The sequence below is a fragment of the Streptomyces sp. WI03-4A genome, assembly GCF_033792105.1.
In the GTDB taxonomy this organism is placed as follows: domain Bacteria; phylum Actinomycetota; class Actinomycetes; order Streptomycetales; family Streptomycetaceae; genus Streptomyces; species Streptomyces collinus_A.
Map to the genome: position 1 here is coordinate 94,093 of NZ_JARAUO010000010.1, position 57,671 is coordinate 151,763.

48 protein-coding genes, 1 tRNA gene and 1 riboswitch (1 of these 50 running past the window's edge) are annotated in these 57,671 nt (G+C 72.7%); of the genes, 30 read left to right on the forward strand and 19 right to left on the reverse strand.

The genetic code is table 11. The annotated features are described in order from the left end of the window. Positions 1-304: 304 nt before the first annotated feature. From PV343_RS13775 to PV343_RS13810, 8 genes are all read left to right on the forward strand, one after another. Positions 305-1,825, forward strand: coding sequence for a class I SAM-dependent methyltransferase (locus tag PV343_RS13775; protein WP_319147167.1), 1,521 nt, complete (start codon positions 305-307; stop codon positions 1,823-1,825). Positions 1,826-2,140: 315 nt separating this feature from the next. Beyond that, entirely contained in the window at positions 2,141-2,338 is a 198-nt protein-coding gene (locus PV343_RS13780) for a hypothetical protein (protein ID WP_319147168.1), read from the forward strand. Between the two features lie 257 nt (positions 2,339-2,595). Next, the gene (topA, locus tag PV343_RS13785; RefSeq protein WP_319147169.1) at positions 2,596-5,427 is read left to right on the forward strand and encodes a type I DNA topoisomerase; all 2,832 of its coding nucleotides are present in this window, start codon (positions 2,596-2,598) and stop codon (positions 5,425-5,427) included. Positions 5,428-5,575: 148 nt separating this feature from the next. Next, positions 5,576-8,932, forward strand: coding sequence for a dTMP kinase (gene tmk / locus PV343_RS13790; protein ID WP_319147170.1), 3,357 nt, complete (start codon positions 5,576-5,578; stop codon positions 8,930-8,932). A 165-nt stretch (positions 8,933-9,097) separates the two neighbouring features. Next, a complete protein-coding gene (locus tag PV343_RS13795) occupies positions 9,098-10,312 on the forward strand; it encodes a DNA polymerase III subunit delta' (protein ID WP_319147171.1) in 1,215 nt (404 codons plus the stop codon). Positions 10,313-10,408: 96 nt separating this feature from the next. Then, a complete protein-coding gene (locus PV343_RS13800; RefSeq protein ID WP_319147172.1) occupies positions 10,409-12,025 on the forward strand; it encodes an alpha/beta hydrolase in 1,617 nt (538 codons plus the stop codon). A 106-nt stretch (positions 12,026-12,131) separates the two neighbouring features. Then, positions 12,132-12,208: transfer RNA gene (locus PV343_RS13805), tRNA-Thr, on the forward strand. Positions 12,209-12,267: 59 nt separating this feature from the next. After that, complete coding sequence (locus tag PV343_RS13810) at positions 12,268-12,738, forward strand: hypothetical protein (protein WP_319147173.1); 471 nt, start codon at positions 12,268-12,270, stop codon at positions 12,736-12,738. A gap of 16 nt (positions 12,739-12,754) precedes the next feature. Here PV343_RS13810 and PV343_RS13815 read toward each other — a convergent pair whose 3' ends face one another. After that, the gene (locus PV343_RS13815; RefSeq protein WP_319147174.1) at positions 12,755-13,300 is read right to left on the reverse strand and encodes a hypothetical protein; all 546 of its coding nucleotides are present in this window, start codon (positions 13,298-13,300) and stop codon (positions 12,755-12,757) included. A gap of 207 nt (positions 13,301-13,507) precedes the next feature. On the opposite strand from PV343_RS13815, the gene PV343_RS13820 reads away from it, so the two are divergent. After that, entirely contained in the window at positions 13,508-13,765 is a 258-nt protein-coding gene (locus PV343_RS13820) for a hypothetical protein (protein WP_319147175.1), read from the forward strand. A gap of 85 nt (positions 13,766-13,850) precedes the next feature. Continuing rightward, positions 13,851-14,039: riboswitch (cobalamin riboswitch) on the forward strand. A gap of 26 nt (positions 14,040-14,065) precedes the next feature. Then, positions 14,066-15,187, forward strand: coding sequence for a HoxN/HupN/NixA family nickel/cobalt transporter (locus tag PV343_RS13825; protein ID WP_319147176.1), 1,122 nt, complete (start codon positions 14,066-14,068; stop codon positions 15,185-15,187). Between the two features lie 208 nt (positions 15,188-15,395). Here PV343_RS13825 and PV343_RS13830 read toward each other — a convergent pair whose 3' ends face one another. Continuing rightward, complete coding sequence (locus PV343_RS13830) at positions 15,396-16,544, reverse strand: PQQ-dependent sugar dehydrogenase (protein WP_319147177.1); 1,149 nt, start codon at positions 16,542-16,544, stop codon at positions 15,396-15,398. 383 nt (positions 16,545-16,927) lie between these two features. On the opposite strand from PV343_RS13830, the gene PV343_RS13835 reads away from it, so the two are divergent. Together PV343_RS13835 and PV343_RS13840 are read left to right on the forward strand one after the other, a co-directional pair. Next, complete coding sequence (locus tag PV343_RS13835; protein ID WP_319147178.1) at positions 16,928-17,821, forward strand: glycosyltransferase family 2 protein; 894 nt, start codon at positions 16,928-16,930, stop codon at positions 17,819-17,821. A gap of 451 nt (positions 17,822-18,272) precedes the next feature. After that, on the forward strand, positions 18,273-21,941 hold the full coding sequence (locus tag PV343_RS13840; RefSeq protein ID WP_319147179.1) for a BTAD domain-containing putative transcriptional regulator: 3,669 nt from the start codon (positions 18,273-18,275) through the stop codon (positions 21,939-21,941). 7 nt (positions 21,942-21,948) lie between these two features. Here the strand turns inward: PV343_RS13840 and PV343_RS13845 are convergent, their stop codons facing one another. Together PV343_RS13845 and PV343_RS13850 are read right to left on the reverse strand one after the other, a co-directional pair. Further along, positions 21,949-23,634: a bifunctional 3'-5' exonuclease/DNA polymerase gene (locus tag PV343_RS13845; RefSeq protein WP_319147180.1), complete on the reverse strand. Its 1,686-nt coding sequence runs from the start codon at positions 23,632-23,634 to the stop codon at positions 21,949-21,951. A gap of 244 nt (positions 23,635-23,878) precedes the next feature. After that, a complete protein-coding gene (locus tag PV343_RS13850) occupies positions 23,879-24,637 on the reverse strand; it encodes a Clp protease N-terminal domain-containing protein (protein WP_319147181.1) in 759 nt (252 codons plus the stop codon). 173 nt (positions 24,638-24,810) lie between these two features. On the opposite strand from PV343_RS13850, the gene PV343_RS13855 reads away from it, so the two are divergent. Continuing rightward, positions 24,811-25,917, forward strand: coding sequence for a DUF2786 domain-containing protein (locus tag PV343_RS13855; protein WP_319147182.1), 1,107 nt, complete (start codon positions 24,811-24,813; stop codon positions 25,915-25,917). 6 nt (positions 25,918-25,923) lie between these two features. On the opposite strand, the gene PV343_RS13860 is transcribed toward PV343_RS13855, so the two are convergent. Continuing rightward, the gene (locus PV343_RS13860) at positions 25,924-26,451 is read right to left on the reverse strand and encodes a DUF4232 domain-containing protein (protein ID WP_319147183.1); all 528 of its coding nucleotides are present in this window, start codon (positions 26,449-26,451) and stop codon (positions 25,924-25,926) included. A gap of 83 nt (positions 26,452-26,534) precedes the next feature. Beyond that, complete coding sequence (locus tag PV343_RS13865) at positions 26,535-27,020, reverse strand: hypothetical protein (RefSeq protein WP_319147184.1); 486 nt, start codon at positions 27,018-27,020, stop codon at positions 26,535-26,537. A gap of 260 nt (positions 27,021-27,280) precedes the next feature. On the opposite strand from PV343_RS13865, the gene PV343_RS13870 reads away from it, so the two are divergent. The 4 genes from PV343_RS13870 to PV343_RS13885 all read left to right on the forward strand — a co-directional run bounded on the left by PV343_RS13870 (position 27,281) and on the right by PV343_RS13885 (position 28,893). Next, positions 27,281-27,655, forward strand: a complete 375-nt coding sequence (locus PV343_RS13870) for a VOC family protein (protein ID WP_319147185.1) — start codon at positions 27,281-27,283, stop codon at positions 27,653-27,655. Between the two features lie 7 nt (positions 27,656-27,662). Continuing rightward, positions 27,663-28,010 (forward strand): ArsR/SmtB family transcription factor, encoded by a 348-nt coding sequence (locus PV343_RS13875; protein ID WP_319147186.1) that lies wholly within the window; start codon positions 27,663-27,665, stop codon positions 28,008-28,010. Continuing rightward, positions 28,007-28,480, forward strand: a complete 474-nt coding sequence (locus PV343_RS13880) for an SRPBCC family protein (protein ID WP_319147187.1) — start codon at positions 28,007-28,009, stop codon at positions 28,478-28,480. Before PV343_RS13875 ends, PV343_RS13880 begins: the two co-directional genes overlap by 4 nt. A gap of 143 nt (positions 28,481-28,623) precedes the next feature. After that, positions 28,624-28,893, forward strand: a complete 270-nt coding sequence (locus PV343_RS13885; RefSeq protein WP_020941391.1) for a DUF397 domain-containing protein — start codon at positions 28,624-28,626, stop codon at positions 28,891-28,893. Positions 28,894-29,003: 110 nt separating this feature from the next. Here PV343_RS13885 and PV343_RS13890 read toward each other — a convergent pair whose 3' ends face one another. Then, positions 29,004-29,477: an ATP-binding protein gene (locus tag PV343_RS13890; RefSeq protein WP_319147188.1), complete on the reverse strand. Its 474-nt coding sequence runs from the start codon at positions 29,475-29,477 to the stop codon at positions 29,004-29,006. 355 nt (positions 29,478-29,832) lie between these two features. Here PV343_RS13890 and PV343_RS13895 point away from each other — a divergent pair, with 355 nt between their 5' ends. From PV343_RS13895 to PV343_RS13905, 3 genes are all read left to right on the forward strand, one after another. Next, positions 29,833-30,657: a helix-turn-helix domain-containing protein gene (locus PV343_RS13895; protein ID WP_052352323.1), complete on the forward strand. Its 825-nt coding sequence runs from the start codon at positions 29,833-29,835 to the stop codon at positions 30,655-30,657. Between the two features lie 144 nt (positions 30,658-30,801). Then, the gene (locus tag PV343_RS13900) at positions 30,802-32,262 is read left to right on the forward strand and encodes an aldehyde dehydrogenase family protein (RefSeq protein ID WP_319147189.1); all 1,461 of its coding nucleotides are present in this window, start codon (positions 30,802-30,804) and stop codon (positions 32,260-32,262) included. Between the two features lie 145 nt (positions 32,263-32,407). After that, entirely contained in the window at positions 32,408-32,950 is a 543-nt protein-coding gene (locus PV343_RS13905) for a DinB family protein (protein WP_319147190.1), read from the forward strand. A gap of 52 nt (positions 32,951-33,002) precedes the next feature. Here PV343_RS13905 and PV343_RS13910 read toward each other — a convergent pair whose 3' ends face one another. Both PV343_RS13910 and PV343_RS13915 read right to left on the reverse strand, forming a co-directional pair. Beyond that, positions 33,003-34,409, reverse strand: coding sequence for a glutamate decarboxylase (locus tag PV343_RS13910; protein WP_319147191.1), 1,407 nt, complete (start codon positions 34,407-34,409; stop codon positions 33,003-33,005). Positions 34,410-34,437: 28 nt separating this feature from the next. Next, positions 34,438-35,724 (reverse strand): ion channel protein, encoded by a 1,287-nt coding sequence (locus PV343_RS13915; protein WP_319147192.1) that lies wholly within the window; start codon positions 35,722-35,724, stop codon positions 34,438-34,440. 122 nt (positions 35,725-35,846) lie between these two features. On the opposite strand from PV343_RS13915, the gene PV343_RS13920 reads away from it, so the two are divergent. Continuing rightward, positions 35,847-36,608: a MerR family transcriptional regulator gene (locus PV343_RS13920; protein ID WP_319147193.1), complete on the forward strand. Its 762-nt coding sequence runs from the start codon at positions 35,847-35,849 to the stop codon at positions 36,606-36,608. A 15-nt stretch (positions 36,609-36,623) separates the two neighbouring features. Here the strand turns inward: PV343_RS13920 and PV343_RS13925 are convergent, their stop codons facing one another. Then, positions 36,624-37,001 (reverse strand): YbjQ family protein, encoded by a 378-nt coding sequence (locus PV343_RS13925; RefSeq protein ID WP_319147194.1) that lies wholly within the window; start codon positions 36,999-37,001, stop codon positions 36,624-36,626. A gap of 112 nt (positions 37,002-37,113) precedes the next feature. Here PV343_RS13925 and PV343_RS13930 point away from each other — a divergent pair, with 112 nt between their 5' ends. Next, entirely contained in the window at positions 37,114-38,178 is a 1,065-nt protein-coding gene (locus PV343_RS13930) for a DedA family protein (protein WP_319147195.1), read from the forward strand. A 12-nt stretch (positions 38,179-38,190) separates the two neighbouring features. Here the strand turns inward: PV343_RS13930 and PV343_RS13935 are convergent, their stop codons facing one another. Both PV343_RS13935 and PV343_RS13940 read right to left on the reverse strand, forming a co-directional pair. Then, on the reverse strand, positions 38,191-39,855 hold the full coding sequence (locus PV343_RS13935) for a threonine/serine ThrE exporter family protein (protein ID WP_319147196.1): 1,665 nt from the start codon (positions 39,853-39,855) through the stop codon (positions 38,191-38,193). A 117-nt stretch (positions 39,856-39,972) separates the two neighbouring features. Continuing rightward, positions 39,973-40,464, reverse strand: a complete 492-nt coding sequence (locus PV343_RS13940; RefSeq protein ID WP_319147254.1) for an inorganic diphosphatase — start codon at positions 40,462-40,464, stop codon at positions 39,973-39,975. A 79-nt stretch (positions 40,465-40,543) separates the two neighbouring features. On the opposite strand from PV343_RS13940, the gene dacB reads away from it, so the two are divergent. From dacB to folE, 6 genes are all read left to right on the forward strand, one after another. Next, complete coding sequence (gene dacB, locus PV343_RS13945; RefSeq protein WP_319147197.1) at positions 40,544-42,145, forward strand: D-alanyl-D-alanine carboxypeptidase/D-alanyl-D-alanine-endopeptidase; 1,602 nt, start codon at positions 40,544-40,546, stop codon at positions 42,143-42,145. A 79-nt stretch (positions 42,146-42,224) separates the two neighbouring features. Further along, positions 42,225-43,358 (forward strand): zinc-dependent metalloprotease, encoded by a 1,134-nt coding sequence (locus PV343_RS13950; protein WP_319147198.1) that lies wholly within the window; start codon positions 42,225-42,227, stop codon positions 43,356-43,358. Between the two features lie 191 nt (positions 43,359-43,549). Then, positions 43,550-44,614 carry a tRNA lysidine(34) synthetase TilS gene (gene tilS / locus PV343_RS13955; RefSeq protein ID WP_319147199.1) on the forward strand — a complete coding sequence of 355 codons (1,065 nt, stop codon included), beginning with the start codon at positions 43,550-43,552 and terminating at the stop codon, positions 44,612-44,614. 77 nt (positions 44,615-44,691) lie between these two features. Beyond that, positions 44,692-45,252, forward strand: a complete 561-nt coding sequence (hpt, locus tag PV343_RS13960) for a hypoxanthine phosphoribosyltransferase (protein ID WP_043476152.1) — start codon at positions 44,692-44,694, stop codon at positions 45,250-45,252. Between the two features lie 206 nt (positions 45,253-45,458). Further along, positions 45,459-47,498: an ATP-dependent zinc metalloprotease FtsH gene (gene ftsH / locus PV343_RS13965; RefSeq protein WP_319147200.1), complete on the forward strand. Its 2,040-nt coding sequence runs from the start codon at positions 45,459-45,461 to the stop codon at positions 47,496-47,498. A 112-nt stretch (positions 47,499-47,610) separates the two neighbouring features. Then, positions 47,611-48,216 (forward strand): GTP cyclohydrolase I FolE, encoded by a 606-nt coding sequence (gene folE / locus PV343_RS13970; protein WP_020941408.1) that lies wholly within the window; start codon positions 47,611-47,613, stop codon positions 48,214-48,216. 23 nt (positions 48,217-48,239) lie between these two features. On the opposite strand, the gene PV343_RS13975 is transcribed toward folE, so the two are convergent. The 6 genes from PV343_RS13975 to PV343_RS14000 all read right to left on the reverse strand — a co-directional run bounded on the left by PV343_RS13975 (position 48,240) and on the right by PV343_RS14000 (position 53,440). Continuing rightward, entirely contained in the window at positions 48,240-48,731 is a 492-nt protein-coding gene (locus tag PV343_RS13975) for a DUF3180 domain-containing protein (protein WP_133924528.1), read from the reverse strand. Between the two features lie 59 nt (positions 48,732-48,790). Continuing rightward, complete coding sequence (gene folK, locus PV343_RS13980; protein WP_319147201.1) at positions 48,791-49,402, reverse strand: 2-amino-4-hydroxy-6-hydroxymethyldihydropteridine diphosphokinase; 612 nt, start codon at positions 49,400-49,402, stop codon at positions 48,791-48,793. Next, positions 49,399-49,758, reverse strand: coding sequence for a dihydroneopterin aldolase (gene folB, locus PV343_RS13985; RefSeq protein ID WP_359264492.1), 360 nt, complete (start codon positions 49,756-49,758; stop codon positions 49,399-49,401). The genes folK and folB overlap by 4 nt, the downstream gene beginning before the upstream one ends. Before the next feature lie 249 nt (positions 49,759-50,007). Beyond that, positions 50,008-50,547, reverse strand: coding sequence for a nuclear transport factor 2 family protein (locus PV343_RS13990; protein WP_319147202.1), 540 nt, complete (start codon positions 50,545-50,547; stop codon positions 50,008-50,010). Continuing rightward, on the reverse strand, positions 50,544-51,458 hold the full coding sequence (folP, locus tag PV343_RS13995; RefSeq protein ID WP_319147203.1) for a dihydropteroate synthase: 915 nt from the start codon (positions 51,456-51,458) through the stop codon (positions 50,544-50,546). Before folP ends, PV343_RS13990 begins: the two co-directional genes overlap by 4 nt. 167 nt (positions 51,459-51,625) lie before the next feature. Then, positions 51,626-53,440: a phosphatidylglycerol lysyltransferase domain-containing protein gene (locus PV343_RS14000; protein WP_319147204.1), complete on the reverse strand. Its 1,815-nt coding sequence runs from the start codon at positions 53,438-53,440 to the stop codon at positions 51,626-51,628. A 225-nt stretch (positions 53,441-53,665) separates the two neighbouring features. On the opposite strand from PV343_RS14000, the gene PV343_RS14005 reads away from it, so the two are divergent. Next, positions 53,666-54,790: an alpha/beta hydrolase gene (locus tag PV343_RS14005; RefSeq protein WP_319147205.1), complete on the forward strand. Its 1,125-nt coding sequence runs from the start codon at positions 53,666-53,668 to the stop codon at positions 54,788-54,790. A gap of 118 nt (positions 54,791-54,908) precedes the next feature. Further along, positions 54,909-56,282, forward strand: coding sequence for a hypothetical protein (locus PV343_RS14010; RefSeq protein WP_319147206.1), 1,374 nt, complete (start codon positions 54,909-54,911; stop codon positions 56,280-56,282). An 87-nt stretch (positions 56,283-56,369) separates the two neighbouring features. On the opposite strand, the gene PV343_RS14015 is transcribed toward PV343_RS14010, so the two are convergent. Continuing rightward, positions 56,370-57,671, reverse strand: the 3' portion of a protein-coding gene (locus PV343_RS14015) for a PH domain-containing protein (protein WP_319147207.1). It continues 24 nt past the right edge of the window; 1,302 of the gene's 1,326 nt are visible here — the last part of the coding sequence; the start codon falls outside the window, past its right edge; the stop codon is at positions 56,370-56,372.

Below are 57,671 nucleotides of genomic sequence, written 5' to 3' on the forward strand. Positions count from 1 at the left end.
GGCCCGGCCAGGTCGGCCGACGGCGGCGGTCCGGCCGCCCGGCCGCGCTGACCGATACCGCTGGTCCGCACGGACCACGCTGCCTGACACTCGCGGCGGGCCAGGCCCGGCCAGGTCGGCCGACGGCGGCGGTCCGGCCGCCCGGCCGCGCTGACCGATACCGCTGGTCCGCACGGACCACGCTGCCTGACACTCGCGGCGGCCCAGGCCCGGCCAGGTCGACGACCGGCACCCGCGGTCCGGTCCGGCTCGGGTCGCTGCGCCGGGGCAGCCTCCGGAGGTGCCCGCGGGCCACAATGGGGGCGTGACTGACACCGGCCTCGCCCCCCTGCCCGCCACCGACCGGCCCGACGTCGCCGCACGCCTGCGCGACGCCCTGCTCGCCGCCTCCTTCACCGCCGACGGGCTGCTCGATCTGCTCGGCGCGCCCGCCTACGCGGCGCTGGCCCGCAGTGAGACCGTGCCCGCCCTGCGGGCCACCCGCGGCGACACGCCGCTGGAGACCCTCGTCCGGCTGTTCCTGCTCCAGCAACCGGCGCCCCACGCGCGCGTAGCGGCCGTTCTGCCGGTCGACGAGGCCCTGGCGAGCGGCTGGCTCACCGAGGCGGGCCACGGCCAGGTGGCCGCGACCGTGGACGTGCGGCCGTTCGGCGGACCCGACGGCGAGGACTGGTTCATCGTGTCCGACCTGGGCTGCGCGGTCGGCGGCGCGGGCGGCATCGGGCAGCGCGACGAGGAGGTCGTCCTGGGCGTCGGCGGCGCCTCCACCACCCTCGCCGGCATCACCGTCCGCACTCCCGTCGGCTCGGCGCTCGACCTCGGCACCGGCTCCGGCATCCAGGCGCTGCACGCCTCCCGGCACGCCACGCGTGTGACGGCCACCGACGTCAACCCGCGCGCGCTGCACGTCACCGCGCTCACGCTCGCGCTCTCCGGGGCGCCTGCCGCCGACCTGCGCACGGGTTCGCTGTTCGAGCCGGTCAGGCAGGACGAGACGTTCGACCTGATCGTGTCCAACCCGCCGTTCGTGATCTCCCCGGGCGCCCGGCTGACGTACCGCGACGGCGGGATGGGCGGGGACGATCTGTGCCGCTCGCTCGTTCAGCAGGCGGGGGAACGGCTGAACCGGGGCGGGTTCGCGCAGTTCCTCGCCAACTGGCAGCACGTCGCGGGGGAGGACTGGCAGGACAGGCTCAGGTCGTGGGTGCCGCGCGGGTGCGATGCCTGGATCGTGCAGCGCGAGGTGCAGGACGTCACACAGTACGCCGAGCTGTGGCTCAGGGACGCCGGCGACCACCGTGGGGATCCCGCGGAGTACCAGGCGCGGTACGACGCCTGGCTGGACGAGTTCGAGGCGCGCAAGGTCAAGGCCGTCGGCTTCGGCTGGATCACCCTGCGCAGGACCGGTGCCGCCGAGCCCTCCGTGACCGTCGAGGAGTGGCCGCACCCGGTCGAACAGCCGCTCGGCGAGGTGATCCGGGCGCACTTCGACCGGCTCGACTACCTCCGGGAGTACGACGACGCGGCCCTGCTCGAAGGCCACTTCAAGCTGGCCGCCGAGGTGGTCCAGGAGCAGGTCGGGCTGCCCGGCGCCGAGGACCCGGAGCACGTGGTGCTGCGCCAGCACCGCGGGATGCGCCGCGCCACCAAGGTCGACACGGTCGGCGCGGGCTTCGCCGGGGTGTGCGACGGCACGCTGAGCGCCGGCCGCATCCTGGACGCCATCGCCCAGCTCGTCGGCGAGGACCCGGTGATGCTGCGCGACCGCACGCCCGCGCAGATCCGGCTCCTGGTGGAGCAGGGCTTCCTCGAGCCCCAGGGGTGACGCCCCGGGTGTGACGCCCCGGATAGGACGACGCTCCGCGTGCGTGGGCCTGTGAGAAGCAGCACGGGGCACGGCTACCCGGCCCCCACAGCCGGGCACGGAGCGTCGTCGTATGCCGCCGGCACGGGCCAGGACGCGCCGGGTCCGGCAAATCGGCCGGAAAAATATGGCTGGGCGCCGAGCGGGCACCGTTCGTGTGCCCGTTCGGTGACGCGCCGGCCTTCCGTTCACCCTGATGTCGCCCGTGCGTTTCCCGCGTGTGCCACTCTCCCCGCGCTGGGTCCGGGCGGCGGCGCTGAAGGGGCGGGCGGAACCATGGAGAGTGGGCCGGCGATCTTCGCGGGAGTGGTGTTCGCCCTGTTCGGAGGGGCTCTGCTGGTGTGGACCGGCACGCGCGTGCGGCGCGGTGAACCGGTCGCCCTCGGTGTGAGCCAGATCGCATCGAAGGCCCTCGCGGTCGCCGCCGGCGTCCTCGCGCTCGGCCTCGCCGCGTACTGCCTCACCCGCCTCTGACATCGGCGGCCGCCGTGCCGTACGGGTAATTGGAGCGTCACGCTCCGGACAGGGGATGCGGGACCGCTGCCCACTCCGGGCGGCAGGAATGCCGGTAGTCGGGTTACCGTTCGAGTGGCCGTTGTGGGCTTTTCCCGTTTGACACGGGGGCGGGATGTAGCGTCACACTCCGCAGCGTCACACGAGCCAGAAGCACGCCGCGACCCCGGGACCAAGGCCTGGGGAGGCCACAGCGTCGACCGGAGAGAAGAGCGAAGTTGTCCCCGACCAGCGAGACCGCACAGGGCGGCCGCCGACTCGTCATCGTCGAGTCGCCTGCCAAGGCGAAGACGATCAAGGGCTACCTCGGCCCCGGCTACGTAGTCGAAGCGAGCGTCGGGCACATCCGTGACCTTCCCAACGGCGCCGCCGAGGTGCCCGACAAGTACACCGGTGAGGTCCGCCGCCTCGGAGTGGACGTCGAACACGACTTCCAGCCGATCTATGTGGTCAACGCCGACAAGAAGGCGCAGGTCAAGAAGCTCAAGGACCTGCTGAAGGACTCCGACGAGCTGTTCCTCGCCACCGATGAGGACCGGGAGGGCGAGGCGATCGCCTGGCACCTCCAGGAGGTCCTCAAGCCGAAGATCCCCGTCAAGCGGATGGTCTTCCACGAGATCACCAAGGACGCGATCCGCGAGGCCGTCGCCAACCCGCGCCAGCTCAACCAGAAGCTGGTCGACGCCCAGGAGACCCGCCGCATCCTCGACCGCCTCTACGGCTACGAGGTCTCGCCGGTCCTGTGGAAGAAGGTCATGCCGCGCCTGTCGGCCGGCCGTGTCCAGTCCGTCGCCACCCGGCTCGTCGTCGAGCGGGAACGCGAGCGCATCGCGTTCCGCTCCGCCGAGTACTGGGACCTGACCGGCACCTTCGGCACCGGCCGTGCGGGTGACCCGAGCGACCCGTCGTCCCTCGTCGCCCGCCTGCAGACGGTCGACGGCCGGCGCGTCGCGCAGGGCCGCGACTTCGACTCGCTCGGGCAGCTCAAGAGCGCGAACACCCTGCACCTCGACGAGGCGAACGCCCGCGCCCTCGCCGCGGCCCTGGAGAACACCCGCTTCTCCGTGCGCTCGGTCGAGTCCAAGCCGTACCGCCGCTCGCCGTACGCCCCGTTCCGTACGACGACGCTGCAGCAGGAGGCCAGCCGCAAGCTCGGCTTCGGCGCGAAGGCCACCATGCAGGTGGCCCAGAAGCTGTACGAGAACGGCTACATCACGTACATGCGTACGGACTCCACGACGCTGAGCGAGACCGCGATCGCGGCCGCCCGCGCCCAGGTCACGCAGCTGTACGGCGCCGACTACCTGCCGGCCCAGCCGCGCACGTACGCCGGGAAGGTCAAGAACGCCCAGGAGGCGCACGAGGCGATCCGCCCCTCGGGTGATCGTTTCCGCACCCCGGCGGAGACCGGGCTGACCGGCGACCAGTTCAAGCTCTATGAGCTGATCTGGAAGCGGACCGTCGCCTCCCAGATGAAGGACGCGACGGGCAACTCCGTCACCGTGAAGATCGGTGGCACCGCCGCCGACGGCCGGGACGTCGAGTTCAGCGCCTCCGGCAAGACGATCACCTTTCACGGCTTCCTGAAGGCCTACGTCGAGGGTGCCGACGACCCGAACGCCGAGCTGGACGACCGCGAGCGCCGGCTGCCGCAGGTCGCCGAGGGCCACGCGCTGTCCGCCGAGGAGATCACGGTCGACGGCCACGCCACCAAGCCCCCGGCCCGCTACACCGAGGCCTCCCTGGTCAAGGAGCTGGAAGAGCGGGAGATCGGCCGCCCGTCGACGTACGCGTCGATCATCGGGACGATCCTCGACCGCGGCTACGTCTTCAAGAAGGGCACGGCCCTGGTGCCGTCCTTCCTGTCCTTCGCCGTGGTCAACCTCCTGGAGAAGCACTTCGGGCGGCTCGTCGACTACGACTTCACGGCCAGGATGGAGGACGACCTCGACCGCATCGCCCGCGGCGAGGCGCAGGCCGTGCCGTGGCTGAAGCGCTTCTACTTCGGCGAGGGCACCGTCACCGGCGCGGCGGCGGACGCCGGCAACGGCGACGGGGACCACCTCGGCGGCCTCAAGGAACTGGTGACCGACCTGGGCGCGATCGACGCGCGCGAGGTGTCCTCGTTCCCGGTGGGCAACGACATCGTGCTCCGCGTCGGCCGCTACGGCCCCTACATCGAGCGCGGCGAGAAGGACACCGAGCAGCACCAGCGCGCCGACATCCCGGACGACCTGGCGCCCGACGAGCTGAGCGTCGAGCTGGCCGAGGAGCTGCTGGCCAAGCCCAGCGGCGACTTCGAGCTGGGCGCCGACCCGGCCACGGGCCACCAGATCGTCGCCAAGGACGGCCGCTACGGCCCGTACGTCACCGAGATCCTCCCCGAGGGCACCCCGAAGACCGGCAAGAACGCGGTCAAGCCGCGCACGGCCTCCCTCTTCAAGTCCATGGCGCTGGACACGGTGACCCTCGACGACGCGCTGAAGCTGATGTCGCTGCCGCGTGTCGTCGGCACCGACGCCGACGGGGTGGAGATCACCGCGCAGAACGGCCGCTACGGCCCGTACCTGAAGAAGGGCACGGACTCGCGCTCGCTCCAGGCCGAGGACCAGATCTTCACGATCACGCTGGAGGAGGCGCAGGCGATCTACGCCCAGCCGAAGCAGCGTGGCCGCGCGGCCGCCAAGCCGCCGCTGAAGGAGCTGGGCGAGGACCCGGTCTCGGGCAAGCCCGTCGTGGTCAAGGACGGCCGCTTCGGCCCGTACGTCACCGACGGCGAGACCAACGCCACCCTGCGCTCCGACGACAGTGTGGAAGCGATCACACCGGAGCGCGGCTTCGAGCTGCTCGCCGAGAAGCGCGCGAAGGGGCCCGCCAAGAAGACGGCGAAGAAGGCCCCGGCCAAGAAGGCCGCCCCGGCGAAGAAGACCGCCGCCAAGAAGACGGCGGCCAAGAAGACGACCGCGGCCGCGAAGAAGACCACGGCCAAGAAGACCACCGCCACGAAGGCGACGGCTTCGAAGGCCACGGCCTCCGGCACCGAGGACTGACACCCCGTCGGACCTGGCCGACGGCCCGCATCCCGGTCCGCGTCCCGGCTTCGCGAAACGAACGCCCCGGCATCACTTTGGTGTCGGGGCGCGCGGACGTCCGGGGCGGCCTGGGTGTGGTGTCGGATCCTGCGGATAGGCTGAACGCATGACGCGAGCCGAGCAGCCAACGGCCCCCACCACAGCACCGGACGACGCCCTGGTCGCGGACTCCCGCGAACGCGCAGTCCGTTCCCTGCTGCGCCGACCGGAGTTGAGGCGCCTGTGGAGCGCACAGCTCGTGAGCGGCGTCGGTGACGCCCTCGCGCTCCTCGTGCTGGTCCTCCTCGTCCTCCAGGCCGCCGTCGCCGAGGGTTCCTTCGGCGGCGGCTACCGGGGCGTGGCGTTCGCAGTGGCGACGGTCTTCGCCGCGCGCATCCTCGCCACCCTGCTCTTCGGCGCGGTCCTCCTCGGCCCGCTGACGACGCTCACCGCCCCCGAGGGCCCGCTCGACCGCCGCTGGACCATGGTCGGCGCCGACGGCCTGCGGGCCGCGCTGCTGATCGTCGCGCCCCTGTGGATCGACTGGAGCCCGGCCAACGCGCTCGCGATCCTGCTGGTCACCGCGTTCGTCGTCGGCGTCGCCGAACGGCTGTGGACGGTGTGCCGGGAGAGCGCGGCGCCCGCCCTGCTGCCGGCCCCGCCCCTGGAGGGCGCCACGGTGCGCCCGCTGCCCGACCACCTGGACGCCCTGCGCCGTCTCTCGCTGCGTACCGGCTTCCTGGCCGTCCCGCTGGCGGCCGCCGCGCTCGTGGTGGCCGCACTGCTCAACAACCTGCTCGCCGCCGGCGTCGTCTGGTTCGACCAGCACCACGCGGCCCTCGCCGCCTACGTGGCGGCGGGACTCTTCGCCGCGTCCCTGTCCGTGCTCACCGCGCTGGACCTGCCCGGCCGGAGCACCCCGCGCCCGCGGTCCCCGCTGGAGGGCCTGCGCCGCCCGCGCACCGGCACCGGCGTCGACAAGGGCCGTACCGGCGCGATCCCGCTGCTCGTCCCGGCCTGCGCCGCCGTGGCCGGAGCCATCGCCGCCGCGGTCTCGGTGTGCGTGCTGCACGCCACCGACCTGGGCGGCGGCCCGGTTCTCTACGGCCTGCTGGTCCTCGGCCTGACCGGCGGGGTCGCCGTCGGCATCCGCACGGCACCCTCGGTACTCCCCTCGCTCTCCCGCCGCCGGCTGCTCGCCCTCGCGATCGCCTTCACCGGCATCGCCCTGCTCGCCGCCGGCCTCGTCCCGGACGTCACCACCGTCCTGCTGATCGTCACGCTGGCCGGCATCACCGCGGGCGTGGCCGCCAACACCGGACACGCCCTGCTCGACCAGGAGACCGAGGAGTACCGCCGGGCGCGGGTCACCGAGCACCTGCACGCGGTGGTGCGGGTCTTCATAGCGCTGGGCACCGTGATCGCCCCCGTGGTCGCCGGGCTGATCGGCCGGCACCGGATGGAGAACGGCCGCTTCGTCTTCGCGCACGGCGGTGCCTCCTTCACGCTGATGCTGGTCGGCGCACTGCTGCTGCCGGTGGCCGCGCTGGTGCTCGCCAAGGTGGACGACCGCTCCGGCATCCCGCTGCGGCAGGACCTCAAGGACGCGCTGCTCGGCGGCGACGACCCGGACACGGCCCCGGCGACCAACGGCTTCTTCATCGCCCTGGAGGGCGGCGACGGAGCCGGCAAGTCCACCCAGGCCGAGGCGCTCGCCGACTGGATCCGCGCCAAGGGGCACGAGGTCGTGCTCACCCGCGAGCCCGGGGCCACCCCGGTGGGCAAGCGGCTGCGCTCGATCCTGCTGGACGTGTCCTCGGCGGGGTTGTCGCACCGCGCGGAGGCGCTGCTGTACGCGGCCGACCGGGCCGAGCACGTCGACACCGTCGTACGCCCCGCCCTGGAGCGCGGCGCGGTCGTGATCTCCGACCGGTACATCGACTCGTCCGTGGCCTACCAGGGCGCGGGCCGTGACCTGTCCCCGACCGAGATCGCCCGCATCAACCGATGGGCGACCGACGGGCTCGTGCCGCACCTGACCGTCCTGCTGGACGTCTCCCCGGAGGCCGCGCGCGAGCGGTTCACCGAGGCGCCGGACCGGCTGGAGTCGGAGCCGGCCGAGTTCCACGCGCGCGTACGGGCCGGTTTCCTCACCCTCGCCGCCTCCGACCCCGGCCGCTACCTGGTGGTGGACGCCGGGCAGGAGCCCGAGGCCGTCACCACCGTCATCCGGCACCGCCTCGACACCGTGCTGCCGCTCTCCGAGGCCGAGATCAAGGCCCAGGAAGAAGCGCGCAAGAAGGCCGAGGAGGAGGCCCGCCGCAAGGCCGAGGAAGAGGCCGCGCGCAAGGCGGAGGAGGAGCGCCTGGAGCGTGAGCGCCAGGAACAGCTCGCCAAGCTGCGCGCCGAGGAGGAGGAGCGCAAGCGCCGCGAGCTGGAGGAGGCGCAGCGCCGCGAGGCCGAACGGCAGGCGGAGGAGGCCCGGCAGCGGGCCGAGGAAGCCCGCCGGCGCGCCGAGGAGGAGCGGCAGCGGCTGCTCGCCGAGGAGCAGGCGCGGGCCGAGGAGGAGGCCCGCCGCAAGGCCGACGAGGAGCGGCGGCGCAAGCAGGCCGAGGAAGAGGCCCGGCTGCGCGCCGAGGAAGAGGCACGGCAGGCCAGTCTGCGCGCCGAGGAGGAGGCGCGGCGCCTGGAGAAGCAGCGCAAGGCCGAGGAAGCCCTGCTGCGCGCCGAGGAGGCCCGCCGGCAGGCGGCCGAGGCCGCCGCGGCGGCCGACGAGGCGGCCCGCAGGCCCAGCACGCCGCGGCCCAAGGCGCCGGGCGTGAGCCCCGACGCGGCGGCCCGGCCGACCCCTGCGGCGGCGGCGGGCTTCGACGAGACGGTGCCGACTCCGGTCGTGTCCCCCGGGACCGAGGAGACCGCCGTACTGCGTCCGGTGCGCGAGAAGCGGGCCGACGGCGCGGGTTCGGCCAAGTCCGGCCGCGACTCCGAGGTGACGGCCGAGCTGCCCCAGCCGCCCGCCCCCGGTGCGGCGGACGAGACGGCGGTGCTGCCGCCGGTGCCCAAGGGCGCGGCCGACGAGACGGCCGTGCTGCCGCCCGTGTCCGCGGACGAGACGGCCGTCCTGCCGCCGGTGCCCCCGGGTGCCGCCGACGAGACCGCCGTGCTGCCGCCCGTACGGGACACCGGTTCGGGCGACCGGGTGCCGCCCGGCTTCTTCCGCGACGAGCGGCCCGCGACGGGCCCGGACGGCTCCGAGGACCGTACGCGCGAGATGCCCCAGCTGGACGCCGACGGCACGCCTCGCCGCAGGCCCCGACCCGACTGGGCCGAGGAGACCCCGCTGGACGACCTGCCCAGCCTGGCGGACGAGCTGCTGGGGTCGTACGACGAGCGGGAGTACCCGCGGCGCGAGGAGCACGCCGAGCAGACGGACTCCGGTGAGGACCGGGGCCGCCGGGGCCGGGGACGCGGCCGTCGCGGCTGAGCGCGCACACCTGGACAGCGTGCAGGGCGGCGCCCGCCGGACCCCTCGGGGGGACCGGCGGGCGCCGCGTTCGTCCTGGCGCCTGCCGTGCCCGTCCGGGCTGTCAGTGCGCACCCGCACAATGGATCCCGGAACGCGGAACGTGACGGAAGGGCGGCGTGACCCATGACCGTGTGGGACGACCTCGTCGGGCAGGAGAAGGTGAGCGCGGTGCTCGACGCCGCCGCGCGGGACGCCGACGCCCTGGTCACGGCCGCCGCGGCGGCCGAACCGCTGCCCGAGGCGTCGAAGATGACCCACGCCTGGCTGTTCACGGGACCGCCCGGAGCGGGTCGCAACCAGGCGGCCCGGGCCTTCGCCGCCGCCCTGCAGTGCGTGAGCCCCGACCGCGCCCTCGGCGGTTCCCCCGGCTGCGGTTTCTGCGACGGCTGCCACACCGCGCTGCTCGGCACCCACGCGGACGTCACCACGGTCGCCGCCGTGGGCTCCGAGATCCTGGTCAAGGACATGCGGGACACCGTCCGCAAGTCGTTCACCTCGCCCGCGACCGGCCGCTGGCAGATCATCCTGGTCGAGGACGCCGAGCGGCTGAACGAGAAGTCGGCCAACGCCGTCCTCAAGGCCGTGGAGGAACCGGCGCCGCGCACGGTCTGGCTGCTGTGCGCGCCCTCCGTCGAGGACGTCCTGCCCACGATCCGCTCCCGCTGCCGCCACCTGAACCTGGCCACGCCCTCCGTGGCCGCGGTCGCCGACATGCTCGTACGGCGCGACGGCATCGAACCCGAGGTGGCGGCGTCCGCCGCGCGCGCCACCCAGGGCCATGTGGACCGGGCCCGCCGCCTGGCCACCGATCCGGCGGCCCGCGAGCGCCGCGCCGCCGTGCTCAGGCTCCCGCTGCGCCTGGACGAGGTGGGCGCCTGCCTCCGGGCGGCGCAGGAGCTGGTCGACGCGGCCGCCGAGGACGCCAAGCAGCTCGCCGAGGAGATGGACGGCAAGGAGGCCGAGGAGCTGAAGGCGGCGCTGGGCGCGGTCCAGGGCGGCCGGCTGCCGCGCGGCACGGCGGGGGTGATGAAGGACCTGGAGGACATGCAGAAGCGCCGCAGGACCCGGACCCAGCGCGACAGCCTGGACGTCGCCCTCGGCGACCTGACCGGCTTCTACCGCGACGTCCTCGCCCTCCAGCTCGGCTCGCGCGTGGCGATCGCCAACGCCGACACCGCCGACTCCGAGGCCGCCCTGGACCGGCTGGCCCGGGGCAGCACGCCCGAGTCCACGCTCCGCCGCATCGAGGCGATCGGCGCCTGCCGCGAGGCCCTGGACCGCAATGTGGCGCCGCTGCTGGCGGTGGAGGCGATGACGATGGCCCTGCGGGCGGGGTGAGCCGGGCGTACGGTGGTTGACGGGCCGCGTCCCTCGTACGAGGCCTCGGTCCGCACGCACCGCACCTGTTCCATCGCACAGCGTTACGCTCGCCTGATGCAGACCTGGCCTTCCCCTCGCCGGACCCGCCGCACCCGGACCCGCGGCCGCCACCGGGCGACGCCGCGCGCCACGGGCGCCCTGATCGCCGCCGCCGCGCTGCTCGTGTCCGCCTGCTCCGCCGGGAGTCCGAGCACGTCGGCCCGCGGTGCGGCGGAGGCGGCGCTGGCCGCGCTGCCGAGTTCCACGCCGACGGCGCTGTCGTCGTACTACCACCAGCACCTGCAGTGGCACGACTGCGGAGTCTCCGGATTCCAGTGCGCCACGATGAAGGCCCCGCTGGACTACGCCAAGCCCGACGCGGGCGACATCCGGCTCGCCGTCGCTCGCAAGAACGCCACCGGCAAGGCGAAGCCGATCGGATCGCTGCTGGTCAATCCGGGGGGCCCGGGCGGATCGGCGATCGGCTACCTCCAGCAGTACGCCGGGATCGGCTACCCGGCCGAGATCCGCGCCCGCTACGACATGGTCGCGATGGATCCGCGCGGCGTCGCCCGCAGCGAGCCGGTCGAGTGCCTCACCGGCCGCCAGATGGACACGTTCACCGAGACCGACACCACGCCCGACGACCAGCGGGAGGCGGACGCGCTGGTCGGGCAGTACAAGAAGTTCGCGGAGCGCTGCGGCGCGCACTCGGCGCGGCTGCTGCGGCACGTGTCCACCGTCGAGGCGGCGCGGGACATGGACATCCTGCGCGCGGTGCTCGGGGACCCGAAGCTCAACTACGTGGGGGCGTCGTACGGCACCTTCCTCGGCGCGACGTACGCGGGGCTGTTCCCGCACCGGGTGGGCCGGCTGGTGCTGGACGGGGCGATGGACCCGTCCCTCGACGCCCGGCGGCTCAACCTGGGCCAGACGGCGGGCTTCGAGACGGCGTTCCAGGCGTTCGCGAAGGACTGCGTGCGCCACACCGACTGCCCGCTCGGCGGCAAGGGCACCACGCCCGCGCAGGTCGGCGACCACCTCAAGGCCTTCTTCCGCAAGCTGGACGCCCATCCGATCCCGGCGGGCGACGCGGGCGGCCGCAAGCTCGGCGAGTCGCTGGCCACCACCGGGGTGATCGCGGCGATGTACGACCAGGCGGCCTGGGAGCAGCTGCGCGAGGCGCTGACCTCGGCGATGAAGGACAACGACGGCGCCGGCCTGCTGGCCCTCTCCGACAGCTACTACGAACGTGACGCCAAGGGCGGCTACAGCAACCTGATGATGGCCAACGCGGCCGTGAACTGCCTGGACCTGCCGTCCGCCTTCGCGAACCCCGCGCAGGTGAAGCAGGCGCTCCCGGAGTTCGAGAAGGCGTCGCCGGTCTTCGGTGAAGGCCTGGCCTGGGCCTCGCTGAACTGCGCGTACTGGCCGGTGCACGCCACCGGCAAGCCGCACCGGATCGAGGCCAAGGGGGCCGCGCCGATCGTCGTGGTCGGCACCACCCGCGACCCGGCGACCCCCTACCCGTGGGCCCAGTCCCTCGCCCGCCAGCTCTCCTCGGGACGCCTGCTGACGTACGTCGGCGACGGCCACACCGCCTACGGCCGGGGCAGCTCCTGCATCGACTCGGCGATCGACACCTACCTGCTCCACGGCACCCCGCCGCCCGTCGGCAAGCGCTGCACCTGACCCCCGACCGGCCCCGGAACCTCGGCCTCCGGGGCCGGTACGAAGCACCCCGCGAAACTGTGTAGACTTACCGACGTTGCCGATCGCACCATAGTGCGGGCAGCACGCCGCTTTAGCTCAGATGGCCAGAGCAACGCACTCGTAATGCGTAGGTCTCGGGTTCGAATCCCGAAAGCGGCTCCAATTCGAAGCCCAGCTCGGACATTGTCCTAGCTGGGCTTTTTCGTTCCAGGGGTGGGGGCATGGGGTACGACCTGTACGCCGTGATCGGGGAAGGTGAGGCGCTGAGTGCCGCGGCGAGAGAGCTGTCCGCCGTCCGGCCCACGTCGATCGGGCAGGGGCTGGCTCTCCTGCCGATGACGGACGCCCTGTTCGATGCGGTCACGGACGGCGGCGGTGAGCGCGTTCTGGGGTTCTGGCGGTTGCCGGGAGGGTTCGAGGGGACGCTCGCCGCCTGGTCGGCCGGCGGGCCGGTGGCCTACGTGGAGGCCGAGTACTTCGGCGGAGTGGGGGAGCAGCGGGCTGCCGTCTGGGACGGCGGGGCCCTCGTGCTGGGGCCGCTTCATCTTGAGGAGGGGCGGCCGTTCGGGCCCGCCGGCAGTCCCCTCTCTCAGGCGCTGCGGCGGCTGGGCGTGGTCGCGAGCGCCGGAGAGGACGAGTTCTCGGCCGTGGGGCTGGGCCGGCACCGACACCGTGACGCGTGGACCGGCTGACACGGCGCCTCCCGGCTCAGGACCTCGTGCGTCCGATGGTCATCGACCAGCGGACCGTGGAGGAGGCCCGCACGGAGGCGGTGCCGCTGCGGGCCGTTCCGGTGACGCGTACCTGGTGGTAGACGGTGTCGGCCCGGTCGGCGGGGCATCGCAGCGGGAAGGCGACGTGCACGGGGCGCACCGTGACCTCGACCCGGCCCTGGCCCTGGCAGCGGACGGCGAGGATCAGGGTGTCCCCCTTCCTGCCCCCGGCGAAGGCGAAGCTCGCGCTGCCGGTGATCGGCTCCTGGCGGCCGGCGAGGATCTCGTTCGAGTCCAGTTCCGGTGCCCGGTGGAACAGGGGGTGGGCGGCCGATGTGCCCTCGGGGGCCGTGGTCGCAGGGACGGTGGCCGCCGAGTCCGTGCCCGCCGTGGTCGTGCCCGCCGCGCCCGCTGCCGGGCTCGGCGTGGACGGGCCGGTGGGGCGCGGTGGCTTCCCGGTGGCGGTGGCGTGGTCCGTGGCGCAACCGGTGAGCAGCGCGGTGCACGCGAGGCCCAGTGCGGCGAGGGTGCGGAGGGTCATGTCTGCTTCCCCGTTCTTCTGTGGTCGCCCGGATCATGTCAGCGGCACGGGGCGGAGCCGGGGGCTCCGGCGCGACTTCTGAGGAAGACGAGAGGTTCGAGGTGCTCGAGGTACACGACGGCGCGGCGGGGACCACCTGGGTCATGCGGGATGCCTGCGGTGCCGTGAGCGATCGCTGGGCTGCGTCGGGGGGACGACATGGGTCGGATGGTGCTGAGCAATGCGGGGGTCGGCCTCTTCTCCGCTCTGCCGGGCTTCCTGGGCAGCGTGCTGTTCGGAGACGTGCCGTGGGGGGAGGCGCTGCGGTTCGCGGCCTGGTGGGCCGTCGCGGCCACCGTCATCGGAACGGCCTCGGACCGGCGGCGGGCGCGTGGGGGGCGCACGCTCACCAGGGTGGTCCTCGACCGGTGGCGCGCCCGTCGGGGGAATCGGCGCCAGGCGCCGGGCGGGGTCAGCGGGGACTGAGGCGGGGCGAGGCCGCGGGCCGGCTCGCGCTCACTTCCCGTTCCGGCAGGTGACGGGCCGCCTTGCCGCGGGTGTGGGCGTCCTTCTAGGGTGAACGGGCCGTGGTGTTCGGGAAGACCGGTGACCGCCCTCAGGGGCGCAGTCCGGAGCGGCCCTCGCCACTGTGATCGGGAAGTTCCCGCCCCCTGGACGCCACTGGCCGCACGGCCGGGAAGGCAGGGGCGGGCGCGTCGACCCGTCAGCCAGGAGACCGGCCACGGCATCACGAAGCTGATCCACGAGGTGCTGGAGCGTGACCGTATGACCGTGCCCACAGGCGTGCCCGAGGGCGGGCCCCGGCCCGCCGCCACCCCGACCTTCCGGTGGCGCCGCGAGGACACCGTCCGGACGGCCGGCCTCCTCGCCGTGATCGTCGCCCTGCACGTGGTCGCGTTCGGGATCCTGTTCCTGCTCGTGATTCCGCGTCACTACGAGGTCGGCACCAAGGCGTTCGGGATCGGACTGGGCGTCACCGCGTACACGCTCGGCATGCGGCACGCCTTCGACGCGGACCATATAGCCGCGATCGACAACACCACCCGCAAGCTGATGGCCGACGGCAAGCGGCCGGTGTCGGTCGGCTTCTGGTTCGCGCTCGGCCACTCCAGCGTGGTGGTCCTCATGGCCGCGCTGGTCGCGGGCGGCGCCAAGCTCGCCGGCACCCTGATGAACGACGGCTCCCGGACCCACCAGGTCCTCGGCACCGTGGGCACGACGGTCTCCGGCTCCTTCCTGTACCTGATCGCCGCGCTCAACCTCGTGGCCCTGGTGGGCATCCTGCGGGTCTTCAGGGCGATGCGGTCCGGGCACTACGACGAGGCGGCGCTGGAGGCCCACCTCGACTCGCGGGGTTTCATGAACCGGCTGCTCGGCCGGCTCACCCGGTCCATCCGCCGGCCCGGCCAGATGTTCCCGCTCGGCTTCCTCTTCGGCATCGGCTTCGACACGACGACGGAGGTCCTGCTCCTCGCCCTGGCCGGCAACGGGGCCGCCGCCGGGCTGCCGTGGTACGCGGTGCTGTGCCTGCCGTTGCTGTTCGCGGCCGGCATGAGCCTGTTCGACACCCTCGACGGGACGTTCATGAACTTCGCGTACCAGTGGGCGTTCTCCAACCCGGTGCGCAAGGTCTTCTACAACCTCACCATCACCGGCCTGTCCATCGCGGTCGCCTTCTTCGTCGGCACCATCGAGCTGGTCGGCGTCCTGCACGACAAGCTCGGCCTGGACGACGGGGTCACCGGCTGGATAGCGGGGTTGGACCTGGACAACGTCGGCTACGTCATCGTCGGCCTGTTCGTGGTCGTCTGGGCCGTGGCCGTCGGCTACTGGCGGCTGGCCAAGGTCGAGGAGCGCTGGACGGCTCGCGCCGCCGACACCGGCTGACGTCCCCGTACCCCTCCAACACCTCCGCCCGTCAACACCCGTGCCCGCCAACACCCATGCCCGTACGCGCCCGCACCCCTACCCGCCCACACCCGTACAGGCCGAGCCCCGGGCCGGCGTGCGCGTCCGGCCCGGGGCCTGCCCTCCGGCGCGGCCGAAGGAGGCGCGGGGGAGGGGCGGGGAGGGGGAGGGGACAGGGGGAGACGGCTCAGCGGATGTCGATCTTGTAGATGCTGTCCTGGGCAGGGCCCTTGCTGGTCCCCAGCCACAATTGGTTCGCGCCCGGCACCTTGGCCAGTGCCCGGAGGCGGCCGTAGGCGCCGCTGTAGTAGGACGTCGCCGTCCCGACCGCCTGGCCGGTGGCGTCGATCGGCAGCCGCCACAGCCGCGCGCCGCGCAGCGTGGAGACGTAGATGACGTCGTTGACGATCGCGACCTGCGAGGGGACGCCTCCCGCCTCCGGCTTCCAGACCGACTTGGGGTTCTTCATGCCCGCGTGGGAGCAGGCGCCCTCGCAGGCCGGCCAGCCGTAGTTGCCGCCCTTCTCGACGAGGTTCAGCTCGTCCCACTTGGCGCCGCCGATCTCGCTCTCCCACAGCCGGCCCCGGGAGTCCCACGCGAGGCCCTCCGCGTTGCGGTGGCCGTAGCTGTACACCCGGTTGCCGAAGGGGTTGCCGGGTGCCGCGGCCCCGGTCCTGGTGATGCGCAGGATCTTGCCGTTGAGCGAGTTCTTGTTCTGCGAGGTCGTCTCGTCCAGGGCGTCGCCGGTGGTCACGTACAGGAATCCGTCGGGCCCGAAGGCGATGCCGCCGCCGTTGTGGTCCCCGTGGAACTTGATGCCGCCGAGCACGACGGTGTACCCGCTGAGCGAGGTGCCGTCGAAGCGCATCTTCGCGACCCGGGTGCCGGCGGCGGTCGTCTGCACGAAGAACACGTCCTTGTCCGTCGTGCCGTTCCAGGTCGGCGAGGTCGCCACGCCCAGCAGGCCGCCGCTCGCGGCGTTGGCGTCACCGTCGTCGGCGACGGTGTTCGGGACCTTTCCCACCTTCGTCCGGGTGCCGTCGGACCTGAGCAGCCACACCGCGGACGTGTACCGCTCGGTCACCAGCGCCTTCGCCGTCTTCGGCAGGAAGGAGATCCCCCATGGGAACGCCATCTTGTCGGTGAGGGTGCTGATGCCGGACGGCGCACCGCCCTGCCGGAGGTCGCCGGCCCCGCCGGCCCCGCCCGCGGACGCAGGCTGCGCGGCCGCGCCGGGTGCCTGGAGCAGGGCCGCGGTCAGCGCGGCGGTGACGGCGGCGGCCGCCGCGACACCCGGACGGACTCGATGCAGCACCCGATGCGCCAAACGTGACATGTCGATGCCTTTCCTGTCGTGGGGGGAGGAGACCGCGGCATTCCCCGAGCGGAGGAACGGACGGCCGGTGGCGAGCGTGAGGGGCCTGGAGTGTGCAATGCGGCTTCGCCGAGTGAGGCCTCGTGGGGAAGGGCCGGGCCGAAGCGTGGCAATGGATCTTGCACTCCTGCCAGGAGTATTGGGGCCATGTCGATGCGGCAGCCACCCGGATTGACCCATCTGCTGGGCGAGAATGGACCCTGAGGGGACAAAACCACAGCAAAGGGACCGCAAAGTGAATCCACGTCAGGTGAACCCCCTCCGCTGAGGCAACATCTTGGTGAACGGCGAGCGCCGCGCGGTCCGGACGCCGGTGCCGCCACAGCCCGGACGGGGTGAGGGACGTGGTGGAGCCGAGGATTGCCGTGGCCGTGGTGACCATGGGCAACCGGCCCGCCGAGGTCGACGCCCTGCTGGAGTCCGTGGCCAAGCAGGACGTCGCGCCCGCCCGGATCGTGATCGTCGGCAACGGCTGCCGGCTGCCCGAGTTCGCCCACCGGCTGTCCCTGCCGGGCGAGGTCACCACCATCGACGTCGAGGAGAACCTGGGCTGCCCGGGCGGGCGCAACGTGGCCCTGGCCCGGCTCCGCGCGTACGGCGACGTCGACGTCGTGGTCGAGCTGGACGACGACGGACTGCTCGCCGACGCCGACGTGCTGCGCCGGGTGCGCGACCTGTACGCCGCCGACCCGCGCCTCGGCATCGTCGGCTTCCGGATCGCCGACGAGCACGGCGAGACCCAGCAACGGCACGTGCCACGGGTCGGCAAGTCCGATCCGCTGCGCGGCGGTTACGTCACCTGCTTCCTCGGCGGCGGCCACGCCTTCCGCATGGCGATGCTGGCCGAGACCGGGGACTGGCCCGCCGAGTTCTTCTTCGCGCACGAGGAGACCGACCTCGCCTGGCGGGCCGCCGACGCCGACTGGAAGATCCTCTACGCCCCCGAGCTGCTCCTGCGGCACCCCAGGACCTCGCCGGCCCGGCACGCGATCTACTACCGCGTCAACGCCCGCAACCGGGTCTGGCTCGCGCGGCGCCGGCTGCCCCTGCCGCTGATTCCGGTGCACCTCGGCGTGTGGCTGCTGCTCACCCTCGCCCGCACCCGGTCCACGGCCGGACTGCGGTCCTGGTTCGGCGGGTTCGCCGAGGGACTGCGGGAGCCGGCGGGCGAGCGGCGGCCCATGCGCTGGCGGATGGTGTGGCGGCTGACCCGGCTCGGGCGGCCGCCCGTCATCTGAGCGGACGGCGGGGCGAGCGGGGCGCGGGTACGCGACTGGCGACCGGGACGCGGATACGGGACAGGACCCCGGTCGTTCACCTCCGACGACCGGGGCCCTACTACGTCCCCGGACCTGGCCTGCGGCGACACTCCCCCGAGTTACGCGTCTTGACGCGCGCGCCGTCGGGCCGGATCCGATGAAAGGATCACATCAGGGCTCACCAACGGATCGCTAACATGTGGCCAACGGTTCGTCCGCAGGTCGTGGACCGGGTGGCCGGAAGTCGCCGAACGGCGGGGGACGGCAGCCGGAACCCTAACGGAATCCGGTCGCGACCGGCAGAGGCACGGTGGCGGGAAACTGTGGTGGACGGGGCGGAATTCCGCCAGGGAACGCAAGGAACGGCGGGTGGACACCCGCCGCGCGGCGCGGTCGCGGGAGACCGCGCGGGAAGGCAGTGGGCGGCGTGATGCGGCGGTACGAGCTGCGGTTCGGACTGCTGGGACCGCCCGTTCTGTACGACCGACAGCCGTACGGTATTTCGTACGACGCCTCCGGCGCCGGTGTCCCCGGGAACACTCCGGACGGCGCCCCCGACGCCACCTCGGACAACGCGGACGGCGCGGACAACACTCCTGACAACAGCGTGCGGGCCATCGGCAGCCCCAAGGTCCGCGCCCTGCTCGTCGCGCTGCTGCTCGAGGCGGGCCGGGTGGTGTCCGTCGAGTCGCTGAAGGACGCCCTCTGGGCAGGGGCACCGCCGGTCTCCGCGCAGGCGTCGCTGCACAACCACGTCACCCGGCTGCGCCGGCTTCTGGACGACCCCGAGCGGCTCAGGGCCGTCGCCCCCGGCTATCTGCTGCGGGTCGACGACGGCGAGCTGGACGTGCACGTGTTCGAAGCCCGGGTGGCCGAGGCGCGCGCCGCGCACGCCCGGAGCGACTGGGCGGGAGTCATGCGCCCCTGTACGGCCGCACTGTCGCTCTGGCGCGGCACACCGCTCAGCGGGCTTCCCGCCGACTTCGGCGGCTACGCCTTCGTACAGCGCCTGGAGGAGGCGCGGCGGCTCCTGCTGGAGTGGCGCTACGACGCCGAACTCGCCCTCGGCGGGGCCAGAGTGGCCGCGCTCGTCCCGGAGCTGGCGGCCCTGGTGGCCGAGCATCCGCTGCGCGAGGCGTACCACCGTCAGCTGATGCTCGCCCTGCACCGCACCGGCCGTCAGGCCGAGGCCCTGGCCGTCCACCGTGATCTGCGGGCCCGCCTGGTCGACGAACTCGGCATCGAGCCCGGAGCCGCGGTCCGCCAGGCCCATGTGGAGGTGCTGCGCGGCTCCTCCGACACGCCTGCGGTCCCGGCGGCGCGCACCGGGGGCGCGGTGCCGCCCCGCCGCGTGTCGACTGAGGCAGCCGCCGGGGTGACCGCCGGTGGGACGCCGGCCGTCGGGCCGGCGGACGGTGGGGCGTTGGTCTGGGCGGCGTTGGCCAGTGGTGCGTTGGCCAGTGGGCCGGCGGTCGGCGGACCGGTCGCCACCGCGACGATCCTCAGGAGCACCGCCGCGCCCGGTGAGGGGCGCCCGGGCGAGCCGGCGGTCCGCGACGCAGCCGCGCCCGAGTCCGCAGCCGCGCTCACGCCCGAGTCCGCGCCTGAGGCCACCGGCGGTGGGGCGGCCCGCACGGCCGAGGTCCCGGTGCCACCCGCCTCCGGGACGGCAGTTCCGCGTACCCCTGCGCCCGCTCAACTGCCCCCACCACCGGCCAACTTCACCGGGCGGGCGGCCGAGCACCGGGAGCTGCACGAGAGCCTGGCCGAACGGCGGAGCCGGCTCGCGGTGATCAGCGGCATGGCCGGTGTCGGCAAGAGCGCCCTCGCCCTGCACGTGGCCCACGGGCTGCGGGAACGCTTCCCGGACGGCCAGCTGTACGTCAACCTGCACGGCGCCGCTCCCGGCACGGGCCCGCTGACCTCGGCACAGGCGCTCTCCGCCCTGCTGCGGGACCTCGGCGCCGAGCCCCGCACCATCCCCGAACACCCCGACGCGGCAGCCGCGTTGCTCCGCTCGCTGCTCGCCCCCGCCCGCGTCCTGCTGGTGCTGGACGACGCCGCGAGCGCGGCCCAGGTGCGCCCGTTGCTGCCGGCCGGGCCCGGCTGCGCCGTGATCGTCACCAGCCGCTCGCCGCTGACCGCCCTCGACGGCGCCCGGCGTCTGCCGCTCGGCCCGCTGACCGGCGAGGACAGCGCGGCGCTGCTCCGGGCCGTGAGCGGCCGTGCGGGACTCGACGCCGGTCACGCGCTGGTCGAGCTGACCGGCAGGCTTCCGCTGGCGCTGCGGGTCGTCGCCGCCCGGCTGGCCGCCCGCAGGGCGCTCACCCCGGACGTGCTGGCCGGGCAACTCGCCGCCACCGGGAGCCGGCTGCACCACCTGGAGTACGACGACCTGAGCGTCCGCCGCTCCCTCGCGGTGGCGCACGACGCGCTCGCCGCCGCCGACCGCGAGGCCGACCGGGACGCGGCCCTCGTGCTGCGCCGCATCGGAGCCCTCGACCTGCCCAGTTACAGTGCCCCGCTGATCGCCCGCCTGACCGGTACCGACGCGCGCCGCGCCGAGGCCGCGCTGGACCGGCTGGTCGACGTGGCCCTGCTGGAGGAGACGGCGTTCGGCCGTTACGCCCCGCACGACCTGGTGCGCGACTTCGCCCGGGAACTGGCGGACGCCGACGCCCGCCCCGGCACGGCCGCCGACGGGGATGCGGGCAGGGCACCCGGCTCCGGTGACCGCCGCACGAGCCCCGACCGCCGCACCGGCGTCGACCGGCGCAGGGGAACCGGCCGGCGCAGAGGCGACGACCGCCGCTCGGACACCGGAAGTCCCACGGACCAGGACAACCGCACGGACATCGGCAGTCCCACCGGTCAGGACCGCCGCACAGGCACCTCCATGCCCACCCTCACCTCTACGCCCACGGCCGGTGCCACCACTGCCCCCGCCACTGCCGCCGACACCGACCTGGCCGCCCTCCGCTGGTACGCGGCGGCCGCCGAGTGCGTGCTCACCGCCATCGTGGAGCCCGGCCTCGACCAGGAGGACCGCCGACGGCCCACCGCCGCGCAGCCCGCCGGGCACGCCGCCGACGTCGTGGCGCTGGGCACCTTCGAGTCCGCGGAGGTGGCCTTCGCCTGGGGTGACGTGGAACTGGAGAACATCGTCGCGCTGGTGGAGCGCAACGCGGACGGCGCCGACGAGCGGCGGACCGCCCACCTCTCCCTCCTGGTCCGGCTGTTCTTCCCGTACGTGCAGCGCAGCGGGCGGGTCGCCGAGATGGAGGTGCTGGGCCGGGCCGGGCTCGGTGCGGCGCGGCGGCTGGGGGACGCGGCGGCCGAGGCGTACGCCCTGGGCGACCTCTCGGGCCTGCACTTCCTGACCGGGCGGCAGAACGACGCCCTCGCCCTCACCGACCAGGCCCTCGCGATCTGGCGGCGGCTGGGCGCGGCCTCCAGGATCCGGCGCTGCCTGAACAACCGCGGGCTGCTGCTGGAGGGACTCGGCCGGTTCGAGGAGTCCGGCGAGGCGCTGCTGCAGAGCCTCGGCTACTCCCGGCAGCTGAACGACCCCTACGGGGAGGCGGTCACTCGCAGCCACCTCGGCAACCTCTACGAGCACACCGATCCCCGGGCCGCGATCGAGCAGCACCGGCGCTCGCTGGCGATCGGGGACGCCCTGGGCGCGGTCATCGTGCAGCACTCGGCGCACTGCAACATCGGCTACGCCCACCTCACCCTGGGCGAACCGGCGGCCGCCGCCGGGCACTTCGAGGAGAGCCTGCGCATCCTCGGCGGGCACGGCGACTGGCACGGCGAGTCGCAGACGCGGCTCGGACTGGTCCGGGCGCTGCGGCGGCTGGGCGACGGCGAGCGGGCCGCGCGCGAGTGCGCCGAGCTGCTGAGCCGGGCCGACGCCCGCGCCGACCGTTACATGGGCGGTCTCGCCCGCCACCAGCACGGTCTGCTGCTGCGCGAAGAGGGGCGGCGCCCGGAGGCGCGCGACGTCTGGCGCGCGGCCCTCGCGGCCCTGGACGGCACGGACGAGCAGACGGTGATGGAGGAGCTGCGGGAGCTGCTGGCCGAGGGATCGGGCCGGTGACGGGCGTTCACTTGGCGTCGGCGTAGCACTCCACCACCGCCGTGGTGAACGGGAAGCGCACCGGGGTCTCGCCGAAGGTCAGCCGTGCGGCGAGGCCTGAGGCATCCTCGATGGCCCGGACGACGGTGTCGGCCTCCTCGGCGGGACAGTGCACGATCACCTCGTCGTGCTGGAAGAACACCAGTTCGGCCCGGAGTTCCGCGCAGGTCCGGCGGAGGGCGGCGAGCAGCAGCAGGGCCCAGTCGGCGGCGCTGCCCTGGACCACGAAGTTCCGTGCGAAGCGGCCCCGGGCGCGGGAGTCGGTGGAGGCGTAGCCGGGGAGCCAGGTGGATCCGTCGGGGTCGTCGTCGCCGACGGGGATGCCCGCCTCCTCCGCCGTGTCCTCGCCGGTCCTCGCGGCGGGCGGGCAGGTGCGGCCCAGCCAGGTGCGCACGAGCCGGCCCTCCTCGCCGGCCCGCGCGGCGTCGTCCACGTAGGCCACCGCCCGGGGGAAGCGGCGGCGCAGCGCCGCCAGGTTCTTCAGGCCGTCGCCCGAGGTCTGGCCGTAGACGGCGCCGAGCACGGCGAGTTTGGCCTGGTCGCGGTCGCCGGAGAAGGCCCGGTCGGAGACGGACTGATAGAGGTCGTCGGCGCGGCCGGCCACCTCCATCAGACCGGGGTCGCGGGAGATGGCCGCGAGGACGCGCGGCTCCATCTGGTCGGCGTCGGCCACGACGAGGCGCCAGCCGGGGTCGGCGACCACGGCCCGCCGGATCACCTTGGGGATCTGCAGCGCGCCCCCGCCGTTGGTCACCCAGCGCCCGGTGACCGTGCCGCCGGCGAGGAACTCGGGCCGGAAGCGGCCGTCGCGGACCCAGTCCTGGAGCCAGGACCAGCCGTGCGCCACCCAGATGCGGTACAGCTTCTTGTACTCCAGCAGGGGCGCGACGGCGGGGTGGTCGACCGAGGCGATCTCGCGGCGGCGGGTGGACCGCACCTTGATACCGGCTTGGGCGAAGGCTTTTATGACGTCGGCGGGCAGGTCGGGCCGGACCCGGCGGCCGAAGGCGGCGGACACCTCGTCGGCGAGCTCGGCCAGGCGGCGCGGTTCGCCGCCGCCCGCGTACCGCTCGCCGAGCAGTTCGTGCAGCAGGCCGCGGTGGACCTCGGCGCTCCAGGGCAGGCCGGAGCGGTTCATCTCGGCGGCCACCAGCATCCCGGCCGACTCCGCCGCGGTCAGCAGCCGCATCCGGCCGGGGTGGGCGGTTTTCTCGTGCCGCCGCTGCTGGTCGGCGTAGACCGCGAGCAGGTCCGCCAGCGGCAGCCGGGTGGCGGCCGGCTCGAAGAGCGGGGACTGGGCGCCCGGCTCGGCCGGGCGCTGCGGCGGGTCGGGCGGTACGGGGCCGCCGCGGAGGCGGGCCAGGGCGGCGGCGGCCGAGCGCGGCTCGCCGTGTCTGCCCTCGTGGCCCAGCAGCAGGGTCTCGGCGTCCTCGATGTCGTAGCACCGCTCCACTCGCACCCCCGTGGCGAGCAGCAGCGGGTAGACCTCGGCGGTCGACCGCCACACCCAGCGCGTCACCTCCGGACGGCTCCGCACCGCCCCGGCGGGATCGCTCTCCCGCCGCACCGGACCGGCGGGCAGCCCGTCCGGGCCGAGGGGGGCGACGTCCACGCCACCGTCCTCGGCCGGCGCGAGAGCCCACCGGTCGGTCATGTCCGCGAGTGTGGCAGGCACCTCTGACAACGGCCCTCCGGGCGTTGGCCCGCCGAGGGACGCCCGCCAAGGGACGCCCGCTGCGGAAGGTCCGCTGTGGAACGCCCTCCGAGCGAGGGCCCTCTGGCGACGGCCTCGGCCCGCGAGCCCACCGGGGCCGGTCCGGCGCGACGGTCGGTCCGGTGCGACGGTCGGTCCGGTGCGACGGTCGGTCCGGTGCGCGGGCCAGTCCGGTGCGCGCCGGTCAGTCCGACGTGTCCTCCGCCGCGTCGCCCTTCGCCCGCTTCTGGTCGAGCACGGCGGCCAGCACCCGGTCGACGAAGGTCTCCGTCGCCTCCTTGGTGAGGCCGAGCCCGCTGAGGACGCCCTCGCCGTTCTCGTGCTCCAGCAGGGCCAGCAGCAGGTGTTCGGTGCCGATGTAGTTGTGGCCGAGCCGGAGGGCCTCGCGGAAGGTGAGCTCCAGGACCTTCTTGGCCTCCGGGCCGTAGGGGACCAGTTCGGGCGCGTCCTGCGCGGCAGGCGGGAGCGCGGCGGTCGCGGCCTCGCGCACGGAGTCCAGCAGGACGCCCTGCGTGGTGATCGCCTTGGCGGCCAGGCCGTCCGGCTCGGCCAGCAGCCCGAGGACCAGGTGCTCGGGCCGGCCCTCCGCGCTGCGGGCCGCGACGGCCTCGTTGTGGGCGGCCATGACCACGTTCCGCGCGCGCGGGGTGTAGCGGTTGAAGCCCTGGCTGAGGTCGAGGTCGGCCGACTCCTTGGGCACGAATCGCTTCTGCGCCGCCTGCCGGGTGACGCCCATGCTCCGCCCGATGTCGGTCCAGGACGCGCCCGAGCGGCGGGCCTGGTCCACGAAGTGGCCGATCAGGTGGTCGGCCACGTCGCCGAGGTGATCGGCGGCGATCACCGCGTCCTGGAGCTGCTCCAGGGGTTCGATGTGAGCCTTCTTGATGGCCTCGATGAGGTCGTCGAGGCGTACGGATGCCGTGATCTTCGGTTGGTTCGCCATGTGTCAACCGTAGGTTGCCTCATGGCGCACTGTCAACTGATGGTTGACAGTGCGTTTCCCGGGCCCGGCCGCGCTTTCCCGCGCCCCCGCCGGTTGTCCACAGGGTGTGGACGGTCTCCGGAGCTGCGGCCCGACCGGGGTCCCTGTCGGTGCCGCGTGGCACGATCGAGAGCGTGACCAGCACCCCCAGCACCGTGGAGCGCGCCTTCCGGGCCGCCCTGTACGACGACACCGACGCCGGGCTCGACACGGGCGCCTCCCTGCTCGCGGCCGACCCCGCTTCGGACGGCGAACTCGCGCGCCGGGGCGAGGAGTTCATGGCAGCGGCCTGGCAGCGCGGCTGGCAGCCCGCCGACGTCGTACGGCTCGTCCGGCGGGAACTGGAGGACGTCCACGTGGGGCTGGCCGCCGGACTGATCCGGGCCCAGGCCGGACGGGACCGCCCGCGCGGACACCGCTGGGCCGCCCAGCTCGACGCGCTGCCGCCGGACCCCCCGCGCCCGGCCGACCGCTTCTCGCACGCCACCGCCGTCCTCCAGCTCCACCGCCTGCTGCTGCGCCTGCCCACCCTGGAACCCCTCGACGAGCCCCGCCGCGCGCACGGACCCGCCGCCAGCCGCATGCTCACCCGTATCCGCGCCCTGCTCGCCAAGGCCGAGGCGACCGACTACCCGGACGAGGCGGAGGCGCTGAGCGCCAAGGCGCAGGAACTGATGGCCCGGCACAGCGTCGACGAGGCACTGCTCGCCGCGGCCGTCCCCGCCGCGGACGCGCCCGGCGCCTGCCGCATAGGGGTCGAGCCGCCGTACGAGCAGGCCAAGGCGGTGCTGCTGGACGCGGTCGCCACCGCCAACCACTGCCGGGCGGTGTGGAACGAGCCGCTGGGCTTCTCCACGGTCGTCGGCTTCGATGCGGACCTCGAGTCGGTCGAGCTGCTCTACACCTCGCTGCTGGTGCAGGCCACGCACGCGATGGCCCGGGCCGAGGCCGCCCAGCGGGCCGGCGGCCGCAAGCGCACCAAGACCTTCCGCCAGTCGTTCCTCGCGGCCTACGCCCACCGCGTCGGCGACCGGCTCGCGGCCGTCGCCGAGACGCAGGTGACGCGGGACCTGCTGCCGGTCCTGGCCACCCGCGAGGTCGCCGTCACCGACCGGCTGGAGCGCATGTTCCCGCAGACCACCACGGCCCGGCTGCGGGGCGTGAGCGACGCGGCCGGCTGGACGGAGGGCGCGGCCGCGGCGGACCGCGCCCAGGTCAGGGCGCGGCCGCGGCTCGGCTGAGGTGCCTCAGTCCCCGGCCTGCTGGAAGGCGCCGACGGAGGCGTTCGGGTCGCTCTGGCCGGTCCGGCCGGCGATCGGCCCGTACTTCCAGGGGATGACCTGGGCGGTGTCGCTCCCGGGCAGCGTCACGGCCATCGACGCGGCCTTCAGGCTCTTGGCGTCGCCGTCCGCGCCGCGCACGTAGGTGACGGTGAAGGTCGCGGAGTCGCCCTTGGCGAGCTTCAGCTTCTGCGCCTTGGCCCCCTGCTGGGGCTTCAGGACGACCGAGGGCCCGCCGGTCCGCTCGACCTTGACGTGCGGGAAGCCCTCCAGGGTGCAGGGCGCGCTCTGGTTGGTCATGCTGATGACCACCTGGCCGGTGTCCCCGGCCGCGGGCGCCTCGCTCGTGGAGCTGCCGGCCTGCACGGAGACCTTGCCGACCGCGCAGCCGGACCCGGACTTGCTCTTGGCGCCGTCGCTGCTGCCCCCGCCGCCGCAGGCGGTCAGGGCGAGGGCGGCGGTGAGAGCGGTGACAGTGAGCCGAATGGCGCGCATGTGCTGTTCCCCATCGAGGTCGTGGCGGTCTCCCCGCATCATGGCGCCTGCCCGGGGGGCGCGGTCACGCACCCCTCGGGAATTCACTGCTTCAGGGCAGTCGGAAGCCCGGACGGGAGCTTGCCGCCCTCGGCCTTGGTGTAGGTTTCCTGGCCGAGCTCGCCGGACCAGGTCACCTTCATGCCGTCCCCGCTGACGGAGTCGACCATGCCGGTGACCCGGTCCTTGCTGCCGTCGGTGCACGTCAGATGGATCATCTGCATGCCCGCCTCGGTGCCCGCGGCGCCGCTGCACACGGTCCCGCCGGTGGCGAAGAGACCGGCCTGCTTCCCGGTGATCACCAGGGCGACGACCGTGCCCTTGCTGGTGGTGATCCAGCTGCCCTGGAGCTTGCCCGAGGAGCCCGTCACCGCACCGGAGCCGGCGGAAGCGGTGGCCGCCGGGGTCCCGCTCGTGGTCGCGGAGGAGTCGTCGCCGGAGTCGCCTCCGCTGCATCCGGTCAGCGCGAGCGCGCCCACCAGGCCCGCGGTCGCGGCCGCCGCCCGCACCCTTGCAGTCGCCGTATTCACGTCAAGCTCCCGAGTTCCAGCGAGCCGGCCGCCCCGGGGCCGTCGGCCCGTATCCGGAGGGCACCCCCCGGGACGGGGGGACCGCAGCAAGTTACCAGCCGTCACCCGGGGGACTTCCGGACACCGGGCGGGAATCCACGCCGGGCCCGGACGTGTCCCGCTCGGCGGGTCCGCGTGGGCCTGGTCCAGCAGGCGGATCACCATGGGTAGGAGATCTCCTACGGTTGACGCGTAGGGAATCTCCTACCTAATCTGGGCGCATGACCATCACGCACGCCTCGTTCGTCACGCTCCCCGTCTCCGACCAGGACCGCGCCCTGCGCTTCTACACGGAGGTCCTGGGCATGGAGGTCACCGTCGACCGGGAGACGCCGCAGGGCCGCTGGCTCCAGGTGGCCCCCGAGGGCGCGCAGACCGTCTTCACGCTCTCGGGACCGGGGATGGGCGGTTTCGAGCCCGGCTCCGTCCGGGGGATCATGTTGGTCACGACCGACGTCGACGCGGACTGCGCCCGGCTCGCCGCCGCCGGGACCTCCGTGCAGGGACCGGACGCACTGCCCTGGGGGCGCATGGCGTCCTTCACGGACCCCGACGGCAACGGTCTGATGCTGCTGACGGAGAAGGAAGGCTTCTGAGCGCTCCATGAACGGGCCGGACACCGCCGCCGAGGACCGCGTCTTCGCCGCGCTCGCCAACGCCACCCGCCGTGAGGTGCTGCGGCTGCTGCGCGAACGCGGCCCGCAGCCCGTGCAGGAGCTGGCCGACCACTTCGACATGCGCCGCCCCAGCCTCTCGGAACACCTCAAGGTGCTCCGGGAGGCCGGCCTCGTCTCCGAGCGGCGCTCCGGCCGCCTGCGCATCTACCGCCTGGAGGCGGCCCCGCTCGCCGAGGTGCAGGACTGGCTCCATCCGTACGAGCGGTTCTGGCGCGAGCGGCTGCGGGGGCTCGGCGAGCTGCTGGACCGGATGCCCGACGATGAACAGCCATGACCACAGCACCCGGCGGTGACGCCGATGACCTCACCACGGTCCGCGTAGCCCAGTTCTTCCCGCACCCGCCCGCCAAGGTCTGGCGGGCCCTGACCGAGCCCGGGCTGCTGGCCCGCTGGCAGATGCCCGGCGCCGAGGAGTTCCGCCTGGAGGTCGGGCACCGGTACCGGATGACCTCGGTCCCGCGTCCCGGCAGCCGCTTCTCCGGCGTCGTCGAGGTGCGGATCCTCGCCTACGACATCGAGCGGATGCTGTCCCTCCGGTGGGAGGACGCCGATCCCGCCAATCTCGCGGAGTGGACCGTCACCTGGACCCTGGAACAGGAAGGGCGCGGTACGCGTCTGTTCCTAGTGCACGAAGGATTCGATCCGGACGATCCGGCGCAGATGATGGCACGGAAGATCATGGACGGGGGCTGGCGGGGGCGGGTGCTGCCCTCCCTCGGGCAGACGCTGGACCAGCTCGGGTAAAGCGGACGTCAAAGCTGTAATCGCGGGACCACCCCCCGTGCACGTGCATCTGCTCATGCACCTGCACATGAACAAGGTTATGATCCGGGTCAGTTGACCGCAGCATCTATGGCCACATCAGCCAGTGCACCAGGGAGCGACCTGTGGACCGCGACGTTGAGAGCGTGTACGGGGAGTACGACGTGTACAACGGCATGGCTGCCGCGCAGCTGGACGGAGTGGCCTGGCAGAAGAGCAGGCACAGCAACTCGCAGGGCTCCTGCGTGGAGTTCGCGCGGCTGCCGGGGGGTGACGTGGCCGTGCGCAACTCGCGCTTCCCGGACGGGCCGGCGCTCGTCTACACCCGCGCCGAGATCGAGGCGATGCTCCTGGGTGTCAAGGACGGGGAGTTCGATCATCTGGTGCTCGGCTGAAACGACTCAGCCGCCTCGTCGTCACCTCTGAGGGGTGTAAAGGGGCGGTAGCGGGACGAACGACGGGTGTACGCGCGTAGACGCGCGGCGTCGCTCGACGCCGCCAGGCGTCAGCCGGCCGTCCCGAGCCGGAACATCGCCCAGACCACCTTGCCGTCGAGGGTGCCGGCGAGCGGGTGCCAGCCCCAGCTGTCGGCGAAGGAGTCGACGAGGAACAGCCCCCGGCCCGACTCGGCCGAGAAGTCGTCCGAATCGCGCGGGGTGGGCGTCTCGTGGCTGGGGTCGCGCACCGCGCACACCAGCCGCCCGGTCCAGCGCATCAGGTGCAGCCGCACGGAGGACGCGTGCTCGGTGCCCACCGCGTCGGCCGGCAGCGCGTGCCGCAGGGCGTTGGTCACGAGTTCGGAGACGACGAGACATATGTCGTCGAAGCGGTCGCCGACGTCCCACTGGTCCAGGGTGCCCCGGGTGAAGCGCCGGGCCTCACGCACCGCCTCGTACCGGGCGGGCAGTGCGCAGGAGGCGGCATCGGACACGGCTGCGGGGTCCAACGGCGGAAGGCCCTGCCGTAACGGCTTGAGCATGGTCGATCCATTCGTCCCCATGCGAGGCACTCCCGGGAATTCGCGGTCGTTGCGATGCAGCGGTGGCGCGGCACCATGGTTTCGGATGGGAAGAGCAGATGCAAGGGCAGATGCACGTGCACGCGACCGAATTGAACCTGCCCGTACCGCTTCTTGGCCATTTTTTCCGCCAAGTTCGATCTCGGTTCTGCCAGAGGTCCGGACCTCTGAGGGCGGAAAACGGCCGACCTCTTTCCGTTTCCGTAACCGTACGAGTACTGCTCGAAGTGTTTTAGTGGCAGACTTCGGCCCCTGAAGACGGTTGGGGAGGCTGGCGAACGTGAGCGCGGGAGAGCCCGGATCGGTGGTGCGGCGCATGCTGCTCGGCTCGCAACTCAGGCGACTGCGTGAAGCACGGGGGATCACGCGCGAGGCTGCGGGGTACTCGATCCGCGCATCCGAGTCGAAGATCAGCCGGATGGAGCTGGGCCGGGTGAGCTTCAAGACCAGGGACGTCGAGGACCTGCTGACGCTGTACGGCATCACGGACGAGGCGGAGCGCGAGTCGCTGCTCTCGCTCGCCCGCGAGGCCAACGTGGCGGGCTGGTGGCACAGTTACACCGACGTGCTGCCCACCTGGTTCCCCACCTACGTGGGCCTGGAGGGCGCCGCCTCCCTGATCCGGGTGTACGAGGTGCAGTTCGTGCACGGCCTGCTCCAGACCGAGGAGTACGCCCGCGCGGTGGTCCGGCGCGGCATGAAAGGCGCGAGCGCGGCCGACGTGGAGCGGCGGGTCGCCCTGCGCCTGGAGCGGCAGAAGCACCTCCTCGCCGACAACGCGCCCGAGTTCCACATCGTCCTGGACGAGGCCGCCCTGCGCCGTCCCTACGGCGACCGCGACGTGATGCGCGGCCAGTTCCAGCACCTGATCGACATCTCCGAGCGCCCCAACGTGCGGCTGCAGGTGATGCCGTTCAGCTTCGGCGGCCACTCCGGCGAGAGCGGCGCCTTCACCCTGCTCAGCTTCCCCGAGTCGGACCTGTCCGACGTGGTGTACGTGGAGCAGCTGACCAGTGCCCTCTACCTCGACAAGCGCGAGGACGTCGCCCAGTACGAGCAGGCGCTCAAGGAGCTCCAGCAGGACAGCCCGGGACCGGACGAGAGCCGCGACCTGCTGCGCGGCCTGCTCCAGCTGTCCTGAGGCACGGCCCTCCCGGTGCGCCGCACGCGTCCCGGGTCATGGCCGTCTTGAGAGGACACCTTCAACTGGGTTGAAACACAAGTACGATGACGGGCGATCAGACCGTGACCGGGATCTGGCGTCTGCTAGTGATTGAGGGATCACATGTCGTCCTACTTCAGCGACCTGGCCCAGCAGTACATCGACGGTGAGTGGCGCCCGGGCACCGGTTCCTGGGATGTCATCGACTTCAACCCGTACGACGACGAGAAGCTGGCCTCGATCACCGTGGCCACGGTCGACGAGGTCGACCAGGCCTACCAGGCCGCCGCGCGCGCCCAGAAGCAGTGGGCGGCGACCAACCCGTACTCCCGGCGCGCGGTCTTCGAGCGGGCGCTGCGGCTGATCGAGGAGCGCGAGCAGGAGATAGCCGACCTGATCATCGCGGAACTCGGCGGCACGCGCGTGAAGGCCGGCTTCGAGCTGCACCTCGCCAAGGAGTTCCTGCGCGAGTCGGTCCATCTGGCGCTGCGCCCCGAGGGGAAGATCCTGCCCTCGCCGACCGACGGCAAGGAGAACCGCGTCTACCGGGTGCCGGTCGGCGTGGTGGGCGTGATCAGCCCCTTCAACTTCCCGTTCCTGCTGTCGATCAAGTCGGTCGCCCCGGCCCTCGCCCTGGGCAACGCCGTGGTGCTCAAGCCGCACCAGAACACCCCGATCGCCGGCGGCACCCTCCTCGCCAAGATCTTCGAGGACGCCGGTCTGCCCGGCGGCCTGCTCAACGTGGTCGTCACCGACATCGCCGAGATCGGCGACGCGTTCATCGAGCACCCGGTCCCCAAGGTCATCTCCTTCACCGGCTCCGACAAGGTCGGCCGGCACGTCGCCACCGTCTGTGCCGCCAACTTCAAGCGCTCGGTGCTGGAACTGGGCGGCAACAGCGCGCTGGTCGTCCTGGACGACGCCGACCTCGACTACGCGGTGGACGCCGCGGTCTTCAGCCGGTACGTCCACCAGGGCCAGGTCTGCATGGCCGCGAACCGGGTGCTCGTCGACCGCTCGGTCGCCGACGAGTTCACCGAGAAGTTCGTCGCCAAGGTCCGCTCCCTCAAGGTCGGCGACCCGCGCGACCCGCAGACCGTCATCGGCCCGGTCATCAACTCCGCGCAGGCGGGCGCGCTCACGGGCGCGGTCGAGCAGGCGCTCGCCGAGGGCGCCACAGCCCTGGTGCAGGGCACCACCACCGGCAACCTGGTCGAGCCCAGCGTGCTCACCGGCCTGCCGGCGGACTCCGCCCTGCTGCGCCAGGAGGTCTTCGGCCCGGTCGTCTTCCTGGTGCCCTTCGACGGCGAGGAGGAGGCGGTCCGCATCGTCAACGACACCCCGTACGGCCTCAGCGGCGCCGTCCACACCGGGGACATCGAGCGCGGTGTCGCCTTCGCCAAGCAGATCGACACCGGCATGTTCCACGTGAACGACGGCACGGTGCACGACGAGCCGCTCGTCCCGTTCGGCGGTGAGAAGCACTCCGGCATCGGCCGCCTGAACGGCGAGACCACCCTGGATGCCTTCACCACCGTCAAGTGGATCTCGGTGCAGCACGGCCGCAGCGGCTTCCCGTTCTGACCTCTTCCCACTGATCTCGCCGATCTCGCTGATCCCTTTCCGCGCCTTTTCGCGCGCCGGGCCCTTGCGGACAGAACCTGACCGCAAGGGCCCGTAGTTTCGTCGGTGTCAGGGAAACAAGGGGCCCGAGGAGAGGCGGCCGGTCATGGTCACACACGTAGCGGCGGAGGCACGGGGCGACGAGCGCGGGGCGCTGCTGGCCTTCCTGGAGGAGCAGCGCGGGGGGATCCGCCGGGCGCTGCTCGGGCTGACCGAGGAGCAGGCCCGCTCCCGCCCCAGCGCCAGCGAGCTTTCCCTGGGCGGCCTGCTCAAGCACGTCGCCGAGACCGAGCAGGGCTGGCTGGCACGGGCCCGGCAGGAGCCGCCGGCCATCCCGCGCGACCAGTCGAACTGGCACGAGACCTTCCAGCTGATCGGAGACGAGACGGTCGCCTCCCAGCTCGCGTACTGGGAGGAGGTCGCCGCCGGGACGGAGAAGTACGTCCGCGCCGCGCCCAGCCTGGACGACACCTTCCCGCTGCCGCCGGACCCCTGGTTCCCGCCGGAGGGCCGGGTCTCGCTGCGCTGGCTGTGCCTGCACCTGATCCGCGAGACGGCCCGGCACGCCGGCCACGCCGACATCATCCGCGAGTCGCTGGACGGCAAGACCGCGTTCGAGCTGGTGGCCCTGGAACAGCAGGGCGGCTGACCGGAGTTCGGACGGCCGGCGCCCGCGGGGCGCCGGCCGGTCCGGACACGGCCTAGTGGTGGAAGCTGGTCGCCGCCGCCTTGTCCCGGGTCTGCGGGTGCGGCTGCCGGCGCAGTTCGGGCAGCAGACGGGTCAGGTCGTCGACGAAGAGGTCGGCGAGGTCGTGGGAGAAGCCGTTGCGGCACACGATCCGCACCACGGACAGGTCCTCCCGGTTCGGCGGGAAGGTGTAGGCGGGCACCAGCCAGCCGCACTCGCGCAGCCGCCGCGAGACGTCGAAGACGTCGTACGACTCGACGCCCGGCGCGGTCGTGAAGGCGAACACCGGAAGCTCGTCGCCCCGGGTCAGCAGCCGGAAGTCGCCGAGCGCCTCGATCCGGTCCGCCAGCGCGGTCGCCACGTCCCGCGTGGTCTGCTGCACCGCCCGGTAGCCCTCGCGGCCCAGCCGCAGGAACGTGTAGTACTGCGCCACCACCTGGGCGCCCGGCCGGGAGAAGTTGAGCGCGAAGGTGGGCATGTCACCGCCCAGGTAGTTCACCCGGAAGACCAGCTCCTCGGGCAGCGACTCCCGGTCGCGCCACAGCGCCCAGCCGACGCCCGGGTACACCAGGCCGTACTTGTGCCCCGAGGTGTTGATCGACGCCACGCGCGGCAGCCGGAAGTCCCACACCAGGTCCTCGTCGAGGAAGGGCGCCACCATCCCGCCGGACGCCCCGTCCACGTGCACGGGCACGTCGAGGCCGGTGCGCTCCTGGAGGGCGTCGAGGGCCGCGCACAGGTCCGCGATCGGCTCGTACGACCCGTCGAAGGTCGAGCCGAGGATGCCGACGGCCCCGATGGTGTTCTCGTCGCACAGCTCGGCCGCCGCCTGCGGGTCGAGGTGGTAGCGGTCGCCCTCCATCGGGACCAGCCGGGCCTCCACCTCCCAGAAGTTGCAGAACTTCTCCCAGCAGACCTGCACGTTGACGCCCATGACCAGGTTCGGGCGGGCTGCCGGGTAGCGGTCCGCGTTGCGCTTCGCCCAGCGCCGCTTCAGCGCCATCCCGGCGAGCATGCACGCCTCGCTCGACCCCGTCGTCGAACAGCCCACGGCGGCGGACGGGTCGGGCGCGTTCCACAGGTCGGCGAGCATCGCCACACAGCGCCGCTCCAGTTCGGCGGTGCGCGGGTACTCGTCCTTGTCGATCATGTTCTTGTCGCGGCACTCCGCCATCAGGTCCCCGGCCTGCGGCTCCATCCAGGTGGTCACGAAGGTGGCCAGGTTCAGCCGGGAGTTGCCGTCCAGCATCAGCTCGTCGTGCACGAGCTGCGCCGCCGTGGTGGGCGGCAGGGGCGATTCGGGCAGCCGGTGCTTGGGCGGGGCCTCGGTCATCTCGGCGACCGGGTTCGCCTGCCCGAAGAACGGGTTGACCGACATCGGCCGCTCGTCCTTCTTCTCGGGGCCTTCGTGCAGAGCCATGAACATGCCTCCAGACGGGGAGTGAGGATCAGCGGACCGGTGTGCCGTCCTCGCGCAGCTGCATCTGAGGCCGCCCGGTGACCAGCAGCCAGGCGGGCAGCGAAGCGATGCACAGCAGGGCGATGATCGCCGGTGAGGCCACCAGGACGGCGGCCGTGAACAGGCTCACCCAGCCCTGCCGGGTGATGGCCAGGAGAATGCCCAGCACCGCCGTCGCCACACCGAGGCCGGGCGGGACGGCGGGAACCAGCGCGTGGGCGCACAGACCCAGGGTGGTGCCGACGAAGACGCCGGGGAAGATACGGCCGCCGCGGAAGCCGCTGGAGGCCGCCACCAGCAGCGCGGCCAGCTTCACGACGGCCATCACGGCGAACTGGCCCGCCGACCAGCCGGTGGGGTCGTGCGCCAGCTCCGACACCTCGGCCAGCCCCTTGAAGAGCGTCAGATGGCCGCCCAGGGCCGCCAGCAGCCCGAGGACGGCGCCGCCGGCCGGGAGCATCAGCATCGGGTGGCGCAGCCGCTGGAAGGCGGCGTGGACGTACGGGAAGACCGCCACGGCGCACAGACCGAGCAGGGCGGCCGCCGGGGCGATCACCACGGCCGCCAGCAGGTCCTGCCAGTGCGGGGCCCCCAGGGCGGGCAGGCCGAGGTCGAAGGAGGGACGGAAGAGCAGGCTGGTGGTCATGGCCCCGACCGCGGCCGCCGTCAGCGGCGCGAACAGGTTGTCCCACAGCATCCCCCGTATCGGCCGCCCGGCCAGTGCCTCGGAGATGACCAGCGCCGCCGCGACCGGCGTGCCGAACAGTGCCCCGATCGTCCCCGCCTCGGCCAGCATCGGCCACAGGGCGCCCGGCGCGCGGCGCATCCAGCGGCTGCCCAGCCAGGCCGCGAGACTCACGTTCACGGCGATGATGGGGTTCTCCGGGCCGAGGCTCGGCCCGCCGGCCAGCATCAGGGCGGTGGCCAGCACCAGTCCGGGCAGCACCAGCGGCGGCAGCGCGGGGGCGTCCAGACCGGTGGTGGCGGGGTCGGGCCCGGCGTGCCCGGGGGCCTTCCAGACCACCAGGCCGACGGCGATGCCGGTCGCCACGAGCATGACGAACATCCACAGCACCGAGTACGGGCCCACGCCCAGCGCGTCGGGCAGCGGCCCCCACAGCACGTGCTGGAGCTGCTCGGCCGCCGAGCTCACGCCGATGTACAGCAGGCTCGCGCCCACGCCCACGGCGACCGCGGGCAGCACCAGCGGCAGCAGCGCCCGGGCCGGGGTCGCCGGGCGGGTCGTGCGAGCCTGCTGCTCGGTGTCCTGGGCCACGGGCTCACCATAAGCGGACAGAACATGACGAACATCCTGAAACGGATGCGGCTTGCACCTCACGTGGCGTGAGGCCTCACCGTGGACGGCGTACCGACGTCACCGACGACAAGGAGCGAGAGGTGAGCTACCTGGTGGGACAGGTCGCGGGGTTCGCCGGCGTCACGGTGCGCACCCTGCACCACTACGACGAGATCGGGCTGCTCGTACCGGGTGAGCGCACCCACGCCGGCCACCGGCGCTACACCGAGGCGGACCTCGACCGGCTCCAGCAGATCCTGTTCTACCGCGAGCTCGGCTTCCCGCTCGACGAGGTCGCGGCCCTGCTCGACGACCCGGACGCGGACCCGCGCGCGCACCTGCGCCGCCAGCACGACCTGCTGACCGCCCGGATCGAGAAGCTGCAGAAGATGGCCGCGGCCGTGGAACACGCCATGGAGGCACGCACGATGGGCATCGACCTCACCCCCGAGGAGCGGTTCGAGGTCTTCGGGGAGAACGACCCGGAGAAGTACGCCGAGGAGACCGAGCGGCGCTGGGGCGGCACCGAGCCGTACGCGGAGTCGCAGCGCCGCGCCGCCCGCTACACCAAGGACGACTGGAAGCGCATGAAGGCCGAGAGCGACGAGTGGACCGCGCGCTACGTCGCCCTGATGACCGCCGGCGGCCGGCCGTCCGGCGACGCGGCCATGGACCTGGCCGAGGAGCACCGCCTGCACATCGGCAAGTGGTTCTACGAGTGCCCGCACGCCCTGCACCGCTGCCTGGGCAGCATGTACGTCGCCGACGAGCGCTTCAAGGCGTTCTACGACTCCACCCGGCCCGGGTTCGCCGACCACCTGAGCGAGGCGATCGCCGCGAACGCCGACCGGCACTCCGCGTGACCCCTGGCCCGGGGGCTACTCCCGGGCCAGGACCACCGCGGTCCCGTACGCGCACACCTCCGTGCCCACGTCCGCCGCCTCGGTCACGTCGAACCGGAACATCAGCACGCCGTTGGCCCCCCGCGCGCGTGCCTGCTCCACCAGGCGCTCCATGGCCTGGTTGCGGGTCTGCACGAGCGTCTTGGTGAGCCCCTTCAGCTCGCCGCCGATCATCGACTTCAGCCCGGCGCCGATCTGGCTGCCGATGTGCCGGGAGCGCACGGTGAGCCCGAACACCTCGCCCAGCACCTGCTGGACCCGGTAGCCGGGCACGTCGTTCGTCGTCACGACCAGCACGTCCGGCTGGGGCCCCTGGCCGCCGCCGTAGTCATCGATTTGCCCGAGTCGTCGCACAGTGCATCCTGGAGTCGCCGGTGGAACCTGGGGCGGTCACCTCACGTTGATAGCTTTGTGCGGCCGTCCCCCAGACGCCGTAGCCGCCTCTTCCCCTCAGGAGCCCGGACCCGTGATGACACTCGCCCTCGGCCCGAGCTGGCTCGATCCCAACTACCTGCTCGACACCTACAGCATCTGGGGTCTGCTGCTCATCGTCTTCGCCGAGTCCGGCCTGCTCATCGGCTTCTTCCTGCCGGGCGACTCGCTGCTGTTCACCTGCGGCCTGCTGATCACCGGCAACAAGCTGGACTTCCCGCTGTGGGGCGCGATCGCCCTGATCTGCCTCGCCGCGGTCCTGGGCGACCAGGCGGGCTACATGTTCGGCAAGAAGGTCGGCCCGTCGCTGTTCAACCGGCCGGACTCCCGCCTGTTCAAGCAGGAGAACGTCACCAAGGCGCACGAGTTCTTCGAGAAGTACGGCCCGAAGTCCCTGGTCCTGGCCCGCTTCGTGCCCATCGTGCGCACCTTCACGCCGATCATCGCCGGCGTCAGCGGCATGAAGTACCGCTCCTTCGTGGTCTTCAACGTGATCGGCGGCGTCCTGTGGGGAGCCGGTGTCACCCTGCTCGGCTCCTGGCTCGGCAAGCACGACTTCGTCAAGAACAACATCGAGGCGATCCTCATCCTGATCGTCCTGGTGTCGGTGGTCCCGATCGCGATCGAGTTCCTCCGCGCGCGCGGCAAGGCCAGGAAGGAGGCCGCGGCCGGCCTGCCCGAGCAGCAGGCGGACCCCGGGCAGTTCCGGCCCCCGCACCAGTCCGGGCCGGTCATGGACGACGCCACCACCCGCCTGCGCCGCATCGAGCCCGAGCAGCCCCAGCCGCAGCCGCAGTACCAGCCCCGGCAGCAGCCTCAGCCGCAGCAGTACCAGGAGCCCCAGCAGGAGCAGGGCTACTGGGACCAGGACGGCTACGACGACCGCTCCTACGACCAGCAGCGTTACCCGCAGCAGCAGCACGCCCAGCAGCAGTACGGCCGGCCCCGGTACGACCAGCAGCGGCCCGCCCCGCAGCAGCACTACGGGCAGCCCGGGTACGACCAGCAGGGCTATGACCAGCAGGGCTATGACCAGCAGAGCTATGACCAGCAGGGCTACGACCAGCAGCAGTACCCGTACGGCCACCGCGACCGCTGAGCGGCCGGGCGGTCAGAAGCCGCGCGTACGCTTCGCGGCCCGGCGCTTGCCGGCGGAGCCGATCCGCAGGGTCAGCCGGGAGATCTCCGAACCCAGGTTGACCCCGATCGCGATGGCCATGGCCAGGGACGCCGCGTTCGCCAGCGACACCAGGCCCTTGTCGACCTGGTTCTGCGCCATGTTCAGCAGTCCGAAGTAGGTGGCGGAACCCGGCAGCAGGGGCCCGATCGCCGCCGTCGTGTACGGCAGCGCCGAGGCGAACCGGTAGCGGGACAGCAACTGCCCGAACAGCCCGACGAGGCCCGCCGCCACGGCCGTGGACGCCACCGGCGAGATGCCGCCCGCGACATGCATCGCGCCGTACACCGACCACGCGACCCCGCCGTTGAGCGTCACCCACACCACCGTGGACCGCTCCTGCTGGAGCAGCACCGCGAAGGTCAGCGACAGCAGCATGGAGGCCACGATCTGCACCACCGGCCGCTGCGAGACGATCAGCGCCGCGTCCGGGTTCAGCTGGCCGCCCACCTTCACGCCGAAGTACAGGACGATCAGCACGCCGGTGACGATGCCGACGAAGAAGTACATGACCTCCAGCAGCCGGGCCGACGCGGTGATGTAGAACCCCGTCAGCCCGTCCTGCACGCCCGCCACCAGGGCCCGCCCGGGCAGCAGCGCGAACAGACCACCGGTGACCACGGCGGACCCGGCCACACCCACGTGCGCCAGCGCGAACGCCACCCCGATCGCCGCGGGCGGCATGGCGGCCACCGTGAACTGGTAGAACTCAGGCAGCCCGCGCCCCGCGCACAACCACGCCAGCCGGTCGCCCAGCATCGCGCCCAGCGCGGCCGCCACGAACACGAGCACGTCACCGCCGACCAGCACCGAGGCCGCACCCGCGAGCAGCCCGCTCGCCAGGGTCAGCGCCCAGCCGGGGTACGGGTGCCGGTTGCGGCGGATCTCCGCCAGCCGCCGGTAGGCCTCCTCCAGGGAGACATGGGTCTCCGCGTCGGTCAGGTCGTCCACCAGCCGGAACACGGCCGCCAGCCGGGTGTAGTCGGTACCCCGCCGCCGTACCGTCCGTGACGCCGTGACCGGGTCGTCCACCAGGGACGGCTGGTGGGAGATCGACAGCAGCGTGAAGGTGACGTTCGGCTCGCAGCGGTCCAGGCCGTAGGACCGGCACACCGCGAACATCGCGGCCTCCACGTCCTCCGCGCCCTCACCGCCCGCCAGCAGCAGTTCCCCGATACGCAGCGTCAGGTCGAGCACGCGCGGGATCGCGGGCCCGCCCTCCTCGGCCCGCTGCACGGGCTCGGGCGCCGGCCGCTCGGTCACCGGCATGCGCAGCATCGTGCGCATCCGGTCCTGCCAGGGCGCGTCCTTGATCAGGCTGACCGCCGGGACGCCCGTCGCCGGCGTGAACGCGACCGGGGCGTCCTGGGCGCTGTAGGTGCTCGGCAGACTGAACGCCGACCCCTCCGCCTCCGCGGCCGCCGGCGGCTGCCGCGTCTGCAGACCCGACGGCACCGCGAACTCGGACGTGGTCTCCGGCTCACCGCCGCCCCTGGACACCTCCAGGCCCGCGGGGATGGCGAACTCGGACGTGATCTCCGGGTCGTAGGTGGTCCGCGCCTCGTCCGACCGCGGCTTCCTGTCCTCCGCCTGCATCACCTCGTACCGCTCCCTGAACGACGCCTTCCGTCAGCCTCAGTATGCGCACCGGTACGCACACGGGCCGCGCCCACCCCCGAGAGGGTGACCGCGGCCCGTGGCAGGCAAACCGGCCGGTCAGTGACCGCCCGTCTCCTTGAGGCGCTTGTAGGAACGCTCGATCTCCAGCTCCGCGTCCACGCGGCCGACCCAGTTGGCACCCTCGACCGACTTGCCGGGCTCCAGGTCCTTGTACACCTCGAAGAAGTGCTGGATCTCCAGGCGGTCGAACTCCGACACGTGGTGGATGTCGCGCAGGTGCTCCACCCGCGGGTCGGTGGCCGGCACGCACAGCAGCTTGTCGTCGCCGCCCGCCTCGTCCGTCATCCGGAACATGCCGATCGCACGGCACTTGATCAGACAGCCCGGGAAGGTCGGCTCGTCCAGGATGACCAGCGCGTCCAGCGGGTCGCCGTCCTCGCCGAGGGTGTTCTCGACGAAGCCGTAGTCGGTCGGGTAGGCGGTCGAGGTGAAGAGGCGACGGTCCAGGCGGATCCGACCGGTCTCGTGGTCCACCTCGTACTTGTTCCGCGAACCCTTCGGGATCTCGATCGTGACGTCGAACTCCACCGGTGGCTCCTCCATGATCAGCACATAGTTCTGGTGATTAAGTGTCCCTCACGCAGGTGTGTGATCGCGAAAGGGGCTGGTGGTCGTGCCAGAGGTGAGACCTTGGCGAGCCGCGAAGCCGCATGTGGTGCGGATCGCGAACGCCGTACGACCGCGTCTGGCGCGTGCGGCGGCGGCCGCGAAGCCGCGGGTCACGCGGCTGACGAAGGCGGTACGACCCGGGCCGGACCGCCCTTCCCGCACGCGGAACGTCCGGACTTGGCAGTACAGCGCGGGCGCCGCCACCGCCGGGCTGGCACTGGCCGCCGGTGTGGTGACCGCCGCCGGTCCCTGGGACGCCAACGGTCAGCGTACGGCCGAACGCGACCGGGCCGCCGCCCTGGAGCGGTCAGGTGGCGCAGATCACGGCTCCTCCGGCACCACCTCCGGGGCGCCCCGGCCCGCCCCCAGCGCCGCGGCCGTCCTCGCGAGCCTGGGCGGCGGCGCGGACACCGTCAGCACCAAGAAGGCCCCGCCCGGCCAGAAGGCCCTCGCGGACGTCCTGAAGCCGCTCCTGAACGCCCCCGCGCTCGGCGGCACCCACACCGCGTCCGTCGTGGACATCGGCACCGGCAGGCGGCTCTACGGCTCCGGCGCCGGCAAGGCGCTCACCCCCGCCTCCACCACCAAGATCGCCACCGCTGTCGCCGCGCTGTCCGCCCTCGGCCCCGACCACCGCCTCACCACCCGCACCGCCCTCGAACCCGGCACCGGGGAACTCGTCCTCGTCGGCGGCGGCGATCCCACCCTCACCGCCCACCGGAAGGCCGACGGCTGGGCGAGCCTGCGGACGCTCGCCACCGGCACCGCCGAGGCACTGAAGAAGCGCGGCATCCACGAGGTCACGCTCTCCTACGACACCACGCTCTACTCCGGCCCCGCCCTGCACCGCATCGGCGTCAACGAGAACCTCGCCCCCGTCAGCGCCCTGACCGTGGACGAGGGCCGCACGAACGGATCGAGCAGCGGCCCGGTCACCCGCGTCGGAGACCCGGCGGCGGACGCGGCGCACAAGTTCGCCGGCTTCCTCAACGACGCCGGCGTCAAGACCTCGGCCCCCGGCCCCTCCAAGGCCGGTGGCACCGCCGACACCCTCGCCACCGTCTCCTCACCCCCGCTGTCCGCCCTGGTCGAGCGCATGCTGACCAACAGCGACAACGACATCGCCGAGGCCCTGGCCCGCCACACCGCCCTGGCGAGCGGCGGCACCGCGAGCTTCGCGGGCGGCGCCGAGGCCGTCGCCGCCCGGCTCGGCAAGCTCGGCCTGCCCCTGTCCGGCACCGCCTTCCACGACGGCAGCGGCCTCGACCGCGACGACCGGCTCACGGCCGACCTCCTCACCGCCCTGCTGGTCAAGGCCGGCGATCCGGCGGACCCCGGCCTGCGCCCGGTCCTCACCGGCCTCCCCGTCGCCGGCTTCACCGGCACCCTCGCGGCCCGCTACACCAACGGCGCCGCGGGCGTCGTACGCGCCAAGACCGGCACCCTGACCGGCGTGAACACGCTGGCCGGCACGGTCGTCGACAAGGACGGCCGGCTCCTCGCCTTCGCCTTCCTGGCCTCCGGCACCACCAACCCGCCCGAGGCGCAGGCGGCCCTGGACGCGACGGCCACGGCGCTGGCCGGGTGCGGCTGCGGGTGACCCCGGGGCCGCGCGACCCGGCCGGCCCCGCCCCGCGCACGGCCTGCCCCAAGCGGTGACGCTCACGTACCGTTGACGCATGACGAGCTTCGGTGGCACCGCATCTCCCGGGATGGTCGACTGGAACCTCGCGGTGGCGACCGCGACACGGCTCGTACGACCGGGCCCCGAGGTCAGCCGCGACGAGGCCCGCTCCGTCGTCGCGGAGCTGCGCCGGCACGCCAAGGCCTCGGAGGAGCACGTCCGGGGCTTCACCCGGCTCGGCACCGACGAGGCCCACGACACCCCGGTCCTCGTCGTCGACCGCCCGGGCTGGGTGCGGGCCAACGTCGCCGGCTTCCGGGAACTCCTCAAGCCGCTCCTGGAGAAGATGCAGGAACGTCGCGGCAGCAGCCCGGGCAACGCCGTCCTCGGCACCGTCGGCGGCAAGGTCACCGGCGTCGAACTCGGCATGCTGCTCTCGTTCCTGTCCTCCCGCGTCCTCGGGCAGTACGAGACCTTCGCCCCCTCCACCCGCGACCTCCCGGCGGGCGAGAACGGCGGCGGCCGCCTGCTCCTCGTCGCCCCCAACATCGTCCACGTGGAGCGCGAACTCGACGTCGAGCCGCACGACTTCCGGCTCTGGGTGTGCCTCCACGAGGAGACCCACCGCACCCAGTTCACCGCCGTGCCCTGGCTCCGCGACCACCTCGAGGGTGAAATCCAGTCTTTCTTGGCCGAGACCGACGTCGACCCGATGACCGTCCTCGAACGCGTCAGGGACGCCGCCCAGTCCCTCGCCGGCGGGCGCCCCGAGGGCGAGGAGGACGACGGCGGACGCTCGTTCGTCGAACTCGTGCAGACCCCGGCGCAGCGCGAGATCCTCGGCCGCCTCACCGCCGTCATGTCCCTGCTCGAAGGCCACGCCGACTTCGTCATGGACGGCGTGGGACCCCAGGTCGTGCCGTCCGTCGCCGAGATCCGCGAGAAGTTCCAGCAGCGCCGCGCCAAGGGCGCCTCCCGTCTCGACCTCGCGCTGCGCAAACTGCTGGGCCTGGACGCCAAACTGAGGCAGTACCGGGACGGCGAACGCTTCGTACGGGGCGTCGTCGACCAGGTCGGCATGGACGGCTTCAACCGCGTGTGGACCTCACCCAACACCCTGCCCACCAAGGCCGAGATCGCCGATCCGGCGGGCTGGGTCGCCCGCGTGCACCGCAAGGCGGAGTCGTGAACCGGTGAGCACGTCGTGAAAGGAATCCGGCCGACGGCAGGCGAACGCCCCTCCAATCACCCGTCCGAGGGACCGTGAGCCATGGGTAGGCGTGCAATGCTCGGGGAACGGCCCGCTTCTGTCACCATCTACACACTCTGAGTGACCGGACTCGGGCTCGCCCCCCGACAACTTCATGAAGGGAACCGGACATGGGTCCCCATCCTGCGGTCGCAGCGATACGCCTGGCGGTTCGCCGCGTCCTCCACGACCTCCTCACCGACCACAGCCGAACACCCGAGAAAGCGGCGGCGGCCACCGCGGCCCCCGAAGGCGCCCGCGCGCCGGGCCGCGCCGAGCGCCCCTCCCCGCTCGTCCTCGTCGCGTGCTCCGGCGGCGCCGACTCCATGGCGCTCGCCTCGGCCCTCGCCTTCGAAGCCCCCAAGCTCGGCATCCGCGCCGGCGGCGTCACCGTCGACCACGGCCTCCAGCCCGGCTCCGGCCTGCGCGCCGACGAAGTCGTCCTCAGGCTGCGCCAACTCGGCCTCGACCCGGTCGAGTCCATCGCCGTCACGGTGGGCCGCGAGGGCGGGCCCGAAGCCGCCGCCCGCGACGCCCGCTACACGGCCCTCGACGACGCCGCCTTCCGCCACGGCGCCGACGCGATCCTGCTCGGCCACACCCGCGACGACCAGGCCGAGACCGTCCTGCTGGGCCTCGCCCGCGGCTCCGGCATCCGCTCCCTGTCCGGCATGGCCGCGGTCTCGGGGGCCGACGGCCGTTACCGGCGCCCCTTCCTCCACCTCGACCGGCAGACCGCCCGCAAGGCCTGCATGGTCCAGTCCCTGCCCGTCTGGGACGACCCGCACAACGCCGACCCCGCCTACACCCGCTCCCGGCTGCGGCACGAGGGCCTGCCCGCCCTGGAGAAGGCCCTCGGCAAAGGCGTCGTGGAAGCCCTGGCGCGCACCGCCCAGCTCTCCCGCGACGACGCGGACGCCCTCGACGCCTGGGCCAGCCAGGCCGAGGCCTCCGTACGCGACGCCGCAGGACTGCTGGAGTGCGCCAAGCTTTACGCCCTGCCGCCCGCCGTACGCCGCCGCATCCTGCGCCGCGCCGCCATCGAGGCGGGCGCACCGGCCGGCTCGCTCTTCGCCCGCCACATCGAGGAAGTCGACCGGCTGATCACCGGCTGGCGCGGCCAGAAGGCCATCAATCTTCCGGGCAAAGTCGTCGCCCAGCGCCAGGGTGGCAGACTGGTGATTCGGCAGGGCTGAATCCCGACCTCCCGGAGCGACACTCCGGCGGCCGGTCCGGGAAGCCGGAGGCCGTAAGTGCGGGACGACCGAAAGTGATGCGGGTGGACGCGAAAGACATGGGTGCCGACCTCCAGCAGGTGCTCATCACCAAGGAAGAGATCGACGCGAAGCTGGCAGAGCTGGCCGCGAAGATCGACGCGGAATACGCGGGCAAGGACCTGCTCATCGTCGGCGTGCTCAAGGGCGCCGTGATGGTCATGGCGGACCTCGCCCGGTCGCTGTCCACCCCCGTCACCATGGACTGGATGGCCGTGTCCTCCTACGGCGCGGGCACCCAGTCCTCCGGTGTCGTCCGGATCCTCAAGGACCTCGACACCGACATCAAGGGCAAGCACGTCCTGATCGTCGAGGACATCATCGACTCCGGGCTGACCCTGTCCTGGCTGATCAACAACCTCGGGTCCCGCGAGCCCGCCACCCTCAAGGTGTGCACGCTGCTGCGCAAGCCCGACGCCGCCAAGGTCGCCATCGACGTCGAGTGGGTCGGGTTCGACATCCCGAACGAGTTCGTCGTGGGCTACGGCCTCGACTACGCCGAGAAGTACCGCAACCTGCCGTTCGTGGGTACGCTCGCGCCCCACGTCTACGGCGGCTGACCGGCGGCTGCGCCCCCAGGGCCAGCCCCTGTAAGACGATCGGGAACCCCAGCGGGTTTCACGGCGTTGGAGCATGCAGAGACGGGAATGCCGGCCGTCGATGCCGCTCCGTGCGGCTTCGGGCAACAATGCTGGGGTACCGTCAGAAGAACTGTCTTATCAAACTCACTATGGCAGGAGGGACGGGGCGACTCCGCTCCGTATGGATGGACGTGAAGCGATACTTCCGTGGGCCGGTCATGTGGATCGTGCTGGCCGTCCTTGCCGTGGTCGTGTTGATGCAGGTCGTCGGCTCGTCCGGCGGCTACAAGACGGTGGACACCGGCCAGGTCGTGGCGGCGATCAACGACAACAAGGTCGAGTCGGCCAAACTCACCACCGGTGACGAGCAGACCATCAAGGTCACGCTCAAGGACGGTGTGAAGGTCGAAGACAGCTCGAAGATCCAGGCGAGCTACATCGGCGACCAGGGCGTGACCATCGCCAACACGCTGCAGGCCAAGTTCCAGGACAAGCAGATCCCCGACGGCTACACGGTGTCGCCGTCGAAGCAGAACCCGTTCGTCGGCGTGCTGCTCTCGCTGCTGCCCTTCGTTCTGATCGTGGTCGTCTTCCTGTTCCTGATGAACCAGATGCAGGGCGGCGGCAGCCGGGTCATGAACTTCGGCAAGTCCAAGGCCAAGCTCATCACCAAGGACACCCCGAAGACCACCTTCTCCGACGTCGCCGGCTGCGACGAGGCCGTCGAGGAGCTCCACGAGATCAAGGAGTTCCTCCAGGAACCGGCCAAGTTCCAGGCCGTCGGCGCCAAGATCCCCAAGGGCGTGCTCCTCTACGGCCGCCCGGGTACGGGCAAGACGCTCCTCGCGCGCGCCGTCGCCGGCGAGGCGGGCGTCCCCTTCTACTCGATCTCCGGTTCCGACTTCGTCGAGATGTTCGTCGGTGTCGGTGCCTCCCGTGTCCGTGACCTGTTCGAGCAGGCCAAGGCGAACGCCCCGGCGATCGTCTTCGTGGACGAGATCGACGCGGTCGGCCGCCACCGCGGCGCCGGCCTCGGCGGCGGTCACGACGAGCGCGAGCAGACCCTGAACCAGCTCCTCGTCGAGATGGACGGCTTCGACGTGAAGGGCGGCGTGATCCTCATCGCCGCCACGAACCGGCCCGACATCCTCGACCCGGCGCTGCTGCGCCCCGGCCGCTTCGACCGCCAGATCGCGGTCGACCCGCCGGACCTGCAGGGCCGCATGGAGATCCTCAAGGTCCACCAGAAGGGCAAGCCGGTCGCGTCCGACGTCGACCTGGCCGCCGTCGCCCGCCGCACTCCCGGCATGACCGGCGCCGACCTCGCCAACGTGCTCAACGAGGCCGCGCTGCTCACCGCCCGCAGCGACCAGAAGCTGATCGACAACAAGGCTCTGGACGAGGCGATCGACCGCGTGGTGGCGGGCCCGCAGAAGCGGACCCGGATCATGTCGGACAAGGAGAAGAAGATCACCGCGTACCACGAGGGCGGCCACGCCCTGGTCGCGGCGGCCTCCCCGAACTCCGACCCGGTGCACAAGATCACGATCCTCTCCCGCGGTCGCGCCCTCGGCTACACGATGGTGCTCCCGGACGAGGACAAGTACTCGACCACCCGCAACGAGATGCTCGACCAGCTCGCCTACATGCTGGGCGGCCGTGCGGCGGAGGAACTGGTCTTCCACGACCCGACCACCGGCGCCGCCAACGACATCGAGAAGGCCACCAATCTGGCCCGCGCGATGGTCACGCAGTACGGCATGACCGAGCGGCTCGGCGCCATCAAGTTCGGCGGCGACAACAGCGAGCCCTTCCTCGGACGTGAGATGGCTCACCAGCGCGACTACTCGGAAGAGATCGCCGCCCTGGTGGACGAAGAGGTCAAGAAGTTCATCGAGACCGCTCACAACGAGGCCTGGGAGATCCTGGTCGAGAACCGCGACGTGCTGGACAACCTCGTCCTGGCTCTCCTGGAGAAGGAGACCCTGGGCAAGGAGGAGATCGCCGAGATCTTCGCCGGGATCCACAAGCGCCCGCCGCGGCCCGCCTGGACCGGCTCGTCCCGCCGTACGCCCTCCACCCGCCCGCCGGTGCTCTCCCCCAAGGAGCTCGCACTGACCAACGGCGCGAACGGGTCCACGGCGGCGATCAGCACGGCCAAGTCCACGGCCTCCGAGTCCGCCCCGGTGACGGAGCAGACCGTGGAGGACCGCCCGGAGAGCTGACCTCGTCCCGGCCGACAGGGCCGGAATGAATGCCGCGCCCCCCAGGTTTTAGCCTGGGGGGCGCGGCATTTCGTTATGCCCGCGGGCAAGACGTACAGGAACGAGGCATCAGATGACCGACCCCGTGACGCTGGCCGGCGACGGCTTCATCGGCGAGTTCGATGAGAAGCGAGCCGAGAACGCCGTACGCGAACTCCTGATCGCGGTGGGCGAGGACCCGGACCGCGAGGGGCTGCGGGACACGCCGGCGCGGGTGGCGCGGGCCTATCGGGAGCTCCTGGCCGGGCTGTGGCAGGAACCCGAGGACGTGCTGACGACGACCTTCGATCTGGGCCACGACGAGATGGTCCTGGTGAAGGACATCGAGATCGTGTCGCTGTGCGAACACCATCTCCTGCCGTTCCACGGCGTGGCCCACGTCGGCTACATTCCCGCGGAGACCGGCAAGATCACCGGCCTGTCGAAGCTGGCCCGCCTCGTCGAGGTGTTCGCCCGCCGTCCGCAGGTGCAGGAACGGCTCACCACCCAGATCGCGGATTCTCTCGTCCGGATCCTGGAGGCGCGTGGCGCGATCGTCGTCATCGAGGCCGAGCACATGTGCATGTCGGTGCGGGGCATCCGCAAGCCCGGCGCCAAGACGACCACCTCGGCGGTGCGGGGCCAACTGCGCGACGCCACCACCCGCGCCGAGGCGATGAGCCTGATACTGGCGCGCTGACCCCGGCTGGGCGGGGCCGGCGGTCAGGCCGCCGGTTCCGCGCCCGCGTGGTTGTTCTGGTCGTCGTCCTCGGGGAGGCGGCAGACCCGCTCCAGGAACAGGGCCGCCGCTATCACGCCGATGCCCGCCAGGACCGAGAAGCCCGCGTAGATGGCCTGGTCCCGGCGGGTTGGGATGTCGAGCAGTTCCAGCAGGAAGACGCCCGTGCCGCCGTACATGCCGGCGACCAGGGCGGCCACCAGGGCGCTGGCCTGGCCGAAGACGACGGCGCGGGCGGCCATCAGGGGGTCGACGCCCTTCGCGCCGGGGCGGCGCTCGCGCTGGGCCTTGAAGCGGGCGCGCAGCGAGAGCGCCGTGGAGAGCAGGACCACCGCGATCAGCGCGAGGACGATGGGGGCGGCCAGGGGGACGCTCGGGAGGGTCCCGACCGAGTTCCAGAGGCGGGCGCCCGCCCAGGACAGGACGCCGGCCACGACGAACACGCCTACCAGCACCCTGATGCGCAGCTCTCTCACGGTGTCCCTTCAGCTCCCCCGGACCGTCCCCGGACTGTGGTCGTCCTTGACCTTAACGACTACTCGGGCAGTCGGAGTTCCAGGTCCGCACGCGCTTCGACGCCGTCGCGGGTGAGCGCCGACAGGAGTGCGGCCACGGGGCCGCGGCCGGGCAGCTGGGCCTCCGGGTCGACGTCGTGCCAGGGGGCGAGCACGAAGGCGCGTTCGTGGGCGCGGGGGTGCGGGAGGGTGAGCTTCGGGTCGTCGGAGGTGACGCCCGCGTACGCGACGATGTCGACGTCCAGGGTGCGGGGGCCCCAGCGCTCGTCCCGGACGCGGTTGAAGGCCTCCTCGACGGCGTGGGCGCGCTCCAGCAGGGAGGAGGGCGGCAGGGTGGTCTTGAGGGCCACGACCGCGTTCAGGTAGGAGGGCTGGGAGCCCGGCTCGACGCCCCAGGGCTCGGTCTCGTAGACGGGGGAGACGGCCTTCACCCGGACACCGGGGGTGTCCTCCAGCGCGTCCACGGCCCCCTGGAGGGTCTCCAGGCGGTTGCCGAGGTTGGAGCCGATGGAGATCACGGCCCATTTCGGGTTGCTCAGGGTGGTGTCGGCGGCGTCGACCTGTTCGACGACCGACGCCGGCACCGGCTGGACGGTCGGGTCGCTGTGGCCCAGGGCGAAAGGTCGGGTCATACTCGGCTCCGGGTGATCGTGACGGTCACGTCGTCGAAGGGGACGGTGATCGGGGCGTCCGGCTTGTGGACGCGGACCTCGACCTCCTGGACATGCTCGTGCTTCAGACAGGTCTGGGCGATGCGCTCCGCGAGTGTCTCGATGAGGTTCACCGGCTCGCCCTCGACCACGGCCACGACCTCCTCCGCCACGATGCCGTAGTGCACGGTCTTCGTCAGGTCGTCGTCGGCGGCGGCCGGCCGGGTGTCCAGGCCGAGGACGAGGTCCACGAGGAAGGTCTGGCCCTCCTCGCGCTCCCTGGGGAACACCCCGTGGTGCCCGCGGGCCTTCAGGCCGCGCAGCGCGACACGATCCACGCGAATCACTCCTGCAATCGTCGGGAACGGCCGGCGGGTGTCGCGTGCGGGCGGCACACCGGCCTCAGACGAATCTACCTGCGGGCACTGACACGACCGGGTCGCGGGGGCGGGGGCCCGGGCGGGTGTGCGCAGGCTTCACCTTGTGTTTCCCCTGGGGAACCCGGCCGCGTCATGGGCTGGTAGCCGCTCCTACCCGCGGGTTCGTGATTCCAACCACTTCTTGGTCCCTGCGGGCCGTGTACCCGCTCATGCGAGTGGACTGTCGTCCGGATCCGCGCCGTTCGCCCCGTTCTCACCGTTCTCGTCGGCCTCGCCGGTCTCGGCCAGGACCGGGGAGGCGTGGTGGGACCACAGCTTCCAGCCGGTGGGGGTGCGCCGGAAGACGTTGGTGGCGACGACGAGCTGGCCGACCAGGGGACCGAGTTCGTCGCCGTCCTCGGGGGCGGGGCCGCCGCTGAGGATGTTCTCGGTGCAGTTCACGAGGGCGGTGTCGCCGGTGACGGAGACGTGCACGTCGGTGAGGAAGAACTGGATGTAGTCGGTGTTGGCCATGATCAGGGCGTAGGACCTGAGGACCTCGGCGCGGCCGGTGAGGACCGGCCAGCCGGGGTGGACGCAGGAGATCACGCCGCTGTCCGCCGGGTCGTGGTACTCCTCGTCGACGCCCAGGTCGGAGGGGGTGAGCCAGAGCGAGGACAGTTCGTCGAAGTCCCCGCGCTCCATCGCCTCGTAGAAGGCGGTGTTGGCGGCCTCCACCTGCTCGACGTCGGTGTGGGGGGCGCTCACCTGGCTCCTTCCGCCCCGTCCGCGCTGTCTTCCGCCGGCGTGCCGGGCGCCGTGCGCGCCCCTTCCACGGCCCGGGCGACCCGTACCGCGTCCGCCGTCGCGCGTACCTCGTGCACGCGTACGGCCCATGCGCCGGCGTGTGCGGCGAGGGCCGAGACCGCGGCCGTGGCGGCGTCGCGCTCGCGGGCGGGCGGGGGCGCGCCCTGCGGGCCGGCCAGGACGCGGCCGAGGAACCGCTTGCGGGAGGCGGCGACGAGCAGCGGGTGGCCGAGGGCGTGCAGGCGGTCGAGGTGGGCGAGGAGGCTGAGGTCGTGATCGGCCTCCTTGGAGAAGCCGAGGCCCGGGTCGACGACGATGCGGTCGGGCGCGATGCCGCCGGCGAGGACGGCGTCCACGCGCGCGCGGAGTTCGTCGACGACCTCGGTGACGACGTCCTCGTACGTGCCGTGGACGTTGCCGCCGGCGAGGAAGCCACGCCAGTGCATGACGACGAAGGGGGCGCCGGTGGCGGCGACCACGGGGATCATCGCGGGGTCGGCGAGGCCGCCGCTGACGTCGTTGACGAGGGCGGCGCCCGCCGCCAGGGACTGCTCGGCGACACAGGCGCGCATGGTGTCGACGGAGACGACCACGCCCTCGGAGGCCAGGCCGCGAACGACGGGGATGACGCGCCGCAGTTCCTCGGCCTCGTCCACCCGGGTGGCTCCGGGGCGGGTGGACTCGCCGCCGACGTCCACCAGGTCGGCGCCCTCGGCGACCAGGTCCAGGCCGTGCTTGACGGCGGCGGTCGTGTCGAACCAGCGGCCGCCGTCGGAGAAGGAGTCGGGGGTCACGTTGACGACGCCCATGACCGCGCACCGGTCCCATTCCGGTAGGCCTGCCAGGTGGCCGCGCCCGCTGTGGTTGTTCATATGTTCAGCGTAGGCCCAGGGGGTGGGGGTGAACGCGCGGCGGCCCGGGCGGAAGCCCCTGTGCCGGAGGGGGCGGGGCTTCCGTCCGGGCCGGTGGGGCCGCTCCGCGGCCGGTGCGGGGGTGGTGCGGGGGCACGGCAGGGGCGGGCGGGTCGGGACGGCCGGGCTCAGGCGGCCCGGACGTCGTGTTCCGCGACGGCGTGCGCGCAGGGGCGCCCGGCGGCCGCCCTGCGCCGGCGCAGGAAGCGCGGCAGCGGCAGGGCGAGGTCGACGAAGCCTTCGGCCTGCATGGCGGCGAAGCCGATGCGGGGCAGGTCGGCGGAGGCGCGGTAGACGACGAAGCGGGGCTCCCAGCGGGGCTGGAACTTGGCGTTGAACTTGTACAGCGACTCGATCTGGAACCAGCGGGAGAGGAACACCAGCAGTCCGCGCCAGGCGCGCAGCACGGGTCCCGCGCCGATCTTCTCGCCGCGGGCGAGGGCGGAGCGGAACATGGCGAAGTTCAGCGAGACGCGGGTGACGCCGAACTTGGGCGCGGCCTGCAGGGCGGCGACGATCAGCAGTTCGTTCATGCCCGGGTCGGCGGCGCGGTCGCGGCGCATGAGGTCCAGCGAGACGCCGTCCTCGCCCCAGGGCACGAAGTGCAGGATCGCCTTCAGGTCGCCGTACGCGCCGGGCTGCTCGTCGGCTTTGTGGGCGGTCGCTATCAGGCAGTCGCCGTCGGCCGCGTCGCCGATGCGGCCGAGCGCCATGGAGAAGCCGCGCTCGGTGTCGGTGCCGCGCCAGTCCTCGGCGGCCAGGCGGATGCGCTCCAGTTCGGCCTCGCCGAGGTCACGGATGCGCCGTACCCGGGTTTCGTAGCCGGCCCGCTCGATGCGCTTGACCATCTGGCGCACGTTGCGCATCGCGCGTCCGGCGAGCGAGAAATCCGCCACGTCGACCACCGCCTCGTCGCCCAGCTCCAGGGCGTCCAGGCCGGTCTCGCGGGTCCAGACCTCGCCGCCGGTCTCGGAGCAGCCCATGACCGCGGGGGTCCAGGAGTGGGCCTTGGCCTCGTCCATGAAGCGCTCGATGGCGCCGGGCCAGGCCTCGACGTCGCCGATGGGGTCGCCGCTGGCGAGCATCACGCCGGAGACGACGCGGTAGGTGACGGCGGCCTTGCCGCTGGGGGAGAAGACGACCGCCTTGTCCCGGCGCAGCGCGAAGTGGCCGAGGGAGTCGCGGCGGCCGTGCCTGGCCAGCAGGGCCCGCAGCTTCTCCTCGTCCTCCTCGGTGAGCCGGGCGGCCGGGTGCTCGGGGCGGAAGGCCAGGTAGACGGTGGTGACGGCGGTCAGCCAGCCGAGGGCGCCGAGGGAGAAGGCGACCGTCCAGGAGGTGTTGCCGGCGTAGTCGACGGGGCCCTCGAAGCCGAACAGGCCGTAGATGACGTGGGTGAGCCGGTCGGCGACGCTCGGGTCCCCGACCATGCGGTTGGGGTGGACGCTGACGATGACCATGCCGAGGGCCAGGGAGCCGGCGCTCATCAGGACGAAGTTGGCGAGCGCCCGCCAGCGGCTGCGCGGGTCGGGCAGAGCGGCGAACTCGTCGCGGTGGCGCAGCAGCGGGAACAAAAGCGCCACCGAGATGAGCACGCCGATGAGCGAGTGCCGGTAGACGAACTCGGCGACGGCGCCGGCCGGCAGCAGGGCGACGGCCGCGCGCCAGGCCCGCCGCTTGCGGCGCCGCAGACCGTGGGCGAGCAGCAGGAGGAGCACGCCCACGCTGAGCGAGAGTGCCGCGGCGAAGGGCCCGAAGGAGCCGGGCAGCACTTCGGCGATGGCGTGCATCCGGCTGTGGCGGAAGCGCGGGAACACACCCCCCGCGATGTCCACCGCGCCGACGAGGGCGCAGGCCCTGGCGACCAGGGTGGGTACGGCCTCGGGGCGCGGGCCGCGCAGTATGCGCCGCGCCCGGCTTGATCGGTCCGGAACCCCGCCCGACATTTCCCCATCTATCCTGACAGACATCGCATCCCGTAGTTCTGCGAGAGACCTTGAACCCGGTGCCGATTCGGGCATCCGGCGACATTGCGCCCTCTAGGACGGTGTCTTGGGGAGAGAGGTTCACTCCTCACCGGAAAGCTGGGTCAAAGGCCACGGAAAGCCCCGGGCAAGTCCTCGCGACGAAGCGCGGGCGCCACGGGCGGAAAGCGCAGGCAGGAACAGCCCATGGGTCTCACGAGCAACAAAGTGCTTGCGCTGGCGGCCGTCTTCGCCGCGCTGCTGTTCGTCGCCACGGTGTGGCTGTGGCCGCGGCTGGCGCGGCGGAGCTGGCGTGCCGTCAGCGGCCGTGTCGGCCTGCTCCTGGTGACCCAGGTGGCGCTCCTGGCCTCCCTGGGGATCGCCGCCAACCAGGTCTTCGGGTTCTACGCGAGCTGGGCGGACCTGTTCGGTCAGGAGACCGACCAGGGCGTCGTCGTGAACCACACGGCCGGCGGCGGGGGCGGGCCGCTCCAAGTGGTCTCCAGCGGCGCCGTGCAGGGCGTCAGCGGCGACCGGCCGCAGACCACCGGTCAGATCCAGCGGGTGGACATAGAGGGCCGCACGTCCCGCCTCGCCACACCGGCGTACGTCTACCTGCCGCCCGAGTACTTCCAGCCGCAGTTCCGCACCCGCACGTTCCCGGTCACCGTCGTGCTGACGGGGTATCCCGGTACCGCCCAGGCGCTGGTCGACAAACTGCACTACCCGCGCACGGCCCAGGAGCTGGCGAAGAACGGCCGGATGCAGCCGATGATCCTGGTGATGCTGCGCCCGACGGTGGCGCCGCCGCGCGACACCGAGTGCGTGGACGTCCCCGGGGGACCGCAGACGGAAACGTTTTTTGCGAAGGACCTCCCGGAGGCGGTGCTGGCCCACTACCGGGTGGGCAAGCGCCCCGGGAGCTGGGGCGTCATGGGCGACTCGACCGGCGGCTACTGCGCGCTGAAGCTCGCCATGCACTTCCCGAAGGTCTTCGCGGCCGGGGTCGGCCTGTCGCCGTACTACAAGGCGCCGATCGACCCCACGACCGGCGACCTCTTCCGCCGCGACCGCGGGCTGCGCGACCGGGCCGACCTCATGTGGCTCATCGGGCACGCGCCCGCGCCGGACACCTCGCTGCTCGTCACCAGCAGCAAGGTCGGTGAGCACAACTACGCGGACACGCTCAGGTTCATAGAGCGGGTGCAGGCCACGAACAAGACCCGGATCGCGTCGATCATCCTCGACAGCGGCGGGCACAACTTCAACACCTGGCGGCGGGAGATCCCCGCGGCGCTCCAGTGGCTCAGCGGCCGGCTGAGCGATCGGTGAGTCCCGTATGCGCCTGATGTCCCGTGTAGGCGCCTGATGCCCCGTGAAGCCGGCGGTGTGGCTGTGTTTTTGCGGGGCGGGGGTCCGCGAACCGCCTACGCGCGGTAAGTTTCTGGCCATGCCACGTGGACGCCACCGCCATTCACCGCCTCTGCACCGGCTGTTGCCACCGTCGGCGATCGCCGGTGTCTCCGCCGTCTGCGCGCTGGGTCCCTGGGTGTTCTCCGAGGCCGCCGTGTTGCGGGCGCTCGCCGCCGCGGCCGCGGCCACGGCGGTCGCGGGCGCCTTCGTGATGCGCCGCTGGGACGCCCAGGCGGGCAAGCAGGTCGCCGACCTCACGCGCGCGCGTGCCAGCGACGAGTGGCGCTTCGAGGAGCGGGTCGCCGAACTGGAGACCGACCTGGAGGAGTCGCGCGAGCTGCGCACCAAGCTGGAGCAGCGCCTGCGCGCCAAGCGCGCGGAGCTGGCCGGGCTGCGCAACGAGCACGCGTCCCTGCTGCGCCGCTACGCCACCGCCGAGACCGAGCGCGCCAGCGCCCTGGAGGGGCGCCGGCTGCTGGAGATCGAGGCGGCCGAGCCGTCCGGCCTGCCCGCGCTGCCGCCCGCGCGCAGCGCCGAACCCGAGACCGCGGGCACGACCGAGGCCACCGAGGCCGAGGCGACCGACGCCGAGAAGAAACCCGGTACGGGGGCCGTGTTCTCCGCCGCGGGCGCCCGGCTGTTCCTCGACGCGGCCGTGGCGCTGTCCCGGCTCGACCGTGACAGTGCGGCGGCCGAGGCCGACGCCGCCGCCGACGACGACGGGTCTGAGGCCGCGGTCGCGGTCGATTCCGAGGCCACGGTCGATTCCGGGGCGGAGTCCGAGGCAGAGCCCGAGGTCGACGCCGCGGCCGTGCGGTCCGGGGCGCGGGGCGCGAACGCCGAGCCGGCCGGCTCCGCACCCGAGGCCGCCGCCGAGTCCGTGTCCGCCGCCAGGCCCGCGCCCGAACCAGTGACCGGGACCGCCGGGACCGAGCCCGGCGGGGATCCGGGCGACGGCCCGGGGAAGCGGCCCGCGCGGGAGGCCGCTCAGGAGGGCGAGGCCCAGGGGAAGCCCGGGGCGGCCGGTGGGCACGAGCACACGGCCGCCTCCCCGACCGCACCGGAGCGGCCCGCCCGGTCCGCCGGGCAGCAGCCCTCCGGGCACTTCACGGTGCCGACCGCGGTGGCCGTCGTACCGGCAGCGCCCGTGCGGCGCCCCACGGTCGAGGGCGGGTTCGACTTCTTCGGCACCCAGAAGGAGGCCTCGTCCGACGCGCTGGACTCGGTGCAGAACGAGGACCTCGCCGACGTCGTCGGCCAGGAGGCCCTCGCCCTGCACAAGGCCGAGACCGAGGCGCAGTTCAAGCCGGCCGACGAGGAGTCGCGCGGCGGCGGCCAGGTGATCGACCTGACCGCGCACGACGAGACCGAGCAGATCGACGTCCAGGGGCTGCGCACCGCCGCCTCCTGAGACCGCACCGAGCACCGGGCCCGGCCCATCCCGCGAGGGTGAGCCGGGCTCACGGCTGTCGTGCCGCACCTCGCCCGTGAGCCGGGCTCACGCCATCCAGCGGTCCGGACGGGCGTCCCGGCGGCCGGTGCGGGACCGCTCCGCCTGCTCCGAGAGCAGCCGGGCCGCGTCCTCGGCGTCCCGCAGACGGGCCGTGACGGTCTTGCCCGCTCCGGTGTCCACATGGACGTCGGCGAGCCGCCACAGACGCTCCCAGGGCCCCTGGGTGAGCCGTACGCTCTGCACCTTGGCGTGCGGGACCAGCGCCAGGCGGCGGCGCAGCAGGCCGTGCCGGGCCGCGAACACCGACTCGGTGACCGCGAGGCCGTAGCCCCGCCACCGCACCGGCGCGCACCGGCCGGCCCGGCGCGGCGGGCGGGACGGCGCCGCCGGCACGGTCACGCCGGGCAGGACGTGCGCTATCACCGACTCGGCGACCGCGCGCGGGGCGACCGGCACCAGCACCGAGTTGTCGGACCCCGCCACGTCCAGCTCGACCCGCACCCAGCCCAGCCGCCGCCACAGCAGCGGCTCCACGATCCGCACGGTCTGCACCCGGCCCGGCGGCACCGTCTCGTGCGCGCGGTCGAGCAGCCCGTGGTCGATGCGCAGCCCGTCCGGGGACTCCGCCACCGTCCAGTCGTACTCGGCGACGAACCGTCCCGCGCTCCTCGCGCCCGCCGCGCCGAGCAGCGGCAGCGCCACGGCGAGCACCGTCCACAGGCTGTGGGTGGCGAGCCAGAGCAGGGGCGGGACGACGACGACGGCGATCAGGGAGCCCCAGGTGGCGCCGGTGAGCAGCAGGGAGAGCGCCAGTCCGCGCGGTGGCACCCGCAGCAGCTCGCACGCCGGTGCCTCGCCGACCTCGCGGGCCGCCTCGGGCGCGAAACCCGCCGCGCGGGCGAGCAGTTCCGCGCGCAGCGCACGGGCCTCCCGCTCGCCCAGGAAGGCCAGTTCGTCCTTCTTGTCGGCCCCCACGACGTCTATCCGCAGCTTGGCCACACCCGCCACGCGCGCGAGGAGCGGCCGGGTGACGTCGACGGCCTGGATGCGTTCCAGCCGGATGTGCGCGGTGCGCCGGAACAGCAGCCCGGTACGGATGCGCAGTTCGCTGTCGGTGACGGCGTAGTGGGTGAACCACCAGGACAGGAAGCCGTAGAGGCCGGCCGCCGGGACCAGCACGGCGAGCCCGGTCAGGAGCATGGTGGAGGTCAGCCGCTGCGCCTGCTCCTGCGCGCCGTTCGGATCGTGCACGGCCCAGCCGGCGAGCACGGTGACCGGCGCCCAGGCCCGGCGGAAGGGGGTGACCGGGTGCAGCCGCCGCTCGGCGACGGGCGGACGCGGCACCGC

Coding starts and splice junctions, on each gene's coding strand:
- PV343_RS13780 (WP_319147168.1), top strand. CDS start 2,141: ATGGAGAGTGGGCCGGCGATCTTCGCGGGAGTGGTGTTCGCCCTGTTC.
- tmk (WP_319147170.1), top strand. CDS start 5,576: ATGACGCGAGCCGAGCAGCCAACGGCCCCCACCACAGCACCGGACGAC.
- PV343_RS13795 (WP_319147171.1), top strand. CDS start 9,098: ATGACCGTGTGGGACGACCTCGTCGGGCAGGAGAAGGTGAGCGCGGTG.
- PV343_RS13800 (WP_319147172.1), top strand. CDS start 10,409: ATGCAGACCTGGCCTTCCCCTCGCCGGACCCGCCGCACCCGGACCCGC.
- PV343_RS13810 (WP_319147173.1), top strand. CDS start 12,268: ATGGGGTACGACCTGTACGCCGTGATCGGGGAAGGTGAGGCGCTGAGT.
- PV343_RS13815 (WP_319147174.1), bottom strand. CDS start 13,300: ATGACCCTCCGCACCCTCGCCGCACTGGGCCTCGCGTGCACCGCGCTG.
- PV343_RS13820 (WP_319147175.1), top strand. CDS start 13,508: ATGGTGCTGAGCAATGCGGGGGTCGGCCTCTTCTCCGCTCTGCCGGGC.
- PV343_RS13825 (WP_319147176.1), top strand. CDS start 14,066: ATGACCGTGCCCACAGGCGTGCCCGAGGGCGGGCCCCGGCCCGCCGCC.
- PV343_RS13830 (WP_319147177.1), bottom strand. CDS start 16,544: ATGTCACGTTTGGCGCATCGGGTGCTGCATCGAGTCCGTCCGGGTGTC.
- PV343_RS13840 (WP_319147179.1), top strand. CDS start 18,273: ATGCGGCGGTACGAGCTGCGGTTCGGACTGCTGGGACCGCCCGTTCTG.
- PV343_RS13845 (WP_319147180.1), bottom strand. CDS start 23,634: ATGACCGACCGGTGGGCTCTCGCGCCGGCCGAGGACGGTGGCGTGGAC.
- PV343_RS13850 (WP_319147181.1), bottom strand. CDS start 24,637: ATGGCGAACCAACCGAAGATCACGGCATCCGTACGCCTCGACGACCTC.
- PV343_RS13860 (WP_319147183.1), bottom strand. CDS start 26,451: ATGCGCGCCATTCGGCTCACTGTCACCGCTCTCACCGCCGCCCTCGCC.
- PV343_RS13870 (WP_319147185.1), top strand. CDS start 27,281: ATGACCATCACGCACGCCTCGTTCGTCACGCTCCCCGTCTCCGACCAG.
- PV343_RS13875 (WP_319147186.1), top strand. CDS start 27,663: ATGAACGGGCCGGACACCGCCGCCGAGGACCGCGTCTTCGCCGCGCTC.
- PV343_RS13880 (WP_319147187.1), top strand. CDS start 28,007: ATGACCACAGCACCCGGCGGTGACGCCGATGACCTCACCACGGTCCGC.
- PV343_RS13890 (WP_319147188.1), bottom strand. CDS start 29,477: ATGCTCAAGCCGTTACGGCAGGGCCTTCCGCCGTTGGACCCCGCAGCC.
- PV343_RS13895 (WP_052352323.1), top strand. CDS start 29,833: ATGCTGCTCGGCTCGCAACTCAGGCGACTGCGTGAAGCACGGGGGATC.
- PV343_RS13900 (WP_319147189.1), top strand. CDS start 30,802: ATGTCGTCCTACTTCAGCGACCTGGCCCAGCAGTACATCGACGGTGAG.
- PV343_RS13905 (WP_319147190.1), top strand. CDS start 32,408: ATGGTCACACACGTAGCGGCGGAGGCACGGGGCGACGAGCGCGGGGCG.
- PV343_RS13910 (WP_319147191.1), bottom strand. CDS start 34,409: ATGGCTCTGCACGAAGGCCCCGAGAAGAAGGACGAGCGGCCGATGTCG.
- PV343_RS13950 (WP_319147198.1), top strand. CDS start 42,225: ATGACGAGCTTCGGTGGCACCGCATCTCCCGGGATGGTCGACTGGAAC.
- tilS (WP_319147199.1), top strand. CDS start 43,550: ATGGGTCCCCATCCTGCGGTCGCAGCGATACGCCTGGCGGTTCGCCGC.
- hpt (WP_043476152.1), top strand. CDS start 44,692: ATGCGGGTGGACGCGAAAGACATGGGTGCCGACCTCCAGCAGGTGCTC.
- ftsH (WP_319147200.1), top strand. CDS start 45,459: ATGGACGTGAAGCGATACTTCCGTGGGCCGGTCATGTGGATCGTGCTG.
- folE (WP_020941408.1), top strand. CDS start 47,611: ATGACCGACCCCGTGACGCTGGCCGGCGACGGCTTCATCGGCGAGTTC.
- folK (WP_319147201.1), bottom strand. CDS start 49,402: ATGACCCGACCTTTCGCCCTGGGCCACAGCGACCCGACCGTCCAGCCG.
- folP (WP_319147203.1), bottom strand. CDS start 51,458: ATGAACAACCACAGCGGGCGCGGCCACCTGGCAGGCCTACCGGAATGG.
- PV343_RS14000 (WP_319147204.1), bottom strand. CDS start 53,440: ATGTCGGGCGGGGTTCCGGACCGATCAAGCCGGGCGCGGCGCATACTG.
- PV343_RS14005 (WP_319147205.1), top strand. CDS start 53,666: ATGGGTCTCACGAGCAACAAAGTGCTTGCGCTGGCGGCCGTCTTCGCC.
- PV343_RS14010 (WP_319147206.1), top strand. CDS start 54,909: ATGCCACGTGGACGCCACCGCCATTCACCGCCTCTGCACCGGCTGTTG.